This is a genomic window from Microbacterium sp. ZW T5_45 (assembly GCF_044987415.1).
Classification (GTDB): Bacteria; Actinomycetota; Actinomycetes; order Actinomycetales; family Microbacteriaceae; genus Microbacterium.
The window spans coordinates 1-56,740 of sequence record NZ_JBJDRJ010000004.1; the positions used below are offsets into that span (position 1 = coordinate 1).

Annotated in this window: 51 protein-coding genes and 1 tRNA gene (1 of these 52 cut by a window edge); 33 read left to right on the forward strand and 19 right to left on the reverse strand. The window is 69.4% G+C overall.

The window, feature by feature from the left end; genetic code table 11:
* A partial coding sequence (locus ACI3KS_RS02625; RefSeq protein WP_404914910.1) for a VaFE repeat-containing surface-anchored protein occupies positions 1-2,045 on the forward strand: 2,045 nt, incomplete at its 5' end.
* A gap of 83 nt (positions 2,046-2,128) precedes the next feature.
* On the opposite strand, the gene ACI3KS_RS02630 is transcribed toward ACI3KS_RS02625, so the two are convergent.
* Complete coding sequence (locus tag ACI3KS_RS02630) at positions 2,129-3,436, reverse strand: DUF4032 domain-containing protein (protein ID WP_404914912.1); 1,308 nt, start codon at positions 3,434-3,436, stop codon at positions 2,129-2,131.
* 82 nt (positions 3,437-3,518) lie between these two features.
* On the reverse strand, positions 3,519-4,625 hold the full coding sequence (locus ACI3KS_RS02635; RefSeq protein WP_404914914.1) for an ABC transporter ATP-binding protein: 1,107 nt from the start codon (positions 4,623-4,625) through the stop codon (positions 3,519-3,521).
* Between the two features lie 229 nt (positions 4,626-4,854).
* Here ACI3KS_RS02635 and ACI3KS_RS02640 point away from each other — a divergent pair, with 229 nt between their 5' ends.
* Both ACI3KS_RS02640 and ACI3KS_RS02645 read left to right on the forward strand, forming a co-directional pair.
* Positions 4,855-5,811, forward strand: coding sequence for a DsbA family protein (locus ACI3KS_RS02640; RefSeq protein WP_404914916.1), 957 nt, complete (start codon positions 4,855-4,857; stop codon positions 5,809-5,811).
* Positions 5,812-5,852: 41 nt separating this feature from the next.
* Positions 5,853-5,925: transfer RNA gene (locus ACI3KS_RS02645), tRNA-Thr, on the forward strand.
* A gap of 29 nt (positions 5,926-5,954) precedes the next feature.
* On the opposite strand, the gene ACI3KS_RS02650 is transcribed toward ACI3KS_RS02645, so the two are convergent.
* The 8 genes from ACI3KS_RS02650 to ACI3KS_RS02685 all read right to left on the reverse strand — a co-directional run bounded on the left by ACI3KS_RS02650 (position 5,955) and on the right by ACI3KS_RS02685 (position 13,335).
* Complete coding sequence (locus tag ACI3KS_RS02650) at positions 5,955-6,158, reverse strand: CDGSH iron-sulfur domain-containing protein (RefSeq protein ID WP_404914918.1); 204 nt, start codon at positions 6,156-6,158, stop codon at positions 5,955-5,957.
* Positions 6,155-7,195, reverse strand: coding sequence for an iron-containing redox enzyme family protein (locus ACI3KS_RS02655; protein WP_404914920.1), 1,041 nt, complete (start codon positions 7,193-7,195; stop codon positions 6,155-6,157). Before ACI3KS_RS02655 ends, ACI3KS_RS02650 begins: the two co-directional genes overlap by 4 nt.
* Positions 7,196-7,291: 96 nt before the next feature.
* Positions 7,292-8,545, reverse strand: coding sequence for a Na+/H+ antiporter NhaA (gene nhaA, locus ACI3KS_RS02660; protein ID WP_404914922.1), 1,254 nt, complete (start codon positions 8,543-8,545; stop codon positions 7,292-7,294).
* A gap of 71 nt (positions 8,546-8,616) precedes the next feature.
* The gene (locus ACI3KS_RS02665; RefSeq protein WP_404914924.1) at positions 8,617-8,790 is read right to left on the reverse strand and encodes a hypothetical protein; all 174 of its coding nucleotides are present in this window, start codon (positions 8,788-8,790) and stop codon (positions 8,617-8,619) included.
* A gap of 37 nt (positions 8,791-8,827) precedes the next feature.
* The gene (locus tag ACI3KS_RS02670) at positions 8,828-9,148 is read right to left on the reverse strand and encodes a hypothetical protein (RefSeq protein ID WP_404914926.1); all 321 of its coding nucleotides are present in this window, start codon (positions 9,146-9,148) and stop codon (positions 8,828-8,830) included.
* A 51-nt stretch (positions 9,149-9,199) separates the two neighbouring features.
* Positions 9,200-10,015, reverse strand: a complete 816-nt coding sequence (locus ACI3KS_RS02675; RefSeq protein ID WP_404914928.1) for a nucleoside hydrolase — start codon at positions 10,013-10,015, stop codon at positions 9,200-9,202.
* 69 nt (positions 10,016-10,084) lie between these two features.
* Entirely contained in the window at positions 10,085-12,691 is a 2,607-nt protein-coding gene (locus tag ACI3KS_RS02680; protein ID WP_404914930.1) for a family 78 glycoside hydrolase catalytic domain, read from the reverse strand.
* Positions 12,692-12,744: 53 nt separating this feature from the next.
* Positions 12,745-13,335, reverse strand: a complete 591-nt coding sequence (locus ACI3KS_RS02685) for a TetR/AcrR family transcriptional regulator (RefSeq protein WP_404914932.1) — start codon at positions 13,333-13,335, stop codon at positions 12,745-12,747.
* A 141-nt stretch (positions 13,336-13,476) separates the two neighbouring features.
* Here ACI3KS_RS02685 and ACI3KS_RS02690 point away from each other — a divergent pair, with 141 nt between their 5' ends.
* Together ACI3KS_RS02690 and ACI3KS_RS02695 are read left to right on the forward strand one after the other, a co-directional pair.
* Positions 13,477-14,781 (forward strand): MFS transporter, encoded by a 1,305-nt coding sequence (locus ACI3KS_RS02690; RefSeq protein WP_404914934.1) that lies wholly within the window; start codon positions 13,477-13,479, stop codon positions 14,779-14,781.
* Between the two features lie 61 nt (positions 14,782-14,842).
* On the forward strand, positions 14,843-16,072 hold the full coding sequence (locus ACI3KS_RS02695; protein ID WP_404914936.1) for a glycoside hydrolase family 1 protein: 1,230 nt from the start codon (positions 14,843-14,845) through the stop codon (positions 16,070-16,072).
* Here the strand turns inward: ACI3KS_RS02695 and ACI3KS_RS02700 are convergent.
* The 3 genes from ACI3KS_RS02700 to ACI3KS_RS02710 are packed head-to-tail and all read right to left on the reverse strand — an operon-like array spanning position 16,039 to position 18,342.
* Positions 16,039-16,986 carry a LysR family transcriptional regulator gene (locus tag ACI3KS_RS02700; RefSeq protein WP_404914938.1) on the reverse strand — a complete coding sequence of 316 codons (948 nt, stop codon included), beginning with the start codon at positions 16,984-16,986 and terminating at the stop codon, positions 16,039-16,041. The two genes, ACI3KS_RS02695 and ACI3KS_RS02700, sit on opposite strands and share 34 nt — an antisense overlap.
* 37 nt (positions 16,987-17,023) lie before the next feature.
* Positions 17,024-17,806 (reverse strand): alpha/beta hydrolase fold domain-containing protein, encoded by a 783-nt coding sequence (locus ACI3KS_RS02705; RefSeq protein ID WP_404914940.1) that lies wholly within the window; start codon positions 17,804-17,806, stop codon positions 17,024-17,026.
* Between the two features lie 2 nt (positions 17,807-17,808).
* Positions 17,809-18,342 carry a quercetin 2,3-dioxygenase gene (locus ACI3KS_RS02710; protein WP_404914942.1) on the reverse strand — a complete coding sequence of 178 codons (534 nt, stop codon included), beginning with the start codon at positions 18,340-18,342 and terminating at the stop codon, positions 17,809-17,811.
* A 142-nt stretch (positions 18,343-18,484) separates the two neighbouring features.
* Here ACI3KS_RS02710 and ACI3KS_RS02715 point away from each other — a divergent pair, with 142 nt between their 5' ends.
* Positions 18,485-18,775 carry a hypothetical protein gene (locus ACI3KS_RS02715; protein WP_404914944.1) on the forward strand — a complete coding sequence of 97 codons (291 nt, stop codon included), beginning with the start codon at positions 18,485-18,487 and terminating at the stop codon, positions 18,773-18,775.
* A 17-nt stretch (positions 18,776-18,792) separates the two neighbouring features.
* On the opposite strand, the gene ACI3KS_RS02720 is transcribed toward ACI3KS_RS02715, so the two are convergent.
* Positions 18,793-19,797, reverse strand: coding sequence for a GTP-binding protein (locus tag ACI3KS_RS02720; RefSeq protein ID WP_404914946.1), 1,005 nt, complete (start codon positions 19,795-19,797; stop codon positions 18,793-18,795).
* Positions 19,798-19,870: 73 nt separating this feature from the next.
* Here ACI3KS_RS02720 and ykgO point away from each other — a divergent pair, with 73 nt between their 5' ends.
* Positions 19,871-19,993, forward strand: coding sequence for a type B 50S ribosomal protein L36 (gene ykgO / locus ACI3KS_RS02725; RefSeq protein WP_404914948.1), 123 nt, complete (start codon positions 19,871-19,873; stop codon positions 19,991-19,993).
* A gap of 9 nt (positions 19,994-20,002) precedes the next feature.
* Here the strand turns inward: ykgO and ACI3KS_RS02730 are convergent, their stop codons facing one another.
* Both ACI3KS_RS02730 and ACI3KS_RS02735 read right to left on the reverse strand, forming a co-directional pair.
* Positions 20,003-20,365, reverse strand: a complete 363-nt coding sequence (locus tag ACI3KS_RS02730) for an antibiotic biosynthesis monooxygenase family protein (protein ID WP_404914950.1) — start codon at positions 20,363-20,365, stop codon at positions 20,003-20,005.
* Between the two features lie 82 nt (positions 20,366-20,447).
* Positions 20,448-21,455, reverse strand: a complete 1,008-nt coding sequence (locus tag ACI3KS_RS02735) for a LacI family DNA-binding transcriptional regulator (protein ID WP_404914952.1) — start codon at positions 21,453-21,455, stop codon at positions 20,448-20,450.
* Between the two features lie 169 nt (positions 21,456-21,624).
* Between ACI3KS_RS02735 and ACI3KS_RS02740 the strand changes: the two genes are divergently transcribed.
* The 4 genes from ACI3KS_RS02740 to rhaS are packed head-to-tail and all read left to right on the forward strand — an operon-like array spanning position 21,625 to position 26,322.
* A complete protein-coding gene (locus ACI3KS_RS02740; RefSeq protein WP_404914954.1) occupies positions 21,625-23,154 on the forward strand; it encodes a sugar ABC transporter ATP-binding protein in 1,530 nt (509 codons plus the stop codon).
* A complete protein-coding gene (locus ACI3KS_RS02745) occupies positions 23,151-24,179 on the forward strand; it encodes an ABC transporter permease (RefSeq protein ID WP_404914956.1) in 1,029 nt (342 codons plus the stop codon). The genes ACI3KS_RS02740 and ACI3KS_RS02745 overlap by 4 nt, the downstream gene beginning before the upstream one ends.
* Complete coding sequence (locus ACI3KS_RS02750; RefSeq protein WP_404914958.1) at positions 24,176-25,225, forward strand: ABC transporter permease; 1,050 nt, start codon at positions 24,176-24,178, stop codon at positions 25,223-25,225. Before ACI3KS_RS02745 ends, ACI3KS_RS02750 begins: the two co-directional genes overlap by 4 nt.
* 53 nt (positions 25,226-25,278) lie before the next feature.
* On the forward strand, positions 25,279-26,322 hold the full coding sequence (gene rhaS, locus ACI3KS_RS02755; RefSeq protein ID WP_404914960.1) for a rhamnose ABC transporter substrate-binding protein: 1,044 nt from the start codon (positions 25,279-25,281) through the stop codon (positions 26,320-26,322).
* Positions 26,323-26,395: 73 nt separating this feature from the next.
* Here rhaS and ACI3KS_RS02760 read toward each other — a convergent pair whose 3' ends face one another.
* Positions 26,396-26,857 (reverse strand): hypothetical protein, encoded by a 462-nt coding sequence (locus tag ACI3KS_RS02760; protein WP_404914962.1) that lies wholly within the window; start codon positions 26,855-26,857, stop codon positions 26,396-26,398.
* 51 nt (positions 26,858-26,908) lie between these two features.
* On the opposite strand from ACI3KS_RS02760, the gene ACI3KS_RS02765 reads away from it, so the two are divergent.
* The 4 genes from ACI3KS_RS02765 to ACI3KS_RS02780 are packed head-to-tail and all read left to right on the forward strand — an operon-like array spanning position 26,909 to position 33,852.
* Positions 26,909-28,363 (forward strand): family 43 glycosylhydrolase, encoded by a 1,455-nt coding sequence (locus ACI3KS_RS02765; RefSeq protein WP_404914964.1) that lies wholly within the window; start codon positions 26,909-26,911, stop codon positions 28,361-28,363.
* A gap of 11 nt (positions 28,364-28,374) precedes the next feature.
* Positions 28,375-29,832, forward strand: coding sequence for a DUF3375 domain-containing protein (locus ACI3KS_RS02770; protein WP_404914966.1), 1,458 nt, complete (start codon positions 28,375-28,377; stop codon positions 29,830-29,832).
* Positions 29,825-30,496: a DUF4194 domain-containing protein gene (locus tag ACI3KS_RS02775; protein WP_404914968.1), complete on the forward strand. Its 672-nt coding sequence runs from the start codon at positions 29,825-29,827 to the stop codon at positions 30,494-30,496. Before ACI3KS_RS02770 ends, ACI3KS_RS02775 begins: the two co-directional genes overlap by 8 nt.
* Positions 30,493-33,852 (forward strand): ATP-binding protein, encoded by a 3,360-nt coding sequence (locus ACI3KS_RS02780; RefSeq protein ID WP_404914970.1) that lies wholly within the window; start codon positions 30,493-30,495, stop codon positions 33,850-33,852. The genes ACI3KS_RS02775 and ACI3KS_RS02780 overlap by 4 nt, the downstream gene beginning before the upstream one ends.
* A gap of 196 nt (positions 33,853-34,048) precedes the next feature.
* On the opposite strand, the gene ACI3KS_RS02785 is transcribed toward ACI3KS_RS02780, so the two are convergent.
* A complete protein-coding gene (locus ACI3KS_RS02785) occupies positions 34,049-34,771 on the reverse strand; it encodes a class II glutamine amidotransferase (protein WP_404914972.1) in 723 nt (240 codons plus the stop codon).
* A gap of 65 nt (positions 34,772-34,836) precedes the next feature.
* On the opposite strand from ACI3KS_RS02785, the gene ACI3KS_RS02790 reads away from it, so the two are divergent.
* The 5 genes from ACI3KS_RS02790 to ACI3KS_RS02810 are packed head-to-tail and all read left to right on the forward strand — an operon-like array spanning position 34,837 to position 41,271.
* A complete protein-coding gene (locus ACI3KS_RS02790; RefSeq protein ID WP_404914974.1) occupies positions 34,837-36,141 on the forward strand; it encodes an aminotransferase class V-fold PLP-dependent enzyme in 1,305 nt (434 codons plus the stop codon).
* A complete protein-coding gene (solA, locus tag ACI3KS_RS02795) occupies positions 36,138-37,232 on the forward strand; it encodes an N-methyl-L-tryptophan oxidase (protein ID WP_404914976.1) in 1,095 nt (364 codons plus the stop codon). Before ACI3KS_RS02790 ends, solA begins: the two co-directional genes overlap by 4 nt.
* Position 37,233: 1 nt before the next feature.
* Positions 37,234-38,736 (forward strand): gamma-glutamyltransferase, encoded by a 1,503-nt coding sequence (locus tag ACI3KS_RS02800; protein ID WP_404914978.1) that lies wholly within the window; start codon positions 37,234-37,236, stop codon positions 38,734-38,736.
* A gap of 32 nt (positions 38,737-38,768) precedes the next feature.
* Complete coding sequence (locus tag ACI3KS_RS02805) at positions 38,769-40,766, forward strand: primary-amine oxidase (RefSeq protein WP_404914980.1); 1,998 nt, start codon at positions 38,769-38,771, stop codon at positions 40,764-40,766.
* Position 40,767: 1 nt separating this feature from the next.
* Positions 40,768-41,271: a hypothetical protein gene (locus ACI3KS_RS02810; protein WP_404914982.1), complete on the forward strand. Its 504-nt coding sequence runs from the start codon at positions 40,768-40,770 to the stop codon at positions 41,269-41,271.
* 21 nt (positions 41,272-41,292) lie between these two features.
* On the opposite strand, the gene ACI3KS_RS02815 is transcribed toward ACI3KS_RS02810, so the two are convergent.
* Positions 41,293-42,003, reverse strand: coding sequence for a GntR family transcriptional regulator (locus ACI3KS_RS02815; protein ID WP_404914984.1), 711 nt, complete (start codon positions 42,001-42,003; stop codon positions 41,293-41,295).
* 142 nt (positions 42,004-42,145) lie between these two features.
* On the opposite strand from ACI3KS_RS02815, the gene ACI3KS_RS02820 reads away from it, so the two are divergent.
* The 13 genes from ACI3KS_RS02820 to ACI3KS_RS02880 all read left to right on the forward strand — a co-directional run.
* Positions 42,146-43,087: a PDR/VanB family oxidoreductase gene (locus ACI3KS_RS02820; RefSeq protein ID WP_404914986.1), complete on the forward strand. Its 942-nt coding sequence runs from the start codon at positions 42,146-42,148 to the stop codon at positions 43,085-43,087.
* A 45-nt stretch (positions 43,088-43,132) separates the two neighbouring features.
* Positions 43,133-44,470 (forward strand): Rieske 2Fe-2S domain-containing protein, encoded by a 1,338-nt coding sequence (locus ACI3KS_RS02825; protein ID WP_404914988.1) that lies wholly within the window; start codon positions 43,133-43,135, stop codon positions 44,468-44,470.
* Complete coding sequence (locus ACI3KS_RS02830) at positions 44,463-45,992, forward strand: glutamine synthetase family protein (RefSeq protein WP_404914990.1); 1,530 nt, start codon at positions 44,463-44,465, stop codon at positions 45,990-45,992. Before ACI3KS_RS02825 ends, ACI3KS_RS02830 begins: the two co-directional genes overlap by 8 nt.
* Positions 45,993-46,036: 44 nt before the next feature.
* The gene (locus tag ACI3KS_RS02835; RefSeq protein ID WP_404914992.1) at positions 46,037-47,494 is read left to right on the forward strand and encodes an aldehyde dehydrogenase family protein; all 1,458 of its coding nucleotides are present in this window, start codon (positions 46,037-46,039) and stop codon (positions 47,492-47,494) included.
* 30 nt (positions 47,495-47,524) lie between these two features.
* Positions 47,525-48,544 (forward strand): phosphotriesterase, encoded by a 1,020-nt coding sequence (locus ACI3KS_RS02840; RefSeq protein ID WP_404914996.1) that lies wholly within the window; start codon positions 47,525-47,527, stop codon positions 48,542-48,544.
* Between the two features lie 20 nt (positions 48,545-48,564).
* A complete protein-coding gene (locus tag ACI3KS_RS02845) occupies positions 48,565-49,581 on the forward strand; it encodes a phosphotriesterase (RefSeq protein WP_404914998.1) in 1,017 nt (338 codons plus the stop codon).
* Positions 49,578-50,204 carry a cysteine hydrolase family protein gene (locus ACI3KS_RS02850; RefSeq protein WP_404915000.1) on the forward strand — a complete coding sequence of 209 codons (627 nt, stop codon included), beginning with the start codon at positions 49,578-49,580 and terminating at the stop codon, positions 50,202-50,204. Before ACI3KS_RS02845 ends, ACI3KS_RS02850 begins: the two co-directional genes overlap by 4 nt.
* Positions 50,201-51,721 carry a GMC family oxidoreductase gene (locus ACI3KS_RS02855; protein WP_404915002.1) on the forward strand — a complete coding sequence of 507 codons (1,521 nt, stop codon included), beginning with the start codon at positions 50,201-50,203 and terminating at the stop codon, positions 51,719-51,721. The genes ACI3KS_RS02850 and ACI3KS_RS02855 overlap by 4 nt, the downstream gene beginning before the upstream one ends.
* A complete protein-coding gene (locus ACI3KS_RS02860) occupies positions 51,718-53,151 on the forward strand; it encodes an amidase (protein ID WP_404915004.1) in 1,434 nt (477 codons plus the stop codon). Before ACI3KS_RS02855 ends, ACI3KS_RS02860 begins: the two co-directional genes overlap by 4 nt.
* Positions 53,148-54,482, forward strand: coding sequence for an amidohydrolase (locus ACI3KS_RS02865; protein ID WP_404915006.1), 1,335 nt, complete (start codon positions 53,148-53,150; stop codon positions 54,480-54,482). Before ACI3KS_RS02860 ends, ACI3KS_RS02865 begins: the two co-directional genes overlap by 4 nt.
* Positions 54,479-55,903: an amidase gene (locus ACI3KS_RS02870; RefSeq protein ID WP_404915008.1), complete on the forward strand. Its 1,425-nt coding sequence runs from the start codon at positions 54,479-54,481 to the stop codon at positions 55,901-55,903. The genes ACI3KS_RS02865 and ACI3KS_RS02870 overlap by 4 nt, the downstream gene beginning before the upstream one ends.
* Positions 55,900-56,493, forward strand: coding sequence for a hypothetical protein (locus tag ACI3KS_RS02875; RefSeq protein WP_404915010.1), 594 nt, complete (start codon positions 55,900-55,902; stop codon positions 56,491-56,493). The genes ACI3KS_RS02870 and ACI3KS_RS02875 overlap by 4 nt, the downstream gene beginning before the upstream one ends.
* A gap of 124 nt (positions 56,494-56,617) precedes the next feature.
* A protein-coding gene (locus ACI3KS_RS02880) for an extracellular solute-binding protein (protein WP_404915012.1) crosses the window boundary here: on the forward strand, positions 56,618-56,740 show its 5' portion. 954 nt of this gene lie beyond the right edge of the window; 123 of the gene's 1,077 nt are visible here — the first part of the coding sequence; it begins with the start codon at positions 56,618-56,620; the stop codon falls past the right edge of the window.

Below are 56,740 nucleotides of genomic sequence, written 5' to 3' on the forward strand. Positions count from 1 at the left end.
CGCAGACCGTCACGGTCGATGAGCAGCCGGCGGTTCCGACCCTCGGCACCTCGCTGGTGGACAGTGCTGATCAGGACCACAACCTGGTGTGGAACGGTGGCACGGTGATCGACACGATCGCGTACACCGGTCTCACCGTCGGCACGCAGTACACGGTGTCGGGTGAGCTCATGCTGCAGGCCGACGGTTCGGGGACGGGCATCACCGGTTCGACGACGTTCACCCCGACGGCATCCGATGGCACGGTCGACGTGACGTTCGTCGTCCCGACGGGCTATTCGGGTGACGCCCTGGTGGCGTTCGAGTACCTCTACGTGGGCGCGACCGCGACCGGCACGGTGATCGCCGAGCACACGGACATCGATGACGCTGCGCAGACCGTCACGGTCGATGAGCAGCCGGCGGTTCCGACCCTCGGCACCTCGCTGGTGGACAGTGCTGATCAGGACCACAACCTGGTGTGGAACGGTGGCACGGTGATCGACACGATCGCGTACACAGGTCTCACGGTCGGCACGCAGTACACGGTGTCGGGTGAGCTCATGCTGCAGGCCGACGGTTCGGGGACGGGCATCACCGGTTCGACGACGTTCACCCCGACCACGGCCGACGGCACCGTCGATGTGACGTTCACGGTTCCCACCGGATTCGCCGGTGACGCACTCGTGGCTTACGAGCACCTCTACGTGGGCGCGACCGCGACCGGCACGGTGATCGCGGAGCACACGGACATCGAGGATGCCGCACAGACCGTCACGGTCGACGAGCAGCCCGTCGTCCGCACGACGCTCGTGGACAGCGCCGACGACGACCACAACCTGGTCTGGAACGGTGGCACGGTCATCGACACGATCGCGTACGAGAACCTGACGCCCGGTACCGCCTACACCGTCACGGGTGAGCTGATGCTGCAGGCTGACGGTTCGGGCACCGGCATCGTCGGGTCGACGACGTTCACGCCGACCACGGCCGACGGCACGGTCGACGTGACGTTCGTGGTGCCGACCGGCTACGCGGGCGACGCTCTGGTGGCGTTCGAGTACCTGTACGTGGGGGCGACCGCAGAGGGCGACATCATCGCCGAGCACACCGACATCGACGATGCCGCGCAGACCGTCACGGTCGACGAGCAGCCGGTGGTGACGGTTCCGTCCATCGGCACGTCTCTCGTGGACGACGCCGATCAGGACCACAACCTGGTCTGGAACGGTGGCACGGTGATCGACACGATCGCATACACCGGCCTGACCGTCGGGACCGAGTACACGGTGTCAGGTGAGCTGATGCTACAGTCCGACGGCACCGGTACGGGCATCACCGGATCGACGACGTTCACGCCCACCACGGCGGACGGCACGGTCGATGTCACGTTCGTGGTGCCGACCGGGTACGCGGGCGACGCTCTGGTGGCGTTCGAGTACCTGTACGAGGGCGCGACCGCCGAGGGTGAGACGGTGGCCGAGCACACGGACATCGACGATGCTGCGCAGACCGTCACGGTCGACGAGCAGCCGGTGGTGACGGTTCCGTCGATCGGCACGTCTCTCGTGGACAGCGCCGACAAGGACCACACCCTGTCATGGAACGGTGGCACGGTCGTCGACACGATCGCGTACCAGAACCTGACGCCCGGCGTCGAGTACACCGTCACCGGTGAGCTCATGCACAAGTCGGATGGTTCCGGAACCGGCATCACCGGGTCGACGACGTTCACGCCGACCGAGCCGAACGGCACGGTCGACGTCGGATTCACGGTTCCTGCGGGTCACGCCGGCGAGATCCTGGTGGCGTTCGAGTACCTCTTCGAGGGATCGGTCGCTGCGGGTGAGACGGTGGCGCAGCACACGGACATCGCGGATGCTGCGCAGACCGTGACCGTCGAGAAGAAGCCGGTCGTTCCGGTCACCTCGGGCGGCACGGGCGGCCTCGCCACCACCGGTGCGATCATCCCGGTCGGTCTGCTCGGACTCGGCGTCCTGACGGCCGTCGCCGGTGCGGTGCTGGTCGCGGTTCGGCGTCGTAAGAACGAGCACGAGCTCAGCTGACGACTGACATGAGAGGGCGGCGGAGCTTCGGCTCCGTCGCCCTCTCTCGTTCACGGGCGGATGCCGTCGGCGCGGCCAGCGCGTCAGACGAGGTCGCGCCAGTCGACCTCTTCATCCTCATCATCGGCGACCGGGGTCACGCCGGTGATCACCGGGAGGCTCATGGTCTCGGTCGGCGGACCCATGATGGTCGCCTCGTCGCGTCGGTGGCGGAGCACCTCGTTGATGTAGCTCGTGAGAACCTCGGCGAGGGGCACCGCTCGGCCCTGGGCCTGGGACAGATACCAGCGATGCTCGAGCACCTGGTGGAACACCTCGGCCGGTTCGAGCTTGGTCCGCAGCTCATAGGGGATCGCGCGCACGACGGGCTCGAACACACGCGTCAGCCACTCGTGCGCGTACATCTCCTCGTCGGCCCATTGCTTCTTCGAGCGGACTCGGAACTCGTCGAGGTCGTTGAGCAGGCGCCGGGCCTGGTTCTCTTCGACGTCGAGTCCGGTGAGACGGATCAGGCGCCGCTGATGGTGACCTGCGTCGACGACCTTGGGCTGGATCTCCACGACCGTGCCGTCGGAGGTCGTCGACATCGACATTTCGTCGATGTCGAACCCGAGCGCGTTGAGTCTCTCGACCCGCTCGGTGATGCGCCACGTCTCGGCGGTCGAGAACGACTCCTGTGCCGTGAGCTCTGCCCACAGCGATCGATACGACGACACGATGCCGTCGGCGATGGCGACGGCATCCACTCCGTGCTCGAGCCGCCCGCCGGCGGCGAGGTCCATGATCTCGCCGGCGATGTTGGTGCGCGCGAGGTCGAGGTCGTAGGCGCGCTGGCCGTCGGTCAGTCCCTCCTCGTGCAGCTCGCCGGTCTCGGCGTCGACGAGGTAGGCGGCGAAGGCTCCCGCGTCCCGGCGGAACAGCGTGTTCGACAGCGAGACGTCGCCCCAGTAGAAGCCGACGTTGTGAAGACGCACCAGCAGGAGGGCGAGGGCATCGACGAGGCGGGTGGCGGTGTCAGGGCGCAGCACACGTGTGAACAGCGCACGATAGGGCATCGAGAATCGCAGGTGCGAGGTCACCAGGGCCGCGGGAAGGGGGTCTCCCGCGGCATCCGTCCGACCGGAGATCACGGCGACGCGGTCGACGCACGGCACCTGCAGGCGGGCGAGGTTGCCGAGCATGTCGTACTCGCGCTGGGCCATCTCGGCGGTGGTCTCCTTGACCGCGACCACCCGGCCTGAGAGGTCCGCGAATCGCACGAGATGGCGGGAGAGGCCCTTCGGGAGCGACACGATGTGCTCGGACGGCCACTGCGCCAGACCGGTCGACCAGGGCAGGCCGAGAAGGCCGGGGTCGACGGAGCTGGCGTTGATGCGGAGGGCGTCCTGCATGGTTCTCCTTGGGGGTGGAGGGGGAAAAGCAACGCGGCGCGGGACGACCAGGAGGTCGACCCGCGCCGCGAGGGCTGTCAGCTCAGGATGCCGAGATGACGGGAGCTGCGTTCAGGCGCTCGCCCGACTCGAGGTCGAAGGCGTGCACGTGGCCGGGGTTGGCGGCCAGCGTGACGGTCTCGCCCGCGTTCGGGTGGCTGCGGCCGTCGACGCGCGCGACGATGTCGGTGCGCTTGCCGTTGATGTCGGTGTGGCCGTACAGGTAACCGTCCGCGCCGAGCTCCTCGACGAGGTCGACCGTGACCGCGAGGCCCTTGCCGTCGGCGGGGCCGACAGTGATGTCCTCAGGGCGGACGCCCACCGTGATCTGCTTGCCGCTGGCGCTCGAGACGGTCGCGCGATCGAGCGGGACGACCTCGGAACCGAACTGCACGCCGCCGTCGGCGAGGTCAGCGGTGAACAGGTTCATGGCGGGGGAGCCGATGAAGCCGGCGACGAACACGTTGTTCGGCTTCTCGTACAGGTCGCGCGGCGAGCCGACCTGCTGCAGCAGGCCGTCCTTCAGCACGGCGATGCGGTCACCCATGGTGAGCGCCTCGGTCTGGTCGTGCGTGACGTAGACGGTGGTGACGCCGAGGCGGCGCTGCAGCGAGGCGATCTGCGTACGGGTCTGCACACGCAGCTTCGCGTCGAGGTTCGACAGCGGCTCGTCCATGAGGAACACCTGGGGCTGACGCACGATGGCGCGACCCATGGCGACACGCTGACGCTGACCACCCGAGAGGGCCTTCGGCTTGCGGGTCAGGTACTGCTCGAGGTCGAGGAGCTTGGCGGCCTCGAGGACGCGGGTGGCGCGCTCCTCCTTGCCGACGCCGGCGATCTTGAGCGCGAAGCCCATGTTCTCGGCGACCGTCATGTGCGGGTAGAGCGCGTAGTTCTGGAAGACCATCGCGATGTCGCGGTCCTTCGGCGGAACATCGGTGACGTCGCGGTCGCCGATGAGGATGCGGCCGGCGTTGACCTCTTCGAGGCCGGCGAGCATGCGCAGGGACGTGGACTTTCCGCAACCGGAGGGGCCGACGAGGACGAGGAATTCGCCGTCTCCCACCTCGAGGTTGAGCTTGTCCACAGCGGGGCGGGTGCCTCCGGGGTACAGGCGGGTGGCGTCATCGAACGTGACAGATGCCATGACATTTCTCCTTCACCGGCAGGTACGTGCCGGACGATCCGTAGTGATAGAGCGGCGGGCGCACCCGCCGTGACCCCTCATCGGGTCGGGATCAGTATGCCAGATGGAGCGGCGTCTGGGTATTTCCCAGACAGGCTGGTTAACATCGAATCCGGCCGCGCTTCGCGGCACGCGTCGCGAGCAGCGGCGCCGGGGACACCCATCCCCACCGAGACCTTCAAGAGGAACGATGTCGAGCGACGAGACGCCGAACGTCCCCACCCCACGCAATTCGCGCGAGGCAGTGCGGGAGAAGGCACAGAAGGTGCACGCCAAGCAGTCCAGGGCGCGCATCATGCGACGGGTCATCGTCGGTGTGGTGGCGGTCGCCGCCGTCGGTGCGATCGGCACCGCCGTGACGCTCGCCGTGTCGGCTCAGGTCACCAAGCCGCAGCTCACGCCGAGCGGCATCGACGGCGACGGCATCCTCATCACCACCGTCGGTGCGACCACGGCCGCCGACGGGCAGCCCGCCACACCCGAACCCGGCGCGCCGGCATCCGGTGAGTCGGCGACGCCTGCTCCCGAAGAGACGTCGACGGCCGAACCGGTCGACATCCACATCTATGTGGACTACCTCTCGCCGGATGCCGGTGTCTTCGAGAAGGCGAACTCGCGCCAGCTGTCCGGGTGGATCACCGAGGGTGCGGCGACCGTCACCTATCACCCGGTCGCCCTGCTCACCGCGAGCTCGAACGGGACCAAGTACTCGCTGCGCGCGGCGGCGGCCGCAGCCTGCGTCGCGACGCACTCGCCCGATCAGTTCTACGCCTTCAACCACGACCTGCTCGATGATCAGCCCGAGGTCAACACCGACGGGCTGAGCGACGAGGAGCTCGCGAACGCGGCTGCGGCGGTCGGCGTCGACGATGTGAAGGGCATCCGCTCGTGCATCGAGGACGAGGACTACACGAGCTGGGTCAAGGAGGCCACGACGCGTGCCCTCGACGGCCCGCTCGCAGGGTCGGAGGATCTCGTGCTGACCTCGTCGCCCATGGTGGTCGTGAACGGCCAGGCCTATGTCGGCGCTCTCGACGACGCGGCCGAGTTCTCGCAGTTCGTGCTGACCGTCGCGAGCGACGCCTACTACGAGTCGACGGCGTCCCCCACGCCGACTCCGACTCCGTCTCCGACGCCATCCCAGTAAGTTCGGAACAGGTCGCGCTCCTCGCTAAGCTGGGAGCGTTCGCCGACTTAGCTCAGCTGGTAGAGCACCTGTCTTGTAAACAGGATGTCACGGGTTCGAGTCCCGTAGTCGGCTCAGTTTCGCCGGGCTGTTCGCCCGATGCTCTACTGCTCCCCGGTGCGGAACCCGGCGGCCTTGTGCGTGCCGTCGCAGAACGGCTTGATGCTCGACAGACCGCACCGGCAGAGCGCCGCAGTCCGGCGCGATCGGGGGATCGGCCGGCCGTCGACGTCGGTCAGCTCGACATCGCCGCGGATGAGGATCGGACCGTCGGGATACGGCGTGACCGTCGCCGGGCGCGGCTTCATGCCGTTTCCGGTGATCGAAGCGACGATCGGCCGGCCGACCAGGCGTCCAGCATGTTCGCTCCCGCCCATCCGTCGACCGCAAGGCAGGCCGCCGCACCGAACATGATGTCCGGCAGCAGGTCCGGCTGATCCTCCGCGAGCGCGCCGGCGAGGTCCCGTCCCGCGATCTGCTCGTGCACGGCATCCGCTTCGACATGCTCGTCGAAGTAGTCGGTGACCGTCGCATCGAAGCCGAGTCGGCGCAGTCCGTCGCCGTAGAAGCGGTTCGGGATGGACGAGGTCATCTCGAACGCGGCCAGGTGACCGACGATCGCTCCGAGCAGCCTGCGATTCAGCCCGAACATCGACATGGTGTTGAGCGAAGCGAGGGTGATCGCCGGAACCTCGTCGACATAGGCGCCGTAGGTTGCGTCGAGCCCCGCCGCCCGCAGACTGGCGGCGAAGATCTCGGCGTGCACGCGATCCGGACGCCCGCCGCCGTACTCGTCGGACTGGATCTCCACGAGCGCGGCCTTCGCCCTCCCGTGCAGACGGGGGATCGCCCAGGAGTGCGGATCCGCTTCGCGCAGCGTGTAGATCGAGCGCTGGATGAGGAACTCGGTCGCCTGCTCGGGTGTGGCCTTCTTCGCCAGGAAGCGCGAGAGGCTCGGCCCGTCGTCTGCGCCGGTGAGCCCGAACAGTGCCCGAGCGACGGCATCCGCCGTGGCAATGGGGATCGCGGGCGCACGAACCGCGGATCGCAGATCGCTCTCGAACCGCCCCTCGAGGATCCGCCTCGTCTCGATCAGCACGGGATCCCATTCGAGATCGGCGTGGAAGTCGGGGATCGATCCGTACGACGACGCGTAGAGGGCGAACAGGGCGACCTGGAGGTCATCGTCCCGGATCGCGTCCGGTGTGCCCTCGGTCAGCTCCTCCGCTCGCGGGTGCAACTCGGTGTGCGACAGACCGCGAAGCCGTCGGATCACTGCATCGCTGACCGGCCCTCGAGCCGTCGGTGCGAGGGCCGTGCGAGTGGGTTCGACGGTGCTCGTCATACGGATCTCCTGTTCCCCCTGTACGGACAGCGTCGAACACGTTCGACCACGCGACGAGGGGGTTGACGACGGCAGCGCTCCGACACTAGAGCGGCATCATCCCCGCACCGATGCCTTCGCTCTGCCGGCGGCCAGCGTGATCGCCCCGATCAGCGCGGCCACGAGAGAGCCCGTGAGCACCCCGATCTTGACGTGCTCGTCGGCGACGGAGGACGCGCCGAACGCGAGTTCTCCGACGAGGAGCGAGACCGTGAAGCCGATGCCCGCGACGAAGGACATCCCGGTGAGCATCCACCAGCGCAGCGATGGATCGAGCCGGAGAGCGGGGATGCGGCTGAGGACGAACGTCGTCACCAGGATGCCGATGGGCTTGCCGATGACGAGGCCGACCACGATCCCGAGGGTGATCGGGTCGGAGAACGCCGAGCGGAGCCCGTCGAGCCCACCGATCTCGACCCCCGCCGAGAAGAACGCGAAGATGGGGACCGCGAACACTGTCGCGACGACGCCCCATCGGTCGGCCCAGTGCGGAGCCAATCCCTCCCAGACAGGACCGTCCGCATCCGCTCCGACCTGAACGCGAGCGCGATCGGTGGGCAGCACGGGCACCACGAAGCCGAGGAGAACTCCGGCGACCGTGGCGTGCACCCCGGATGCGTGGATGAGGACCCACGTGGTCAGCGCGAGCGGCAACAGGATCCACCACGTGCGGATGCCCTTCTGCGCCGCAAGAGCGAATCCGGCGAGCGGGAGCAGCGCAAGGGTGAGCCAGGGGAGGCTGATCGCGTCGGTGTAGACGGTGGCGATGATCGTGATCGCGATCAGATCGTCGACGATGGCCAGAGTGAGCAGGAACACGCGCAGCGCGGGTGGTAGAGCCCGTCCGACGACGGCGATCACGGCGACAGCGAAGGCGATGTCGGTCGCCGTGGGGATCGCCCACCCCCTCGACGCCTCTGCGTCTCCGGCCGTCAGGAGCAGGAAGATCGCGGCGGGCACGACGACTCCTCCGACGGCCGCCGCGATCGGGAGGGCGGCGGCTCGTGGATCGCGGAGTCGCCCCGCGACGAACTCCTCTTTCAGCTCGAGACCGACGACGAAGAAGAAGATCGCGAGCAGCCCGTCGGCAGCCCAGGCGCCGACACTCAGCTCGAGATGCAGCTCAGGAATGCCGAACGTGAGGTCCCGCACGGTCGAGTACCAGCCGGAGGCGGGACTGTTGGCCAGGATCAGGGCGATGGCGGTCGCCGCGAGGAGCAGCGCTCCGGCGGTGATGTCGCTGCGGACGGTGGAGCGGATGCCGCGCCACAGCTCATGGGGAGCGACACGGAGACGGGACGATGAAGACACAGCAGAACCTCGAGGGTGAGAGCGACATGGACACGCGAACGCACCTCCGCCCACAGCGGGTCGGCGGTGCGTCAGATGCGTGGCGGCGGGCAGCCCGCTATCTCGCCGTGCGACAGAGTGCCCCACACGCTCGTCCACCCGTTCGTCCCCGGGTGCATGACGACCTTTTCCGAGGCGACCATCGAGGTCGCCGATACCAGCCGACGCGGAGCGCGCGCCGCTCCACCGATCGGAAGGAAGGTCATGCTTTCAGGCTACAGGGGCGCCCTGGGAGAAGAGCGCTCAGCGCTTCGGCTCGGCGACCTCGGGAACCTCGTCGATCAGGCAGATGCCGCCCGTGGACCCGGCATCCTTCATCAGCTCTTCGATCCATCGCGCGTTGAGCGGAGGCGGTTCGGGTTCGTCGAACGAGAATCGTAGCGGGATCGACGGATGGATCCAGATGGTCGACTTCGAGCCGAGCCCCTCGTCCGGATGGTTCCAGGAGAGCGTGAAGCTCTCCTGCCGACGCAGCTTCGTCGCGATGACGATCTTCAGATGGGCGAGTGCGCGATCCTCGATGAAGATCGGCTGCCCTGAATTCCCGTACTGCAGCTCGGCCATGTGCGCCACACTACTGCGGGACGGTCCTGCGTGCGACGCCTTCGACGTCGTCTAGCGGTTCGCGAGTCGGAGCCGCGCGAACAGATCCTCGATGATCAGTCGGGAATCGAGTGCCGTGCACACCTGATGTCCTTCGACGCTCTCCAGACGGGTCGCGGCGTGGGGCAGCGCGGTGAACGCGAGGGGGACGCTGTCGCCGAGCGGCCACACCGGGTCGACGGGAAAACCCTCGGGCAACGGAAGCTGTTCGTACCGCTCCCACAGCCAGCGCCCCACCGGCCCTGATGAGACGAGACGGTCTTCGAGCTCCGCCACCGAGATCGCTGGCAACCGGTAGGTCTCCGCCGGGAAGCGGATCAGTTCCAGTCCGTCTGCGGCGAGCGCGAACCGCGCGGCGTCGGCATCCGTGTCCTGGTTGTACTCGAAAGCGCCGTCCTCGATCGTTCCGCCGACCCACAGCAGACGGATGCGCTCGGCGATACCGGGATCCACTCGCAGGGCATCGGCGACGTTCGTGAGCGGACCGCCGCAGACGACCGTGAGGCGGCCGTCGTCGTGAGAACGGGCGGCATCGACGATGAGGCGGGCGGCGGCCGTCTCACGGCTGTCGTCGGCGAACGGTGTGTCGGCTCCGGCTGCGACGGGCGCGCTCCGCTCGATCCGCTCGAGCAGGGCGCGGGCCAGTTCCGCTCCTCGCTCGGCCGTCCCCTCCGGCGGCCCGAACACGGGGTTCAGCGTCGAGCTCGTGACAGCGATCACCGCATCCGACGGCGACAGCAGATGATGCGCGAGAGCGACCAGCCCGTCGGGATCGCCCGCCCAGTCGTTGTCGACGAGGACGGGGCGGGTGGCGATGGACAGGGCCATGGTGATGCTCCTCGGTGATGGTCAGGATCGGCGATGGTCAGGATCGGTGATGGTCAGGCTCGGTGGTACTCAGGCGGACGCGTCGAAGCTCGCCGCAGTGGCGGCGGCCGCACCCGGAGTGAAGCGGCAGGTGAACCGGTGAGTCCCGGAGCCCACGGTCAGGGCCTCGGAACCGTCGGGCAGGGCGATCTCGGCGGTGGTGGACGGCGGCACGATAACCTCGAGCGTGAAGTCGCCGTCGATGAGGGTCCAGGAGACGGAGGCGAGTCCGTACGGGGTGTCGTGGCTCGCGCGCGCCCAGGTGAGCTCCGGCGTCGGCAGGGGAGCGACGCGGATGCGGCGGTATCCGGCCTCCGCAGGGGCCAACCCCGCGACCCGACGATGCAGGAAGTCCGCGACCGCTCCGAACGCGTAGTGGTTGAACGAGGTCATGTCCCCGGGGTTGATCGAGCCGTCGGGGAGCATCGAGTTCCACCGCTCCCAGATGGTGGTCGCCCCCATCGTCACCGCATAGAGCCACGAGGGCACCTCGCGCTGCAGCAGCAGCTTCCAGGCCGTCGCGGCTTCGCCGGAGTCCGCCAGCGCGTCGAGGACGTGGGGCGTGCCGAGGAAGCCGGAGCCGATGCGGAACCCGTCGGCGGCTACCTGCGCCGCGAGCAGCGAACCGGCGTGGGCCGCCTGCTCGGGCAGGAGCAGACCGAACCGGATGCCGAGGGCGTACGCGGTCTGCGAGGGGAAGGCCGCACGACCCGACGGTGTGACGTACTCGTCGCGGTACCGCGCGGCGGCGCGGTCGAAGAGAGCACCGTAGTGCGCAGCGGCATCCGTCTCGTCGAGCACCGACGCCGCATCGCGGAGGATCCGAGCCGACTGGGCGAGGTACGCGGTGGCCACCGCCTGCCAGGGCAGGCGCGCGGCCCAGGGCTGGTCATCGGGTGCGGCGGAGTCGAGCCAGTCGCCGAACGAGAAGCCGCCGCTGGAGAAGTCGATGCGGTCTCCGGCACGTCGGGCGAGCGCGTCGACCCAACCGGTCATCGAGGTCCACTGACGGCGGAGGATCCCGGTGTCGCCGTAGCGCTCGTAGATCGTCCACGGCACGACCGTCGCGGCGTCGCCCCATCCGGCTTCGGCGCCGAGCGGCGGCAGGTTCGGGTCGACATCGGCCCAGGGGATGTACACGGGGACGTTGCCGTCGTCGGTCTGATCGGCGGCGAGGTCGGACAGCCAGCCGGAGAGCATCCCCGCGGTGTCGTACAGATGGGCGGACGTCGGGGCGAACGCCATGAGATCGCCGGTCCACCCCAGACGCTCGTCGCGCTGAGGGCAGTCCGTCGGCACATCGAGGAAGTTGCCGCGCATGCCCCACACCACGTTCTCGTGCAAACGGTTGAGCAGCGGGTCCGAGCAGGAGAACTCGCCGATCCGTCGCATGTCGGTGTGCAGGACGACGGCCTCGAACGCGGTGGGATCGACCTCGCCGGGCCAGCCGTCGACCTCGGCGTAGCGGAAACCGTGGAACGTGAACGACGGTTCCCATACCAGGGCGTCGCCGTCGAGGACGATCTCGTCGGTCGCGCGCGCGGCTCGGAGCGGCCGGGTGCCGAGTTCGCCGTGCTCGAGCACCTCGGCATGGCGGATGGTCACCGTTCCGGTTCCCTCGGGGATCGCGACACGGAGGCGTCCGACGAGGTTCTGCCCGAAGTCGAGGATCGTCTCGCCCGAGGGTGACGTGATGAGCTCGACCGGCCGCAGTGCCTCGGTCGCCCGCACGGCGGGGCCGTCGGGTGCGACGAGGGTCGAGGTGTCGAGAGCGACGAGAGCGACGGCATCCCACCGCGAATCGTCGAAGCCCGGTTCAGCCCATCCATCGACGATCCGGCTCGCGTCGAACGTCTCGCCCATGTACAGGTCGGCCCGGGTCACCGGGCCCAGGCTCGATCGCCATGTCTCGTCGGTACCGACCACGGTGAGCGTGCCGTCGGTGTGCTCGACCTCGAGCTGTACGAGAGCGGCGGTGCGATCGCCGTACACATCACGGAGGCCGGCGAAGCCGAGGTACCCGCGGTACCAGCCGTCCGCGAGGTGCACACCGATCGCGTTGCGGCCGCTGCGCACCTGTTCCGTGACATCCCAGGTGCGGTACCGCAGGCGGGAGGCATAGCTCGTCCACCCGGGGTGCAGCACGTCGTCTCCGACGGGAGCACCGTTGACGTGCAGGGTCATCACTCCGTGCGCGGTCGCACGGATGCGGGCTCGGACGATGTCGCCGGGGAGCTCGACCTCGCCACGGAGCAGGGCCGCGGGCTCGCCGCCCTCACCCGTTGCGGGTAGCACCGGACTCACGAGGCTCGCGGCCCACAGCGACGGCTCGAGGAGACCGGCCTCGACGTCGATGGCCTCGCTCCACGTGGACTCCGCGCCGTCATCGCCACGGACGCGGACGCGCACACTCCGCCGATCGCGGCTCGCGAGGGGAGCGCCGGGCCACTCCACCAGGATCTGTGCGGTCGACTCCACCCAGCCACCCGGGGCGCCGTCGATCGACACCTCGTACGCCACCTGGCTCCAGCCCTCGAGCTCGGTGTCGACCACCCAGGAGAGCCGCGGTCGGCTCTCGCCGATGCCGAGGGGTTCGCGGTGGTGCTCGACACGGGGGCGACGGACGGTGAGGGGCATGGTTCTCCTGAGAACGTGTGGCCGCGGCGCGGCGTGCGGCACCGCGCGGGCGGTCAGAGGGGGGTGACGAGGAAGCTGTTGATGACGCGGGCGCTGTCTTCGGCGATGTCGACGTCGAGGTCGTTCAGCCAGAGCAGCTGCAGGCCCTCCACCGCCGCCATGCTGGTCAGCGCTGCACGGCGCGGGTCCACACCGTCGCGCAGACCGCCGGTTGCGCCGACCTCGGCGAATGCCGCCGTCACCGCGGCAGCGATCCGTTCGAATCGTTCGGTGAAGTACGGGCGGATCGGATGGTCGGGCGCGGTGGCCTCGGCGGCGAGGATCGCGTACAGCTGCACGACGCCGCGCTGGAGACGCTGCGACCGAGAGATGTCGACCAGTGCTGCGAGGAACTCCCGACCCGTCTTCTCGTCGAGGAGCAGCTCGGCCTGGCTATCCCGTCGCTCGAGCACGGCGCGCAGCAGTTCGGTCTTCCCGCCGGCGAAGTGATGCAGCACCCCGGTCTGGGTGATCCCCACGACGCGGGCGATCTCGTTGACCGAACTGGCCGAATAGCCGTTCTGAGAGAACACCGCGAACGCGGCATCGAGGATCTGCTCGCGCCGCTGTGCGCTCTTGCGGTACTCGCCGCGGGGACCTGCCATGACAGCACCGTATCAGCAGAAACGTGAAAACATTGAATGCTTCATGTTTTCGTGTTAGCGTCCTCGCAGCCCTCGTTCCGAGGCGCACCCGAAGAATCCCTCCGGCCGCTCCGCAGCGGTCCGCACGGCAAGGAAGCCACCATGACACTCCCCGATTCCGCGGCGCCGACGCCGCCCCTCACCACGGATGCCGTGGTCGAGCCGACCCCGACCGAACTGTTCCGCCAGACGATCCACCTGCCGCGCGGATTCGTGTTCTTCCTGGTCCTCGCCATGGTCGGAGCGGGGGCGGCGCAGATGTCCGCCGCGCTCCTGACGCTCACGCTCAAAGCCACCGAACTCGATGCGGGCGCGGCGACGACCATCATCTCGATCTCCAGCGGCGTCGCCGGCATCCTCACCCTCATCGCGCTGCCGGTCATCGGCACTCTGAGCGACCGCTCGCGCTCCCGCCTCGGCCGTCGTCGGCCGTATCTGGTGTTCGGCGCCATCGCCTTCGCGGCGGGTGCCGTCGCACTGATCGCCGCCCCGAACATCCCGGTGTTCGTGCTCGCGCACCTGCTGATCACCACCGGCTTCGTCACGGCGAACGTCACCGTCACCGCTCTGCTCACCGACCAGCTGCCGGCCGATCGCCGCGGTGTCGCGATCGCACTGCTGAGCATGGGAACGCCGGTGGGCGCATTGTTCGGCATGGCTGTCGCGGTGCCCTTCGGCGACGCGCTTGTGCCCCTGGTCGGCATCCCCACCGCACTCGCCGTCGTCGGGATGCTCCTGCTCGCCGCCGTCGTCCGCGACCCGAAATGGGACTTCCCGCTGCCGTCCTTCGACCTGCGCCGAGCGCTGGGCGTCTTCTGGGTCAATCCGCTGAAGCATTCCGCCTTCGCATGGGTCTTCACCAGCCGGATGCTCGTGTTCTCGGGAGTCGCCGCGCTCAACGGCTACCAGGCCATCTACATGCTCCAGCGTCTGCATCTGGAACCCGCCGGCCTCGGTACCGCGATCCTCCTCACGGTCGTCGTCAACGCGGGCATCACCCTGCTCGTGGCCCCCGCGATCGGCAAGCTCAGTGACCGTCTCGGCATCCGCAAGCCGTTCATCCTCGTCGCCGCGCTGATCCTCGCGGCCGGCCTTGTGCTCGCATCCGTCGCCCCCGACTTCGGCAGCTACCTGATCGCGTGCACGATCGTCGGTCTCGGACAGGGTGTCTACTTCGCCGTCGAGATGGTGCTCGCCACCCAGGTGCTGCCCGATCCCGACAACCCCGCCAAGGACATCGGCATCCTGAAGATCGCCGACAACCTGCCGGTCACGATCGTCGCTGCGGCGGCGCCCGCGCTGCTCGCGATCGGCGGCGGAGGCAACTTCTCCGCGCTGTTCATCGCCGGCGCGATTGCCGCGGTGATCGGCGGTCTCGTGATCACCTTCGTGCGCGGCGCGCGCTGACCACCGTCGGGGCTCCTGCCGCCTGGCCGGAGCCCCGACGTCTCCCAGAAAGAAAGACAACATGACCTCCTTCCCCGAATCCTTCCTCTGGGGCGTCGCCACAGCCGGCCACCAGAACGAGGGCGCGAACGTCGACAGCGACATCTGGTTCCTCGAGCACGTCGAGCCCTCGCTCTTCCGCGAGCGCTCCGGAGACGCCTGCCAGGCATACGAGCGCTACGAAGACGACCTCGACATCGTCGCGGGCCTCGGGTTGAACGCCTACCGCTTCTCGGTCGAGTGGGCACGGATCGAGCCGCGCCGCGGCGAGATCTCCGAGGACGCTCTCGACCACTACGAGAAGGTGATCGATGCGGCTGTCGCCCGGGGGCTCGCTCCGGTCGTCACGTTCAACCACTTCGCCGCACCTAGTTGGTTCTCTGCGGCGGGATCCTGGCTCGCCGATGACGCGGCGGATCTCTTCGCGCTGCAGGTCGGCAGGGTCATGGACCGCTTCGGCGACCGGATCGCCGCGGCGGTGACCATCAACGAGCCCAACCTGGAGCAGCTGTTGCAGGCCGGGGGGAAGCTGCCCCCGATTGCGGAGCAGATCAAGAAGGAGATGCTCGCGGCCGCCGCACAGAAGTCCGGCACTGAGCACTACTTCGCTTCGAATGTGATCCCCGCCGACAGGCAGCACGCGTTCCAAGCTGCGTTCACCGTGGCGCACCGCGCTGCCAAGGCCGCGATCAAGAGTCGTCGTCCGGAGCTGCCTGTCGGAATCTCGATCGCGATCGCCGACGAGGTCGCGCTGCCCGGCGGCGAGGCGCATCGTGATGCTCGCCGAGCCGCCGTGTACGACCACTGGCTCGACGTCGCTCGCGACGACGACTTCATCGGTGTGCAGAACTACGAGCAGTTCGTCTATGACGCTGACGGTGAGGTGGCACCCGCCGGAGCCCTCAACGGTATGGGCACGGCGATCGAACCGGGCGCACTCGCCGGAGCGGTGCGGTACGCGCACGAGCGCTCCGGTGTGCCCGTGCTCGTCACGGAGCACGGCCTGCAGTCCGATGACGACGCTCAGCGGGAGGCGTTCATCCCCGCGGCCCTGGCCGGTCTGCAGCAGGAGATCGCCGCGGGTACTCCGGTGCTCGGCTACTGCCACTGGACTCTGATGGACAACTTCGAGTGGATCTTCGGCTACGGTCCCAAGCTCGGGTTGGTCGCCGTCGATCGCGAGACCTTCGAGCGGACGCCCAAGCCGAGCGCGGCGGCCTATGCGTCGTTCGTGGAGTCCGCGCGCTCCTGAGGCTCGATCCCGCCGCGCGCGAGCGACGACAGCTCGCGCGCGGCGTCGCGGAACGCGTCGACGAGCGGATGCCGCGACGCGACGAGCGTGCACACCGAGATGGTCACCGGCTCGATGTCGCTGATCGGGACGTAGGCGAGATCGTCCCTCCGGTGATGGTGCGCGACCGATGCCCCGGCGATGTTCACGCCGGCGCCTGCGGCTACGAGGTCCAAGAGCCCGTCGAGGCTGTCCGCCGTCGTTCCGAGCCGCGGCCGGCTCCCGTCCGGTCGCGGGTCGACGACCCACCAGTCGATGACGTCCGACGGCCCGTTCGAGGCGACGACGAAGACCTCGTCCGAGGTCTCTCCGATCGACACCGACTCGCGACCTGCGAGGCGGTGACCCGCGGGGACGACGAGAACGCGCGGTTCACGCATCAGCGCCTCGGCTCGCACCCCGGCTGTGCTGCGCAGGGGCGACGGTGCGATGGCGACGTCCACGCCGCCGGACTCCAGTTCGTCTCGCACATCGAAGAAGCCGAGTCGACGCATCTCGATGCGAGCGGTCGGATGCCGTTCCAGAACACGCGCGATGATCTCGGCGGTCGATGAACCGGCGCCGGCGGCGATCACCCCGACGCGGAGGACGGGCGTCCTCCTCTCCTCGTCCTTCGAGGCGGCCCAGGCGATGATCTGTCGATGATCGTCCCGCATCCGCTCTGCAAGAGGGAGGAACTCACGCCCCAGGTCCGTCAGGGCGACATGCTGCGAGGTCCGCTCGAACAGCGCGCCGCCGAGCTGCGACTCCAGTCGTCGGATCTGCTGGCTGAGCGAGGGTGGCGTGATGCTCAGCCGTTCAGCCGAGCGGCCGAAGTGGAGCTCTTCGGCGACCACGCAGAAGTAGCGGATCGCGTGCAGGGACACGTCGTACATGGGACCATCCTCCGCCCTCGGACGTCTGTTCGCTGTGTCACCGGACGTGAGCGTCGAGGAAATCGAGCGCGCGCGGCAGCACCGAGGAGAGGTCGCTCAGCCCGCGCCAGAGGTGGCCCGCGCGCGGCACGAGCTGGAGTTCGGCGTGTGCACCGGCATCCGTCAGCGCCTGCGCCAGCACCTCGCTGTGCACGGGAGGGACGAGGTCGTCGGCGGTGCCGTGCGCGAGCAGGAAGGGCGGTGCATCCGGTCGGGCGGCGAAGCGCGGACTCGCGGCGCGCACCAGGGCGTCGGAGTACGCGCCGGATCCACCGAGGAGCGACTGCTCGCGTGTCGGTCCACCGCGCTCGTCGGCATCCGCCAGCAGCAGCGCGAGATCGCTCGGTCCGTACCAGTCGACCACCGCCCGCACCGACGATCCGGGACGCAGGGCGGCGAGGGCCGCGAGATGTCCGCCGGCGGACTCGCCCCACAGCGCGATGCGTTCGGCGTCGAGTCCGTAGCCCGCGGCTCCGTCGTCGCGGACCCAGTCGATCGCGGCGACGACATCGTCGAGCGGGGCGGGGAACGCCGCCTCGCCGCTCAGCCGATAGTCGATCGACAGCACCGCCCGACCGCGGGCCATGACGGCGCCGAAGGTCTCCTCCTCGGAGAAGCCGGGGCAGAAGATGCGGCGACTGCCGCGCAGCCATCCGCCGCCGTGCACGAAGACGACGACGGGCGACGGCCGCCCGCGGTCGGACGGCAGGTGGAGGTCGGCCGTGAGCGGGCGGAACCCGTCGTGCCGGACGAACTCGATGTCGCGGAGGATCTCGCCCACGATCAGTCGAACAGTTCGTAGCCGTCGACGAAGTTGACGTCGTGCTCTGCACCCTGGGCCTGGAAGAACTCGGGGGAGGGGATGTGGAAAGCATCCGGCGTCGGGATGCCGGCGACATCGGTCGGCCGGGCGACGGCACGGAAGAAGTCGCTGAATCCGGCGCTCGTGATGCCGAAGATCTTGCCGGTCTGCTCGATCCGGTACGAGTGGATGGCGTTCTTGGGCACGTAGCCGAAGCCGCCGGCCTCGATGATGCGCGTCTCGCGGAAGCCCTGCTGGTCGTCGACCCAGAGGCGGATCGCTCCCTCGAGCACGAAGAACGTCTCATGGGTGAGCGCGTGGAAGTGCGGGGGAACCGGGCGGCCGGGGCGGCCCTCGGTCAGGAAGGCGTCGAACTGCCCCTCGGTCTGCGGCGACGTCGTCAGCAGGGTGAAGAGCTGGTCGAACAGCACGAGCTTGTCGCCCTCGCCGTCGGCGAGGAAGTAGGGGAGGGGCCCGGCCGGGAGTGCGGTCGCGGCGGTGTTCTGATCGGTCATGGGAGCCTCCTCGTTGCGGCGGTCGTGCGTCGAAGTCCCCATACTGACCCGGCGACGGCATCGACGGCCAGGTGGATCGGGTGAACGTTCATGAGGCAGAACCTCATGAAGTCGCCCGCGTGCCAGTTCCGGCCGTGACAGCATGGTCGTCGTGTCAGAGACGCCCGCGACGAATGACGAGCCCACGATCGTGGGGCCGCATGTGCCCTCGATCCATGTGCGGGCAGCTCTCACCTGGCTCGCGATCTTCCCGCTGGTCGGACTCGGGATGTTCGTTCTCGAGGGGCTCGCCCACGGCTGGCCTCCGCTGCTGAGGGCGTTCGTGCTCACGCTCGTCGTGGTGCCGCTCTCGGTCTACGTCGTCGTGCCGGCGCTCCTCCGCCTGTACGGTGCGATCCACAGGGCGGTGCGGGCGGGGCGCCGTCGGGACTGACCGATCGGGACTGCCGATCAGTCGGTCGTCTCGACTCCCGCGTCCCATCGGGGGAACGGGTCCGCGAATCGCGCCCACTCCCGGAGCCCCGCGGTGAACTCCGCGTCCGAGAGCGTCGCCCTGTCCAGAGCAGTCGTGAGCGCATCGGCATCCAGGTCGATGCCGATGAATCCGATGTCCTGTCCGAGCGCGAGCAGTTCGGACTGTCCCTGTTCGTCGCGGGTGAGAGGTTCGAGCGAGATCATCTGCCCGACCTGATCCCAGCTGCCGACGACCCCCGGCCGGCTCGCGAGACGGCAGAACCCGGCCGAACGCAGGACCGCTCCGAACGCTCCGCCGCCGAAGCTCGTCTCGAGCAGCTCGTGCAACCGCACCGGGTGGAAAGGGCGCATCTGTTCGTAGCGGAACGCGCTGACACGGAGGTCGGTCATGTGCGGTCGGTGGTCGCCGTTGAGAAGGTGCACCCAGCCGGGCTGATGTCGCCGCATGGAGAACGGTGCGGGTGGAGCGTCATCGACCTCGCGCTCGAGCCGGAGCCGCGCAGCGGGCGCGAGGTGGCTCAGGACCGCGAGCAGCATGGACAGGTCGCGCGTCTCGACGTCGTCCCATTCCGCCACAAGGATCGTGCTGGCGTGCTCGACGCACTGCACGGTGCGCAGGGCGCGCGCCACGTACAGGATCGGATTCGTTCCCGCGACGGACACGTAGTCGTCGACCAGCAGGTCCGTGAAGAACGCGGAGGCGTCGATGACGCAGACCGTCTCGGTGATCGTGACGTCGGGCTCCGCCTCGAGCGTCCCGATCGCCGCGTCGATGGCGGCGCCGGCGGGCAGCTCGATGACCATGTGCGCGCCGGTCCGCGCCTCGATCGCGCGCTCGAGTGCAGCAGCGCTGTCGTCGTGACCCGACAGAGAGACGGGTGCGAAGCGGATGCCGTCGAGCCGGCGCGCGATCCGGTGCGCGCAGGCCGAGCGGCAGTGGGCATGGCTGCCGGTGACGACGGTGATCTCGGTGACGCTCATATGTCTCATTTCCGTTCGGGCGATTCTGCGCCTATTCTGAAAATGATAACCGTTCTCAATAGGAGATGATGAGATGAAGGTCCGAGCGTCGCTCAAGTCGTTGAAGAATCAGCCGGGGGCACAGGTCGTCCGACGTCGCGGTCGCGTCTTCGTGATCAACAGACTGAACCCGCGGTTCAAGGGCCGCCAGGGCTGACGGCGGCTTTCAGGATGCCGGACTCTGCGACTCTTCGGAGCCTCGGCATCCGGCATCCGGTGTGTGCTCGAGCCCCAGGTCGTCGTCGCCGTAGGTGCTCAGCACCTCGGCGATCACGACCCTGTACGAATCTATCCACCGCTCGCGGCGTCCCTTCGCGTCCCGGTGCGCGTCCATGCCGATCAACTGATGCAGGGCATCGAGGCTCTCCCAGTAGTAGACCTCCGAGTGCAATCCCGTGCGATCGTTGCCCCACTCCTCCTCACCGAGGAAGCCGGGGATCGCGCGAGCTCGCTCGGCGATCTCGTCGTTGCGCGTATGGAATTCGTCGTCGTAGCCGGTCGAGCGGAAGATGAATGTCGACGTGTACATCGTGGCCTCCCGATCGGATGCGCCCAGTATGACCGAGAAGCGACGACGTCTCCAGAGCGGGTTGGTGGCAGCGCCGCCTGCGTCAGCCTCCCGTCGACCGCCTGATCACGAGCTCCGGAGGGAAGACGGTCTGTCGAGGGATGCTGTCGGGATCCGCAGCCTCTTCGAGCAGGACCTTCAGCGCGGTCCGGCCGATCATGCGCGCGGGCTGGCGGATCGACGACAGGGGAACGACCGCCGCGGCGGCGAAAGAGATGTCGTCGAAGCCGATGAGGGCGATGTCGTCGGGCACCAGCATCCGTCCATCCGCGCTGAGCGACTGCAGCAGGCCGAGCGCGAGCATGTCGTTGGCGGCGAAGATCGCGTCGGGCCATTCCCTCCGCGGACGCGACAGGATGCGGGCGCCGGCGGCGGCGCCCTCTTCCACTGACAAGGCCGATGTCGCGACGACCTCGAGGTCGACCGGGACGGCCGCGTTCTCGGCCGCCGAGCGAGCGCCGGCGAGTCGATCGGTGACGAGGCGGATGTCGAACGGCCCGCCCACGAAGGCGATGCGTCGGCGCCCGATCTCGATCAGGTGCTCGACGGCGAGTCGTCCGCCCGCGACGCTGTCGACCGACACCGAGGAGAACCCGCTGTCGGCGCTGAACCGGTCGACGAGCACCGCGGCGATGCCGCTCGCCTTGAGACGGCGCAGCTGGCTGATCACGTCGCCGTAGGGGATCACGAGGAGGCCGCGCACCTGCTGCTCGTGGAACAGATCGAGGTACATCTTCTCGCGCCGCGGATCCTCATCGGTGTTGCCGTAGAGGACCGCGATGCCGTGGCTCGACGCCTCGTCCTCGGCGCCGCGCACCAGCTCGTTGTAGAACGGGTTCTGGCCGTCGAGCACGATGAATCCGACGGTCGTGCTGACCCCTGCGCGGAGCTTGCGGGCGGCATCGTTGCGCACGTAGCCCAGTTCGTCGATCGCGCGGCTGACGCGCTCCACCGAATCGGCGGACACCTCATCCGGGCGGTTCAGGACGTTCGACACCGTGCCGACCGACACCCCGGCGCGCTGCGCGACATCGCGGATGCTGACGGGCACGGGTGATCCTCTCGTCATCGGGGGTCATGTCGTCATCGAGTCGGTCTCGATCCGGACCGAAGGGTGTTGACGTCCGGTCGTTGTCACCTACACTAGCGTGAACGAACCTGAATCGATTCATGTACAGTTCATTCCGTACGAATCCCACCTCGAAGGAGAGGACCCGCCCGTGGTCGACGAAGTATCCTCAGGCAGCGCGAACGGCGCCGCGCTGGAGCTGCATCGCGTCGTCAAGTCCTTCGGACCCGTCGTCGCGCTCCGCTCAGGAAGCCTGCAGCTGCAGCCGAACTCCATCCACGCCCTGATCGGCGAGAACGGTGCAGGCAAGTCCACGCTGGTCAAGATCATGGCGGGCCTCTACCGTCGCGACTCCGGTGACTTCCGTCTGCATGGCGAGACAGTGGACTTCACGAGCACCGCGCAGTCGAAGGCCGCAGGCATCGCCGTGATCTACCAGGAGCCGACGCTCTTCCCCGACCTCTCGGTCACCGAGAACATCTTCATGGGGCGCCAGCCCATCGGTCGGCTCGGACGCATCGATCGCAAGGCGATGCGCACCGAGGTCGAGCAGATCTTCCGCCGCCTCGGCGTCTCCCTCGATCCGGATCGCATCACCGACGGCCTCTCGATCGCCGACCAGCAGATCATCGAGATCGCCAAGGCCATCTCGCTCGACGCCAGCGTGCTCATCATGGACGAGCCGACCGCTGCACTCAGCGGCGTCGAGGTCGACCGCCTGTTCGCCGTCGCCCGCAGCCTGCGCGACGAGGGCAGGGCGATCCTGTTCATCTCGCACCGCTTCGACGAGGTCTTCGACCTCTGCGACACTGTCACAGTCATGCGCGACGGGGCATACATCGCAACAACGCCGATCGCCGAGACGACGGTCGACGACCTCGTGCGGCAGATGGTCGGTCGCGACGTCACCGAGCTGTTCCCCAAGCAGGAGGCCGCGATCGGCGAGCCGTTGCTCGAGGTGTCGGGACTCACCAGCCCTGGAGTGTTCCATGACATCTCCTTCACGGTCCGCTCCGGCGAGATCGTCGCGCTGGCGGGCCTCGTCGGTGCCGGACGCAGCGAGGTCGTGCGTGCCGTGTTCGGTGTCGACGCCTACCGTGAGGGGGAGGTGCGGATGCTCGGCGCGGCGGTTCCCCGCCGTAACCCGACGGCCGCGATGCGCGCCGGCCTCGCCCTCGTCCCCGAGGACCGCCGTCGCCAGGGTCTGGTGATCGACTCGGGAGTCGGGGGCAACATCACTCTCGCGATCCGTCAGCGGCTCGCGAAGTGGGGCCTCATCACGACCGGCATCGAGAACCGTGCCGCGAAGGAGTGGGCGTCGCGGCTCGAGGTCAAGACGCACGCGCTCGACACCGTCGCCGCGACCCTCTCCGGAGGCAACCAGCAGAAGGTCGTCCTGGCGAAGTGGCTGGCGACGCAGCCCAAGGTGCTCATCATCGACGAGCCGACGCGAGGGATCGACGTCGGAACGAAGTCCGAGGTGCACCGCTTGCTCTCGCAGCTTGCGGGGGAGGGCATGGGCATCGTCATGATCTCGTCCGAGCTGCCAGAGGTGCTCGGCATGGCCGACCGTGTGCTCGTGATGCGGGAGGGCCGGATCACCGCCGAGATCCCCCGATCTGAAGCCACCAGCGAGAACGTGATGTTCGCCGCGACCCATGCATCGGAGCAGCACGCATGACCGTGACCAGTACCGCGACGCCGTCCGTCGCGAAGAAGAAAGCCTTCGGCGGCGTCGGCCGTGCCCGAGAGTTCGGCATCCTGGCCGCGCTCGCGATCGTCGTGATCGCCGCGACGGTGAAGAACCCGAACTTCCTGTTCTCCGCTGACGGCTGGCGTGATCTGCTGCTCACGCCGTCGATCCTCGTGCTCGTCGCGGTGGGCCAGGCGATCGTCATCATCACTCGCAACGTCGACCTGTCGGTCGGCTCGGTCATGGGCCTCACCGCCTACCTCACCGGTCGTCTGTTCATCGATGTGCCCGGCATCCCGATCATCGTCGTGGTCGTCGCCGCAGTCGTGTTCGGCGGTCTGCTGGGTCTCGTGAACGGTGCCCTGGTCGCCTATGCGAAGGTGCCGGCGATGGTGATCACACTCGGAACGCTGTATGCCTATCGCGGCATCAACGTGCTGTGGACGGGGAGCGACCGGGTCAACGCCTCGGACATGCCGAAGGAGTTCCTCGGTCTCGGCACCCAGCAGGTGCTCTACATCCCGGTGCTCGCGATCGTCGCCGTCCTCGTCCTCGCGGCGGCGGCCTGGTACGTGCGCAACACCCGCGGCGGACGCGAGTACTACGCGATCGGCTCCGACCCCGCTGCCGCCGAACTCTACGGCCTCAAGGTCACTCGGCGCATCGTCACCGCATTCGTGCTCTCCGGTGCGCTGGCCGGTCTCGCCGGCGTCTTCTACGCCGCGCGGTACGGCTCGGTGTCGTCGCAGGCGGGATCCGGGTGGGAACTGGATGCCGTCGGCGCCGCGGTGATCGGCGGCATCGCGATCACAGGCGGCGTCGGCTCGGTCTGGGGCGCGGCCATCGGCGCGATGCTGCTGATGACCATCAACCGCGCGTTGCCGATCCTCGGCATCCCGGATTTCTGGCAGCGTGCCGTCGTCGGCGTGCTCATCATCGGCGCGATCGTGCTCGACCGCGTCCTGGCCGTGCGGCAGAAACGGCGGCTCATCGACGCGAGGGACGAATCATGACCACGGCGACCACAGCCACGACGCGGGTCATCCGCGACTACGACCGCCCCGCCTGGCGGAGGGTCCTGCTCACCCGCGAGTTCGCGATCATCGCGCTGCTCGTGCTCGTCGTGATCGTCGCTGCGGCGACCGTCAGGGGGTTCTCGCAGCCGATCACAGCGAACTACCTGCTGCTCGACGTGGCACCGATCCTGCTGATCGCCCTGCCGATGACTCTCGTCATGATCACCGGGGAGATCGATCTGTCGGTCGGGAGCATGGTCGGGCTGGCGAGCGTCGTCACCGGCGCGCTCGTCCAGGCAGGGGCACCGTTCGAGGTCGCGGCGGTCGCGGCACTGGTCGTCGGCGTGGTCGGGGGAGCGTTCAACGGCTTCCTGGTCACGGTCGTCGGGCTTCCGTCGCTCGCCGTGACCATCGGCACGCTCGCGCTCTACCGGGGTCTCGCCGTGGGACTGCTCGGCACCGCCGCCGTCACGGACTTCCCGGAGTTCTGGACGGCCCTCGCCAAGGCGAAGATCGCCGGCACGACGATCCCGTACATCGTCGTGCCGTTCCTCATCCTGCTCGCGATCTTCGTCGTGATCCTGCACTTCACGCCGTTCGGTCGCGGGGTGTTCGCGATCGGTCTCTCGAAGGACGCCGCGCGCTTCTCCGGCGTGAACGTCGAGCGGACGAAGTTCATCCTCTTCGTCCTGTCCGGAGCGGTCGCCGCGTTCGCCGGCATCTTCTACACGCTGCGCTTCGGCTCGGCGCGAGGCGACAACGCGACCGGCCTCGAACTGCAGGTGATCGCGGCGGTCGTGCTGGGAGGCGTGTCGGTGTTCGGAGGACGGGGTCACCTCCACGGAGTCGTGGCCGCGGTGCTTCTGATCGGCGTGCTCTCCAGCGCGCTGCGCGGCGCCGGGATCACCAGCGACGTCATCAACATCATCACGGGTGGGCTCCTCGTCTTCTCGGTCGTCGCGGCCAGTGTGCTCGCCTGGGCGCAGCGCCTCCGTGCGAAGGCCGGCCCGCCCCTCAGATCCGCAGCCTCTCCCGCACCATGAGGCAGCTCCTGCCGTCGGCATCCGCCAGCGGTGACTCTCGAAAGGAAAGAACAATGAAGTTTGCACGCAAGCGGGTGACGGCCTTCGCGGCTGTCGCCATGGCCGCGGCCCTGGTCCTCACCGGATGCGCCGACACCGGTAGCTCGTCGGGGTCCGGTGGCGGTTCCGAGGGCGGCTCCTCCGACAACCTGTCGATCACGTTCCTGCCGAAGAACCTCGGCAACCCGTACTTCGACACGTCGAGCAAGGGCGGAGAAGCTGCGGTCGAGGCTCTCGGCGGCACGTTCGCCGAGGTCGGTCCCGCCGAGGCGACGCCCGATGCTCAGGTCAGCTACATCAACACGGCCACGCAGCAGGGCGTCGGCGGTCTCGTCGTCTCGGCGAACGATCCGAAGGCGATCTGCGACGCGCTGAACGAGGCGCGCGACGCCGGTGTGAAGGTCGTCACCTTCGACTCCGACACGAACACCGACTGCCGTGACCTGTTCATCAACCAGGCCGACGCCGAGGGCATCGCCAAGGTGCAGGTCGACCTGATCGCCGAGCAGATCGGCGGCTCGGGCGAGATCGCGATCCTGTCTGCATCCGCGAACGCGACGAACCAGAACGCGTGGATCGAGCTCATGGAGGAGTACCTCGCGAGCGAGTACCCCGACATCACGCTCGTCGAGACCGTCTACGGCGATGACGACGACCAGACGTCGTTCGACAAGACGGCGGCGCTGCTGCAGACCCACCCGAACCTGAAGGGCATCATCTCGCCCACCACGGTCGGCATCGCCGCGGCGGCTCGCTACGTCTCGACCTCGGACTACAAGGGCAAGGTGTTCATCACCGGACTGGGCACCCCGAACCAGATGCGCGAGTACGTCGAGGACGGCACCGTCACGGCGTTCGCGCTGTGGAACCCTGAGGACCTCGGCTACCTCGCGGCCTACGCCGCGGCCGCTCTGATCCAGGGCGACATCACGGGTGAAGAGGGCGACACCTTCGAGGCCGGCGACCTCGGCGAGTACACGGTCGGTGCTGACGGCGTCGTGCTGCTGGGCGACCCGTTCGTGTTCGACGCCGACAACATCGGCGACTTCGACTTCTGAGTGGGATCCCTCACGAGGGGCGTCGGGGCGAAGGCCTCGGCGCCCCTCTTGTTCGTGCTGGGCTGGATGCCGTTCAGCCGGCGAACCAGGGAACGCGATCCTGCACGGGTGAGTCGCCGACATGCGGCCGGATCGCGATCGTGTACTCGTCGTCGTCGAGCTCAGACAACGTGACGAGGTAGCTTCCGGGCTCAAGAGGAAGACGTTGCCCATATGACGCGACCGGGCCTTCATCCGCGAACTGCGCAGCCATCGTCAGCTGGGTGTAGTCGGTCAGCCACAGTCCGCCCTCGCCGACATGAACGACACCGTTCACGTCGCGGACCGCCGCCTCCGGTGCATCAGCGACCACAGAGAGAGGCGAATCTGCGGCCTCGTCCCCGGCGTACGCCACGAACAGAGTACCCGCGTTCAACTGCTCGACGAACCGCGCCAGCAGATCCTCGAGGGCCCAGTCCTCGTCGACATACCCGCGGTAGTCATCGGGCGCGACAAGGCACACGAATCCGTCGCCATCGACCTCGTACTCGCTCATCTCCCCACCATACGACGGGCAGACGAACAGTCCTCGCTAGGCTCACATCCCATGACCCTCCCGATCCTCCCCGGCTTCTACCCGGACCCGTCGATCTGCCGTGTCGGCGAGACCTACTACCTCGCGAACTCGACGTTCGAGTACGTGCCGGGCGTGCCGATCCACCGCAGCGACGACCTCCTGTCGTGGGAGCTCATCGGGCATGCGCTGCCCGACGCCGAGGTCGTCAACGCCGAGCCAGGTAGCGGGGGAGCGAGCCAGGGGATCTTCGCGCCGACGCTGCGCCACCACGACGGGCTGTTCTTCCTGACCACGACGAGCATCCGCGATGTCGGTCGCGGACAGCTCATCGTCACGGCCACCGATCCGGCAGGGCCGTGGTCCGCGCCGGTCTACGTGCCCGACACCCCGGGCATCGACCCCGACCTGGCGTGGGCCGAGGACGGCACGTGTCTGCTCACCTGGCGCGGCTTCGCGCCCTCCGGCATCCATCAGGTCGCGATCGATCCGATCACGGGTGAGCGGCTCGGTGAGGAGACCATGCTCTGGGAAGGCACCGGACTCGCCGACACCGAAGGCCCGCATCTCTTCCGCCGAGGCGACTGGTGGTACCTCGTCGTCGCCGAGGGCGGCACGCACCTCGGGCACGGCGTCTCGATCGCGCGATCCCGTGACCCGCGCGGACCGTTCGATGCTCACCCGGCCAACCCCATCTTCAGCCATCGCAGCCTCGAGCACGACGTGCAGGCCACCGGTCACCCCGACCTCGTGGAACTCGCCGACGGCAGCTGGGCGATGGTCTACCTCGGCATCCGCCCCGCCGGCGCGTTCCCGCGCTTCCACGTCAACGGACGCGAGACCTTCCTCGCCGGCATCAGCTGGCAGGACGACTGGCCGGTCGTCGACGAGGACCGGTTCGATGTGCCGACGACCGCGACCGCCTTCGACGACCGCTTCGACGCGGATGCTCTGCACCCCCGGTGGATCGCTCCGTCGATCCCGCCGGCATCCGTCGCCACGCCAGGCGGCGCGCTCACCCCGAGTCGCACCCCGGATGAGACGGACGGACTCGCGGTGCTCGCGACCCGCGTCCGCGATCTCGCATGGAATGCGCGCGCCGCCTTCACCGGAGACGCGTGCCTCGGCATCCGCATCTCCGGCTCGCACTGGTACGGCGTCGAGAGCATCGGCGATGTCATCCGCGTCCGCGCGGTGGTCGGCCCGCTCGCACAGGTCGTCATCACGGCGTCGAGTGAAGACGGCGACGTGCTCGCCATCCGCTCTCGCCGCGAGGTCGTGCTGCACGACAACACCCGCGGTCCCGACGACGTCTTCCTCGGCGTCGAGCGGTCCGGTGCATTCGTCGAGCTCGCCGGCCTCGACGGCCGCTACATCTCGACCGAGGTGGCCGGAGGCTTCACGGGGCGGATGCTGACGGTCGAGGCACTCGCCGAGGGCGTCTCCGTCACCCGCGTCGGCTACGAGCCCGCACCCGCGAACGGATAAACTGGAACGTTGTGACCGCATCCCGAGCCGAGGCCGCCTATTCGCGCGCTGCCGCGGCTTTCCGCACCCCGACGCTCGACCTCCTGCACGGTCGATTCGCTCCGTTCGTCGTGGCCACCCTGTCGATCCTCTTCACCGCCGATCGGGCATCCGTGCCCATCGCCGATGCGCACGCCGAACTGGGGGAGATCCTCGAAGAGCTCCGCTCGGGAGACGAGGACGACGAACGTCGGGTCCCCGTCGGCACCGGTCGCGACGTCGGCCGCAACTGGGTGCGCCTCGGATGGCTCGTGCAGCAGATCGACGATGACGTCGAGGTCTATCGACTCTCCGCGCATGCGGTCGAAGCCCTCGAGATCGCCGGTCGCACCGGCGGCGGGCGCACGCGCGTATCGAACTCCCGCGTGCGCACGCTGCTCGAGGCGGTCGAGAACCTCGCCGACAGCGCTGAGGTCGATCCGGCGCGGCGACTCGAACGACTCCATCAGGAGCGCGCGCTGCTCGACGCCGAGATCGCCCGCATCGAGACCACCGGTGCCGCCGACCCTCTCGACGACGACGAGCTGCTGGAAGAAGCCGAGAACGTGCTGCACCTCGCACGTGAGCTCCCCGCGGACTTCACCCGCGTCGCCGAATCGCTCAAGGCCATGCAGCGCGACGTCGTCGCTCACCTGCGCCGGGACGAGCGCCCCACGGGAGAGGTGCTGCGCGAATACCTGCAACGTGCCCGCGACGTCATGCAGTCGACGCCCGAGGGTCGCGCCTTCGCCGGTGCGCTGCGCCTGATCGGCGACCCCGAGCGCATCGACGCGCTCACCGACCAACTGCACTCCCTGCTCCGGCAGCCGTTCGCCCTGATGCTCGACGCCACGCAGCGTGCAGAGCTCGACGCGATCGGACGACGCGTGGAGCTCGGCGTCGAAGAGGTGCTCGCCGCCCAGCGCCGCGCCTCGCACGTCATCACCGGTCAGGTGAAGACGCACGACCCGCTGCGCGACCGCCAGGTCGACGACCTGCTCCGCGACGTCATCGCCGGACTCCACGTGTGGGACGGCCGCGGCGCCGCCGAGCCCGTGCGCAGCCTTCCGCTCATCGACCTCGGCCATCTGCGCCAGACCGTCAGCGACATCCGCCCGCCGGGTGCGCCGGCACCGCTCGCGGATGCCGAGGACGTCGAGTTCCCCGACCGCGACACGAGGGCGTGGGGCGGGCCCCGCTACGCCGAGCTCGAGGAGTACGTCGCCGGTCTCGGCGAGGAGTTCGACCTCGGTGCCGCTTTCTCGGACACCGCCAACGACACCCGTCGGCCGGTCGATCTGCTCGGCCTGCTCGAGATCGCCCACCGCAACGGCATGACCGAGCACGATGAGGTGTCGATCGTCGAGGCCCTGCGCCCCGACGGCACCGCCCGCCGGTTCGCGTTCGGCGCGGTCACCGCGCGCACGACCAAGGAGGACGTCCATGAGTGATGGGACACAGGTCCAGGACGAGTCGCCGATACAGGACGACGAGCCGTTCATCTCGCCCGTCGCGATGGAGGACGACCTCGAAGAGCACTTCCCCGGTGACCGGGGGACGCTCGACCCCGAGGTTCGCCGCGTGCTCGTGCACATCCTCCAGCGTCGGTTCCTCGCCGCAGACCGCAGCCGCCGCGAGTGGGCGCTGCTGCTCGAGCACCAGCAGATGATCGAGTCACGCTTGAACGACCTGTACCTGCGTCTCGTGGTCGACCACGGTCGAGGGCTCGCCTACAAGCAGCAGCTGCGCTCCGACGAGATCGACATGCCCGTGCTGCTCAAGGACACCCCGTACTCCCGCGCCGAGACCCTCGTGCTCGTGCACCTGCGCACGGTCTACCAGCGCGAGTCGGCGGCGGGAGAGGCATCCGTCCGCATCGACATCGAGGACGTCGAGCAGACCGTCCTCAGCTACTTCACCGAGGTCGACGGCAGTACGGCGCGCCAACAGCGCGCGATCCGCGCCGCCATGGAGCGACTCGCACGTGAAGGCATCGTCGACGAGGAGACGACGGGCCGCTACCGGATCAGCGCCCTCGTCGAGGTCGTGCTCAGCGCGCGCACGCTGAAAGAGCTCAGGGACTGGCTGCGCACACAGGAGGTCGCTGCACGATGACGATGGTCGACACGCTCTTCGGACTGATCCCCGCCGGCACCCGCGGTCAGCAGTGGGTGGCAGAGGACCTGCAGCTCGTCAACTGGGGCGGCTACGACGGCGGCCCGCACCTGGTGCGGTTCTCGCCGGGCGCGACGCTGCTGTGCGGCGGTTCGGGCTCGGGAAAGTCCACGCTCATGGATGCCTACATCGCGCTGATGATGCCGCACACGACGCCCTTCAACGGCGCGTCCAACGGCGGTGTCACCGGTCGTCCCCGCGGCGACGAGCAGCGGAACATCCTCTCCTACGGCCGAGGCAAGATCGACGAGTCCCGCACAGAGGAGGGCACGAAGCTCCGAGTCCTCCGCGGCGATGGCGAGGACACCTGGAGCGCGATCGCCGTGACGTGGCTCGACCACGACGGCTCCCGTTTCACCGCCGTGCGCGCCTGGTACATCCCCGCGGACGCCCGGACCCTCGAGGACACCGTGCGCATCCGCGCGACCGTGCACGGAGCGTTCGACCTCGGCCTGCTCGAGAAGGCGGCATCCCAGAGGCTGTCCGACGCCTCCGTGCGGGCGCTGGGCCTGGAGACCCTCGGCACCGACCGGGAGTTCTCGGCCCGACTGCACACCGTTCTCGGCATCGGCGCCGCAGGCTCCGGAGCGAAGGCGGTCAGCCTGCTCGCCCGCATCCAGGCCGGTCAGCAGATCACGACCGTCGACGATCTGTACAAGCGGCTGGTTCTCGAGGAGCCCGAGACGATGGCCACGGCGGATGCCGTCGTCGCCCACTTCGACGAGCTGGAGAGCACCCGAACCCGGATGCTCACCGCCAAGCAGCAGGTCAACGCCCTGGAGCCGATCCGCGGGATCACAGAGAAGCTGGCGGCCGCCGCCGAGCGGGTGCGGCTCATCGACGAGGTCGGCGTGTTCGCCGAACCCTCCTCGCCGGCCGCGCTCTGGAGCGCACTACGTCGCCTCGACCTGCTCCGCGAGGTCGAGGGGGAGCTGCGCGACCGGACGCGCTCTCTCGAACTCGCCGTGCGCGAGAAGCGCGCCCTGATCGACGCGGCCGAGGTCGAGCGCGACGGTCTGCTCGACGTGCTGCGCCAGTCGGGCGGCGACCGCTTGGAGACCGCGCAGCGTGAGCGCCGGGTGGCCGTGCGACGGCTGGACGAGGTGCAGCGCGAACGCGACCGCCTGGACGCGGTGCTGGGAGAACTCGGCACCGAGGTCTCGACGGCCGAGCAGTTCGAGGAGATCGTCGCGGCGGCCCGCACCGCGCAGCCGAAGGCCGAGCTCCGCCAGGCGCGCGCCCGATTCGCCGAGACCGAGGCCGAGCGTCGCGCCGCCGAGCGCGAGCTGCACCGTGTTCGCGAGGAGCGCACTCAGGCCGACTCCCTGCACGGCAGCATCCCGCCCGCGCTCGACGCCTCGCGGGCCCTGCTCGCCGAGGCCGCGGGACTCGCGGCATCCGATCTGCCGTTCGTGGGTGAGCTCGTCGAGGTGCGGACCGAGTTCGAGCCGTGGCGGGACGCCTTCAACCTCGCCCTCGGCGGGTTCGCGCGCACCCTGCTCATCGACGCAGAGCACCTCGACCGCTTCCGCGCCGCGATCAACGCGGTGCGCACACCGGAACGGCTCGCCTATGAGGCCGTGCAGACCGGAATCGACGAGCGGCGCCTCACCGACACGGCGACCCTGCCCGGCCGACTCGATTACCGCTCCTCGCCGTTCACGGGCTGGTTGCAGCAGCGGCTTCTCGATCGGTTCGGCTTCGTCTGCGTCGACTCCTCGGACGACCTCCGCGCGCACGCGAAGGCGCTGACGATCACCGGCCAGCTCTCCACGGGCAGCCGGGGCGCTCACGGTGGGCAGGGCCGGGCGAACGTGCTCGGCTTCTCGAACTCGCGTCGTCTGCGCGAGCTCGACGAGCAGATCGATGGGCTCGAGACCCGGCGCGAGGAACTGGCCCGTGCGGCTGCCGATGCGGAGGCGGCGCTCGATGAGCTCGGCACGCGCTCGACGGCGTTCGCGAAGATCGAGGACCTCACGTGGGAGCAGGTCGACGTCGAGGCGGCCACCGCTGAGCGGGATCGCTGGCTCGCCGTCGAGGTCGAGGTCACCACATCGAACCCGGAGATCGCTCATCTGCGCGACCAGACCGAGCGGCTCAGGGCGCGTGCCGGCCAACTGCGCGACGAGAGCGCGCGACTGGCGAACGAGCTCGACCAGACCCGCGAGCGCTGGGGATCGGTCACCGACGACGTCGACGCGTGCCAGCGCGTGATCGACGCCGCCGAGGCCGACGACATCGTGCTCGACGACTCGCACTCGAGGTTCCTCGACGACCGGTTCCTGCTCGACGAGTCCGGTGCGTCCGAGTCGACCGCGGCCGAACGGCTCGCGCGTCTCGACGGTGCGCTCCGCACCGCGGTGCAGCGCCTCGACGAGGATCGCCGGGCGGCGACCGAGGCGCATCACGAGCAGCGCGAGAGCATGCGCCGCCTCATGACCGGCTTCCTCGAGAGGTGGGACAGCCTCACGATCGTTCCCGACCCCGACGAGTCGGTCGCCGAGTTCGAGAGCATCCTCGATGCGCTGCAGACCAATGGGCTGCACGAGCTCGAGGCCGAGTGGCGCGACAGCCTGCTCAAGCTCTCCGGCAACGACCTCACCAGTCTGGACTCGACGCTCGGCCGCTCTCTGCGCGAGATCAAGGACCGCATCGAACCCATCAACCGGATCATGGCGGACCTGCCGTTCTACGACGACGACCATCGGCTGCAGATCACCCCGCGCGAGAACCAGTCCGAGGCGCGCAAGCGCTTCCGTCGCGAGCTGCGCGAGGTGCGCGGACTCATCGACGCCGCGGTGACGGATGCCGATCGGGAGAACGTGTACCGCCGGATGAGCCGCCTGATCGGCCGCATGCGTCGCACCGCTCCCGACTTCGCCGAACTCATCGACGTGCGCAACCACGTGCGAGTGAGTGCGGAGCGGGTGCACGCCGTGACCCGGCAGCACGTCGCGCTGTACGACCACATCGGCGAGAAGTCGGGCGGGGAGTCGCAGGAGCTCGTCGCGTTCATCGTCGGCGCGGCCCTGCGCTACCAGCTCGGGGATGCCGGTGCCCCGCGTCCCCGATACGCGCCGGTGTTCATGGACGAGGCTCTCATCAAGGCTGACGCGCACTTCACCAAGCGTGCGATCGGCGCCTGGCGTGGACTCGGCTTCCAGCTCGTCATCGGCGCCCCGAACGACAAGTACAGCGCGATCGAACCGCACGTCGAGGTCGAGTACGACATCCTCAAGGACACCCGCGGGCGCTCCTGGGCCAAGGCGAAGGTGGGGCTGCCGACGCAGTCGTGATCGCGGGGCACACTCGACCCATTCCCGAGCGAGTGCTGGGTTCTCCGTGCTCTGCGAGCTTCCGCTGAACGTCGCTACGCTGACGCCCCCGCTGAGCGCCGACGCCCCTGCTGGCACACGTGATTCAGCGGGGGCGTCGTAGCCCAGCGGGGGCGTCGGCGGCACCGCGCGAGCGCGCCGCCCGGGACGTACGGACTCAGAGCACGACGACCTCGTCGTCGGGGATCTCCTCCCAGCCAGACACGTCGATCCCCGTCGTGGCGACGAACTGCACGCCGTCGTCGGTGCGGGTGCGGAACAGGCGGTTGTACACGTCGACCTCGTCGGCGGTGAGTGACACGCCTCGTCGGGCGAGGGCGTCGACCGGGGCGGGGACCGTGCCGCGGGATGCGATGACCACGAGACGACCCTCGACGATCAGCATGGCGTTCAGGCACGCGGCAGGATAGAGCTCCCTGACGGTATCCACTCCGCGTCGGATCCGCTCCCGCAGCTCCCCTCGGCCCGAGGCGAGCGCCCGGAGGACCAGCGACGCGTACAGCTCACTGTCGCTCGTGCCGCGCAGGTCGCGACGCTCCGCCGCCGACAGGGCCGCGAGGCCTGTGGCATAGGGCACGAGCGCTCCGTTGTGCATGAACGCGAGGTCTCCGCGAGGGAACGGCTGCAGATTCTCCGGCGTGACGGGCGAGCCGCTACTGGCGAGGCGCAAGTAGTACAGCGCTGCGGTGCGAGGACTCATCGACGCGCTTCGGAGGTCGGATGCCGTGGGCCCTGATGCGCTCCGCAGCGGTCCCTTCCCCTCTACGCCGGCGCTGCCCCAGCCGTCGCTGTGCACCTCCGCGAGGGCGAGGAACTGCTCCCGGACGGCATCGGGGAGGCGCGTCGGGGACGCGGATCGGAGGGCGAGCATGCGCGACATCCGGACTCCTCAAGATTGGATCCACTTGTGTTATGTTTGGATCCTACCTAGTTCAGGGAAGGCTCATGGACTCGATCTCAGAGGCGAACACGCCGACCTCCGATGCGGATGCATCCCATGCCGCGTCTTCGACGGGTGCCCCCGTCACCCTCGTCGGTGCGACCGTCGACCGCACGGTCGACGTCGTCCTGGAGCGGGAGCGCACGGCCGGCGCGATGCTCTCGCGACATCTCAACGCCGCAGGCTCTGCTCTGCCGTCGCTGCATGTGGTCGAGACCGTGGTCGCGCACCTCCGACTCGAGGAGTCGATGGGCGGATACGAGGCGGCGGCCCTGGCCCGTCCGCGCGTCGAGGCCGTCTACGACGCCGCAGCGGAGCTCATCGGCGCGCACCGCGACGAGATCGCCCTGATCGACAGCGCCTCGTCCGGACTCCGCGTCGTCCTGGACGCGCTTCGGTTGCGTGCGGGCGCCCGGATCATCGCGACCCGCGCGACCTACGTGAGCCACGCGCTGCACCTCATGACGCTCTCCAGGGAGGAGGGCGTGGTCCTCGACATCGTTCCCACCGGTGCGGATCAACGTACCGACCTCGCAGAGCTGGAGCGGATGCTGCAGAGCGGTCCGCCCGCCGTCGTGACCGTCGCCCACGTGCCCACCTCCTCGGGCATCGTGGAACCCGTGATCGAGATCGGCGCGCTCGTGGCGCAGTACGACGGCTTCTTCGTGCTGGATGCCACCCAGTCCGTCGGGCACCTCGCGATCGACGTGCGGGAGGTGGGCTGCGACGTGCTCGTCACCACCGGACGCAAGTTCCTCCGGGCCCCGCGCGGGACCGGGTTCGTGTACGTCCGCTCGTCCGCCATCGCGCGGCTGCTGCCCACGGCCCCGGACGTCCGCGCGGCGCACTGGACCGAGCTCTCCGACTGGGACGTCGACGGCACCGCCCGCCGGTTCGAGACCTGGGAGGCGTCGATCGCCGGGCGACTGGGACTGGGCGCGGCTCTCGAGGAGGTGCTCGAACGGGGGATCGCCCCCACCGAGGCATGGCTCACCGCTGTCGGTCGTCGGGTGCGCGCGGCACTCGCCGCCGTGCCGGGAGTGCGGGTCGCCGAGCCCGTCGACACTCCCTCCGCGATCGTCACGTTCGTCGTCGACGGGATCGCCTCCGCCGACGTCGTCGCCCGTCTCGCCCAGCAGAACGTCCGGGTCGTGTCCGTGCCGGCCACGCACGGACAGTGGGACCTCGGCACTCGGGGCATCCCCGCGGTCGTGCGGGCATCCCTCCACGTGTACAACGACGAGAATGACATCGCGGCACTCCTCGAGCACGTCACCGTCATCGCCGGGGAAGTCGCGGAGAGGGCGTGAGCGCTGTGGAGACCGAGGTCGTCGTCATCGGACTCGGCGTGCACGGCAGCGCGACCGCGGCGAGCCTCGCCCGTCGAGGCCGACGCGTGATCGGCATCGAGCAGTTCGCGCCCGAGCACGTGCGCGGCTCCTCGCACGGTCGCACGCGCATGATCCGGCGGGCGTATCCGAACCCCGTCTGGAACGGCTTCGTCGCGCAGGCCTACGACGCCTGGCGCGCGCTCGAGCGCGAGAGCGGACTCAGCCTGATCCGCACGACCGGCGGCGTCTACGCGCACCGCGGCGACTCGCAGCTGCAGGGACCGGACTGCGAGCGGCTGCCGACTGCGGCGGCGGTCGCCGACCGGATGCCTGCGCTGCGGATCCCCGAAGGGTACGGCGCGGTCCTCGACCCCGCGGCCGGCGTCCTCGAAGCATCGACCGCCCTCCTCGCACTGCGCGATAGCGCTCGCCGGCACGGCGCCGAACTGCGCTTCGGCGATCGTGTGCAGGGGTGGGCGACCGACGGCGATGGAGTGGTCGTCACGACCTCCGCCGGGACGATCCGTGCGGACCGCCTCGTCGTCGCAGGTGGTCCCTGGATGGGTCGGCTGCTCCCCGAGCTCGCCCCGTTGCTCGAGGTCTGGCGGATCCTCACACTCACCGTCGCCCCCGGACAGGCGATGGCACGACCGCCGCAGCTCGGGGCGTTCTCGGTGGATCGCCCAGAAGGGCTCGTCTTCGGCATCCCCGATGTCCGAGGCGGCGGACTGAAGATCGGAATCGATGCCGGGAGGGTCTGGGATCCGGCGGAGCCGGTGGCACCGGCCGAACCGGAGGAGATCGCCGAACTCCGTGCCCTCATGGAGGCCTATGTCCCCGGGATCGACACCACCGCCTACGAGGCGACGGCCTGTCTGTACACGATGACCGAGGACAAGCGGTTCATCATCGGCACGCTCCGCGAGACCCCGCAGGTGGTCGCGGTTTCGGCGTGCTCCGGACACGGCTTCAAGTTCGGCGCGGCGGTCGGCGACGCCGCGGCCGACCTGGCCACCGGCATCCCCCGGCCGGATCTCGACTTCCTCTCCACCGCCCGAAGGGGGCTCTGACATGTCCATCGCTCTGGCCGCCCCGCACGCCGAGGCCGTCGCCGCGGGCGAGCGCGCCGTCGCCCGCGGCGGGAACGCACTCGACGCCGCGCTCGCCGCCGCGATCATGCTCACCGTGGTCTACCCCCATCAGTGCGCGATCGGCGGCGACCTCATCGCGCTGGTGCGCGCTCCCTCCGGGGAGACGACCGCCGTGATCGGGGCCGGCACCGCGCCGGCCGCGATCGAGAAGGTCTCGTCCGCCTGGTCGTCGATGCCGCGTCAGGGCGCACACTCCGTGACGGTGCCGGGCATGCTGGGCGGATGGTCGGCCATCGCCGGTCTCGGCGCGCGCCACGGGCTCGACGCAGCCCTCCGCGACGCCGCCGGGATCGCGAGGGGCGGCGTCGTCGTCAGTGCGGGTCTCGCCAGGGCGATCGACTCGCGTGCCGACGCGATCCTCGACGATCCGGGACTGCGGGGCGTCTTCGCGCCTCAGGGTGTGGTGTTCGGAGAGGGCGACAGCTACATGCAGCCGGCCCTCGCCGACACTCTCGATCGCCTCGCCGTCGATCCGACGGCCTTCTACGAGGGCGACGTCGCTCGGGCTATGGCCGCCGCGCTCCGCGAGGCGGGCGGGGTGCACGCCGACGAGGACTTCGCCGGATTCCGCGCCGAGCTGCTGCCCGCCCTCACGACGCGCGCCGGCGGGCGCTCCTGGTCGGTGGCGCCCCCGCCCTCGGCGGCCGCGCTCATCCCCGCCGTCGTCGCCGCGGGAATCGACGGCGACGGCCGTGCCGACGACGAGCTCCTCGTCGCGGCGGCGGTGCGCGGCGTCGCCGCGCGCAGCGCCCATCTCGGAGACCCTCGTTCCTCCGCCGTCGACCTCGAGGCCCTGCTCGATCTCACGGGTACCGCGCGGGAGAGCGCGATCAGGGAGAGCGCCGCGAGCGGCGACACCGCGTCCGTCGTCGCCACCGACGACGACGGCTGGTCGGTGACGATCGTCCAAAGCGTGTACTTCACGTTCGGCGCGGGCCTCCTCGATCCGGCGACCGGCGTCCTCTTCCACAACCGCGGCGGGGCGTTCTCGCTCGAAAAGGGCTCTCCGGCGCTGCTGGGACCGGGCGCACGTCCGCCGCACACGCTGTGCCCGCTCATCGTCGAGGACGAGGAGAACCTCGTGATCGCCGGCTGTCAGGGGGGCCGCGCACAGCCGTGGATCCTCTCGCAGCTGTTCGCCGACCATGCGGCGCTGGCCGCGCCCCTCGCCGAGACCCTCGCGAGGCCGCGGTGGATCGTCGGCGATGTCGACCTCGGCTACGACCGGCTCACGCTCGCCGCCGAGCCGGGAGTGCCGGCTGCGGTCCTGCACGCCGCCGAGACGCAGAGCATCCCCTCCGCAGACCTCCCCGCCCTCGCCGATGTCGCCGGGCACGTCCAGCTCGCCCGTCGTACCCCGTCCGGCCTCGAAGCCGCCAGCGACCCCCGCGCCGACGGGCGCGGGATCGTCATCCCCGTCTGAGAAGCATCCCGTCCGAGAATCTAGGAGTCCGCATGTCCGCACGTCACTGGAGCGATCCGATCACCCCCGCCGAGATCGCCGAGATCTCCGCCCTCGTGCGGGCTGACGACCGCATCGGCGAGCGTCCGCGCTTCTGGGGCATCGCCGTCGAGGAGAGTCTCGCGCGTGTGCTCGCCGACGACCAGGGCCGCCCCGTGCGCCTGGTCGTGATGAATCCCGATGAGCATGCCGCCTGGGAGGTGACCGGCTGGACGTCGGGCAGCGACCGCGAGGCCGTGATCTCGGGGTGGAGCCCCGTCGATGCCAAGCGTCCCGGTGTGTCGTCCGACGAGGCGCGGATGGTGGCCGTCGCCGCGAGGGAGAACCCGCTCCTGAAGGAGGCGCTCGCCAAGCGCGGCATCCACGACACGTCCCTGGTCTGGGTCGACCCGGAGTCGATCACCGGTTTCGAGCCGGCCGGCTACGAGGACCGTCGACTCTCGTGGGGATCGGTGTGGCACCGGGAGACCCCCGACGACAACGGCTACGCCCGCCCGGTCGCAGGGCTCGTGCCGATCATCGATCTCGAGACGTTCGAGATCATCGAACTCGAGGATCACGGCGTCCTGCCGATGGCCAGCGAGACGGGCAACTACCGCTCCGGCACCTGGGGTCCTGACCGCACGGTCGCGCCGCTGGAGATCACGCAGCCTGAAGGCCCGGGGTTCACGGTCGACGGGCACCTGGTCAGCTGGCAGGGATGGCAGTTCCGCCTCGGTTTCACGCACCGCGAGGGTCTTGTGCTGCACGACGTCTCGTACCGCGACGGAGAGGTCGACCGCCCGATCCTCAAGCGCGCCGCGATCAACGAGATGTACGTGCCGTACCTCGACTCCGACCCGACCGCCTACCGCAAGAACTTCTTCGACTGGGGCGAGTACGGCGCGGGCCCCCTGACGGCGTCGCTCGAACTGGGCTGCGACTGCCTGGGTGAGATCCGCTACTTCGACGCGCACTACATCGACGGCTACGGCGAGGCGAAGACGATCGTCAACGGCATCTGCATGCACGAGGAGGACGACTCGATCCTCTGGAAGCACGTCAACACCCGTACCGGCGAAGCCGATGTGCGGCGCCACCGCCGCCTGGTGATCTCGTTCTTCGCGACGGTCGCGAACTACGACTACGGCTTCTACTGGTCGATCTATCAGGACGGCGCGATCGAACTCGAGGTCAAACTCACCGGCATCCTGTCGGTGTCGGGCATCGACGACGGGATCGAGCCGGCCTTCGGCCGGATGGTCGCCCCGAACGTGCAGGCGCCGACGCACCAGCACTACTTCGCCATCCGCCTCGACACCGCGGTGGACGGCCCGAAGAACCGCCTCGTCGAGATGCACGCCGAGGTCGAGGAGGACGAGGAGCTCAACCCCTGGGGCAACGCCGTCAAGATGGTCGCGACGACGATCGCCTCGGAGAAGGATGCCGCCCGGAAGACGGATGCCTCACGCGCGGTGCACTGGCGGGTGGAGAGCACCGAGCGCACGAACCGCTACGGTGAGCCGACCTCGTACAAGATCTCGCTGCCGAACACGACGCGTCTGTTCGCACGGCCCGGCAGCGTCGTCGAGCGCAAGGCGCCGTTCGTCGCGAACCACCTGTGGGCATCGGCCTACGAGCCGACCGAGCGGTTCATCGCGGGGGAGTACCCCAACCAGGCGCCGTTGAGCGCCGAGGGGATCACGGCCTGGCAGGAGGCCGACCGGTCCCTCGACGGCGCCGAGCTCGTGGTCTGGCCCGTGATCGGCGTGCACCACTACGTGCGGCCGGAGGACTGGCCGATCATGCCGCTGCACCGCATCGGCTTCCGCATGGAGCCCGACGGCTTCTTCGACCGCAACCCCACGCTCGACGTGCCGCCGTCCGCACCGAAGGCGCACTGCCATGCGGCGCCCCAGGATGCTCTCGGTTCGGCCCACGGTGCCCACGGTTCTCATGGCTCGGCGCTGCCGATGGCCTCCGGACACGGCGTCGCCTGCCACTGCGACTGAGATGCTCGAGCTGCTGCATGCGGGATCCCTCGCCGCCACCGCGGCCGGCGCGTGCTGCGTCGCGGTCGAGCGGCGGGGACCCCGCATCCGCTCGTTCCTGCTCGCGGCGGTGATGACCCTCGCGATGCTCGACGTGGTCGTGGGGGCGCGCCTTCTGCCCGTCGTCGCCTGGAGCGCGCTCACGATCGCGCTCGCGATGGTGCTGGCGGTGCGCCGTCGAACTGTGGTCGAAGCGGCCGATGTCTCGCGTATGCGGGTGCTGTCGGCGCTCGGCGCCGTGCTCATGGCCGTGCTCATGCTCACGATGTCGATGGGGTCTTTCCAGGCCGGACATCACGGCGCGGCGAGCAGCACGGTGGTGGCCTGGATCGTCGCCGCGAGCATCGGTCATGCCGCGTGGACGGCCCTGTCGCTGCGCACGACCCATGACCTGCTCGCCCGGCTCCAGCTGGTGAGCATGTCCGGCGCGGTTCTCCTGCTCGCCGCGGGGCACGCCCTGAGTTGAGCGCGGTCGGGCCGCGCGCTCTCAGCCGGTGAAGACCGTGGAACTGCGTCGCTCGTACCAGCGGGCGAGCTGCTCGCCCGCACCGAGCACGTGCGCCCGCATCTGCGCGGCCGCGCCCTCCGCGTCACCGCGCTCGAGCGCCTCGATGATGCGGACGTGCTCCTGGTAGTTCTCCTCACGGTGCCGGTCGTCGTTGATGAGGAGCTGAGCGGAGACGTTCCGGGGGAAGGTCTCGTTGATCTCCGCGATCGCCCGTGCGAGCCGTGCGTTCGAAGATGCGGCCGTGATCGTGTCGTGGAACACGTCGTTGTTCTGTTTGCTCGCCGGAGCGCTCTCGGTCGATCGCGCTCCGGTCGACCGCTCGTACATCTCCTGATTGCTGGCACGCAGACGCTCGATGTCGGCGTGCGAGATGCGACTCACGGCGCGGGACGCGGCGAGGGCCTCGAGCTCTGCGCGCACTTCGTAGGCCTCGCGCACCTCCCACGGGGCGGGCACCCGGACAACGGCTCCACGGTTGGGGACGACGTCGATCAGTCCGCCGGTCTGCAGCTGACGCAGCGCCTCGCGGACGGGGGTCCGGCTCACGCCGAAGTCCGCGGCCAGCTCCGCCTGCCGCAGCTGAGCACCGATGGCGATCTCGCCGTTCATGATCCGGGCACGGATCTTGGCGGCGATCTCGTCCACGAGGGCGTGTCCGCTCGCCGATCCGGTGAGCTGCTCGTCGGTCATCTGCTGGTCCTTCCGGTGCAGCGCGTCCTTCGTTGCACGTGGGGAACGGTAGCAGAACTCGCGAACGTGGACCCCGAACCCCGGCGCACGGCGTCCCAATTGATTCTTTTTGGATCCACAATTGTGGTGATAGGATCCAAATATGACCTCGACCACGGACCTCAGCGATATCCGCGTCCGCGTGCGCGGACTCACCAGAGAAGCCGAGGGCGTGCTGGCCGTGGAACTCGAGCCGCTCGCGGACGCACTGCCCGCATGGACGCCCGGAGCGCATATCGACCTCGTGCTGCCTTCGGCCCCCGTGCGGCAGTACTCGCTGTGCGGCGACCCGGCGTCGACGCGTTATCGGATCGCCGTGCTCCGCGAACCCGAGAGTCGGGGCGGATCGAGGGCCGTCCACGAGCGGCTCCGCCCCGGTGACGAGGTCGTGCTGCGCGAACCCAAGAATCACTTCGTCCTCGAAGCCGCCGAAGAGTACGTCTTCGTCGCCGGCGGTATCGGCATCACGCCGCTGCTGCCGATGGTGAAGGCCGTCGCCGCGCGCGGTGCGAGCTGGCGGCTGCTGTACCTGGGCGGCTCCCGGTCGCGGATGCCGTTCCTCGACGAACTCGCCTCGCTCGACGCCGACCGCATCCGGATCGTCGCCCGGGACGAAGGCTCCCGCGCCGACCTGCCCGCTGCACTCACGGCGTCGCCCGATGCTCTCGTCTACGCGTGCGGACCCGAGCGGATGCTCACCGCCCTCACCGAGATCGTCGACGCGGAGCGGCTGCGGGTCGAGTACTTCGCCGCCCCCGAGGTCGAGTACGAGCCGGGCGGGCCCTTCCGCGTCCGTCTGGATCGCAGCGGGCTCGAACTCGAGGTCGCCCCGGAGGAATCGATCCTCGACGTCCTGCGCGGTGCCGGAGTGGACGTGCTCTCGGACTGCGAGGAGGGCATCTGCGGCAGCTGCGAGACCCGCGTCGTGGAGGGCGAGGTCGAACACCGAGACTTCGTCCTCACCGCACAGGAGAAGACCCGGAGCGACTGCCTGATGGTGTGCGTCTCCCGGGCATCCTGCCCTCTGCTCGTGCTCGACGTCTGAGCACACCCGTCCGACCGAACAATCGTCCCCGAAGGAGTCAGTGCGATGCTGAAGCAGGAAGACAACGAGAAGATCACCCGGTCGGGCCCCGGTACGCCGCTGGGCAACCTGCTGCGCTCGTACTGGCAGCCGGCGGGCCTGGTGTCCGAGATGCCGGGTGAGCGTCCCGTCAAGCAAGTGCGCATCATGAGCGAGGACCTCGTCCTCTTCAAGAAGCGCGAGGGCTGGGGACTCATCAGCCGCTACTGTGCGCACCGAGGTGTAGACCTCTCGTTCGGACGCCTCGAGGAGGACGGCATCCGCTGCCTGTACCACGGTTGGCTCTACGACGGCGAGGGGCGCTGCGTCGAGCAGCCCGCCGAGCCCGATCACTCGCAGTTCCTCGGCAAGGTGCGCATCTCGAACTACCCGTGCATCGAGAAGAACGGCATCATCTTCACCTACATGGGCGCCGGCGATCCGCCTCCGTTCCCCGACTACGACTGCTTCATCGCCCCGGAGGAGTACACCTTCGCCTTCAAGGGCCTGTGGGAGTGCAACTGGCTGCAGGGCCTCGAGGGCGGCATCGACCCGAGCCACGTCTCGTTCCTGCACCGCTTCATCCAGGAGGACCCCCGCGAGATGTACGGCCAGCAGTTCGCCGAGGAGGTCGAGGGCACCGGCAAGAAGCTCTCGATGCTCGTCGGTGAGAGCTATCGCCCCGACATCGAGGTCGAGAACGCCGAGCACGGCCTTCGGGTGTACGCGATCCGCCAGCTCACCGAGGAGATCAAGCACGTCCGGGTGACGAACCTGATGTTCCCGAACGCGTTCGTCGTGCCCTTTGGCAACACCAAGGTGTTCACGCAGTGGCACGTGCCGATCGACGACGACAACCACCTCTGGTACATGATCTGGTACGACTTCGCCGAGACGACCGACAAGGACACCCTGCTCCAGCAGCGACTCGAGGGCGTGAGTCTGCCCGACTACCGCCCGCTGCGCAACCGCGCGAACAACTGGGGCTTCGACCCGCAGGAGCAGAAGGAGCTCACCTACACCGGCATGGGCCTGGATATCAACGTCCACGATCAGTGGGCCGTCGAGAGCATGGGCCCGATCCAGGACCGCACGGTCGAGCGCCTCGGCGTCTCGGATCGTGCCGTGAGCGCGAACCGGCGTCTGCTGCTGCGCGCCATCGAGGCCTTCGCCGCCGGGGCGCAGACGCCGTCGCATCCCGTGAGCGATGCCGAGGCTGCGGCGCTGACCGGTCCGATCGCGATGGACACGATCGCCGCGAACGACGCCTGGCAGGAGCGCTGGGTGCAGCGCGAGCAGGAGCGTCGGGACGCCTCTCCGTGGGCCGGGCCGCTCCGCAACGCGGAGGTCTCGGTCGATGCGTGAGCGCAACGTCGACGAGCGCAGCGTCGCCGAGAACGGCGGCGGTGCCTCCGCACGCCCCATGCTCGCGAGCGAGCGCACCGGCTTCGTGGCCCGTCACGACCTGTGGACCGATGCGCAGTACGCCGCGGCTGGGCAGATGCGTCGGGTGATGGACGAGATCGGCATCGAGATGGTGCGCTTCTCGTTCGTCGATCAGCACGGCATCCTGCGCAGCAAGACCATCGCCCGCGCCGGGGTCGCCGCCGCGCTCCGCTCCGGGGTCACCGCGCCGAGTTCGCTGCTGCTCAAGGACACCTCCGGCCAGTCCGTCTTCTCGGTCTTCGCCGAGGACACCGGTGTGGGCGTCGAGGGCTTCAGCGGCGCCGGCGACATCGTGATGGTGCCGGATCCGCAGACCTTCCGGGTGCTGCCATGGGCCGAGCGCACCGCGTGGATACTCTGCGACCTCCGGTTCCCCGACGGATCCCCGGTGCCGTTCTGCACCCGCACGATGCTGCGCACCGAGCTCGCCACCCTCGCCTCGCGGGGATACGGCATGACGGTCGGCGCCGAACTGGAGTTCCATGTCTACCGGCTCGACGAGAACGTGCTGGAGGCCGCGCACGTCGGCGTGCCGGGGCACCCTGGCGACGCTCTCGTCGTCGGACCCACCACTCGGGGCTCGCAGCTGCTGCAGGAGGAGGCGCTCGACGCGATGCAACCCCTCGTGAACGCGCTCTACACCGGGCTCACGCTGCTCGATCTGCCCCTGCGCTCGATCGAGCTCGAGTTCGGCCCGAGCCAGTTCGAGATCACGATGGAGGCCGGCGACGCGGCGAGCATCGCCGATGCGATAGTGCTGTGCCGGATGGCCGTGCGTCGGATTGCCCGCGGGCTCGGCTATCACGCGACGTTCATGTCCCGGCCGCAGGCCGCGGAGGGGGCGTCCACCGGCTGGCACCTGCATCAGTCGCTCCGCGACATCTCCACGGGCGATCCGGTCTTCGCGCCCGACGATCAGACCGCACCCCTCAGCGACCTCGGGGTGGCCTATCTCGCGGGGCTGCTCGCGCATGCCCCCGCTGCGGCGGCGTTCGCCACACCGACTGTGAACGGCTACAAGCGGTATCAGCCGTTCTCACTCGCCCCCGACCGCATCGCCTGGGGCATCGACAACAAGGGCGCCATGGTCCGCGCCGTCGGCGGCCAGGGCGACCCTGCGACCCGGCTCGAGAACAGGTCGGGTGAGCCCGCGGCGAACCCCTACCTCTACATCGTCTCGCAGCTCATCAGCGGCATGGACGGGGTCGACCGGGGGCTCGTCCCGCCGGCACCGACGACCGACCCGTACCGCGCGGACGCCCCGCATCTGCCCGCGTCTCTCGGCGAGGCCGTGGACGCGCTGGTGGGCGACGAGGCGTTCCGCCAGGCGCTCGGGAATGCCGTGGTGGACTGGTACGCGACGGTCAAGCGCGCCGAGTTCGGCCGGTACCTCCGTCACGTCTCCGACTGGGAGCAGCGCGAGTACTTCGAGATCTTCTGACCGGCGATCCGGCAGACACGCACGAGAGAAAGAGCAGAGCACAGATGAGCATCAGATCCACGGTCGAGGCGCTCCCCGGCTTCCAGCCGTTCTTCCTGGCCGGGCGCTGGGTCGCCGCCGAGGGGCGTCCGCGGCGCGAGGTCGTCGACCCCGCCACCCAGGAGGTGCTCACGACGGTCGCCGATGCAACCGCCGACGATGTCGACGAGGCCGTCGCCGCGGCTGTCGAGGCGCATCGCGACCGGCGCTGGCGGGGCATGGCGCCTCTTGACCGGGCGCGCATCCTCACTCGCGTCGCCGACCTCATCGAAGCCGATCTCGAGGAGCTCGCGATCCTCGAGACGCGCGACAACGGCAAGCCGATCGAACGCTCCAGGGCAGACACGCTGAGCGCCGCGCGCACGTTCCGGCACTTCGCCGGGGCGCCGTCGCGGTTGGGCGGCACCGTGATCCCGATCGACGGCGGCGGTCATCACGTCTACACGGCGTGGGAGCCCGTCGGTCCGGTCGCGATCGTGCTCCCCTGGAACTTCCCGATCATGACGGCGGCCTTCAAGCTCGCCCCCGCGCTCGCCGCAGGCTGCCCCGTCGTCGCCAAGCCGGCCGAGGACACCCCGCTCACGATCCTGCGGCTCGCCGCGATCCTGCAGGAGGCCGGCGTGCCGGACGGCGTGGTGAGCGTGCTCACCGGTGACGGGGCGACCGGCGCCGCCCTCACTGCGCACCCCGACATCGCGAAGATCACGTTCACGGGGTCGACGGAGGTCGGACGCATCGTGGCGCACGTCGCCGCAGACGACTTCAAGCGGGTGACCCTCGAACTCGGCGGCAAGAGCCCCAACATCGTCTTCGAGGACGCGGACCTCGACGCCGCCGTCCTCACCGCGATGCGGGCATCGTTCGGCCACTCCGGGCAGATGTGCACCGCGGGCAGCCGTCTGCTCGTGCAGCGTTCGATCCTCGAGGAGATGACCGAGCGGCTCGCCGCAGCCGTCCGGCGGGTGCCCGTCGGTGACGGTCTCGACGGCGGGATCACCGTCGGCCCGCTCGTGTCCGAAGAGCAGCGCCAGCGCGTGCTCGGCTACATCGCCACGGGCGTCGAGGAGGGCGCGGAACTCGTCGTCGGCGGGGGAGTCCGCGAGCCGGGCTTCTACGTCGAGCCGACGCTCTTCGCCGGCGTGACCAACGACATGACGATCGCCAGGGAGGAGATCTTCGGACCGGTCGTCGGCATCATTCCGTTCGACGACGAGGCCGACGCGCTGCGGATCGCCAACGACAGCGACTTCGGCCTCGCCGCCGCGGTGTGGACACGCGACCTGTCGCGGGCGCACCGGATGGCCGGGGCGCTCGAGGCCGGTACCGTCTGGATCAACACCTACAACGTCTTCGACCCCGCGCTGTCGTTCGGTGGCGTCGGCGCCTCGGGTCTCGGTCGCGACCTCGGCGATGAGGGACTCCACGGCTTCTGCGAGCCGAAGAGCGTCGTCATCGCCATCTGAGCCGGATCCGCTGCGAGAGAAGGGAACACCGTGAGCGCCGTCAGCACCGTCCACACCGTGTCGGGACCGATCGGGCCCGAGCAGCTCGGGGTCACGCTCCCGCACGAGCACGTGTACATCAACATGACGCTCACCACGCCGCAGGACGGTTACCTCACCGTCGCCGAAGAGGCCGAGTCCGAACTCGCGCTCTTCGCGGCGGCCGGCGGATCGACGCTGATCGACATGACGAACGGCGAGTTGAGCGACTATGCGGCGCCGGCCGGTTTCGCCACGGATGAGCGGATGATGCAGCAGAACCCGGCGACGGGGTCGCGCTCTGTCGCCAACGTGCTGGCGACGAAGGAGGTCGCTGAACGCGCCGGCGTGCAGGTGATCCTCGGCACGGGGCACTACTACGACCACTATCTCGATCACCGCTGGTTCGACCGCACCTCGACGAACACGCTCGCCGATCACCTCATCGCCGATCTCGAGGACGAGATCCCCGGCACCGGAGTCCGTGCCGGTGTGATCGGCGAGATAGCCTCCGATCTGTCGCACATCACCGCGGCGGAGGAGCGCTCGTTCCGCGCCGCCGCACGGGCGAGCCGCGAGACCGGGGTCATGATCTCCACCCACGCGGCGACCTTCCCCACCGGACTCGCCCAGCTCGAGATCATCCGCGAGGAGGGGGTCGATCCCGGGCGTGTCGTGATCGGACACGCGGACACGGTCAAGAGCGTCGACTATTCCTTGGAGATCCTCCGGCAAGGTGCCTTCGTGCAGTTCGACTGCCTGATGACGTGCCGCATCGGCGGACAGCTCGTGAGGCACCAGATCGACCGACGGCTTTCGTTCCTGCGGACGATCGTCGAGGCGGGATACGGCGACCGCGTGCTGCTGTCGCAGGATGTCTGCCAGCGCTCGCACCTGCGCGCGCTCGGTGGACCGGGCTACATCTTCCTCTTCGAGGAGTTCCGACCTCTCGCGATCGCCGCGGGCATCGACGAGGACGTGCTCGACCGGATCCACCGCGACAACCCCCGACGCGCGATCTTCGGCGCCTGACCCAGGGAGACACCCCACCCATGCCCATCCACACCGTTCTCGGGCCGATCGAGGCCGCCGATCTCGGCCGCACCTCGATGCACGAGCACCTACTGAGCGACCTGCGCATCTGGGCGAAGGAACCCGTCGAGCGGCCGCCCGCCGGCGTCGAGATGGGCCCCGAGCTCATGGCGTACCTCCGGTGGAACTTCCTCTCGATCCCTGAGAACATCGTCCTCCACGACCCACAGGTCGCGGCATCCGAACTCGCGCACGTGCGGGCCGCAGGCGGGTCGGGGATCGTCGAGCTTACACTCGACGGGATGGGCCGCCGGCTCACGGAGCTGCCGGACATCTCCCGCGCCGCGGGAGTGCACATCATGGTCGGCGCCGGGTTCTACGTCGAGGACACGATGCCGGATGACGTCCGGAACGCCTCGACGGATGCTCTCGCCGAACTGCTGATCTCCCAGCTGAACGACGGCATCGACGGCACCGGCATCCGCCCGGCCATCCTCGGTGAGATCGGAACGAGCTGGCCGGTGACCGACGCGGAGTGGCGCTCGGTGCGGGCGGCGGGCCGCGCGGGTGCGGAGACCGGAACTGCGGTCTCGACGCACCAGTCCTTCCGTGGCCAGGGCGGCCTGGCCGTCCTGGAGGCGCTACTCGACGAGGGCATGCCGGCCGAGCGGGTCGTCATCGGACATCTCGACGAGTTCTGGGACCGCCCGTACCATCGTGACGTCGCGCAGGCCGGCGCCGTGCTCGCGTACGACACCTTCGGCTCGGACTTCTACTACGGCAGCGCCTCGTTCCGGAATCCCACCGACGCCGAACGCCTCGACATGGTCGAGTGGCTCCTCTCCGAAGGCTTCGGCGACCAGCTCGTGATCGCCTCGGACGTGTGGGCCCAGGCCAACCTGCGGCGCAACGGCGGACGCGGCTACGACCACCTCTTCGCCCGCATCGGGCCGGCGATCGCGGCGATCGCCGGCGATCAGGCCGTGGCGGACCAGATCCTCATCCACACTCCCCGACGACTCCTGGAGCGACCATGACCACCCCCGCAGCAGACGCATCCCTCATCGGCAACACCGTTCTCATCGTCGTCGACATCCAGGGCGGCTCCGGCACCGTCGCCCTCGGCGACGGGGGCATTCCGCACATGGGCGGCGCCGCCGAGCGCCGGCCGCGGGTGCGCGGCACGATCGACCTCGCCCGCCAGGCCGGGGTGCCCGTCGTCTGGATCCAGGAGGTGCACAAGCGCTCGCTCGTCGACATCGGCCGCGAGCTCGACGGTGCCGAGGGCCCGCACTGCCTCGAGGGCGACGACGGCACGGAGATCGCGGCCTGGCTCGACCCGCAGCCCGAGGAGTTCGTGATCCGCAAGCGTCGGTACTCCGCGTTCTTCGGCACGGAGCTGGAGATCGTGCTGAAGGCGTACAAGGCCGACACCGTCATGCTCGTCGGCGGCCTCACCGACGTCTGCATCCACTACACGGCGGTCGACGCCCACCAGCACGACTACCACGTGCGGGTGCTCAGCGACTGCGTCGGCGGGTCCAGCGACCGTGCCCATCAGGCATCGCTCGAGGCGATCGAATACCTGCAGCGCGACGCGCTCGTGACGGCCGAGCAGGTGCAGACCTCGCTGCGTTCGATGATCGCGGACGCCGCGTGACCGGCGCGCTCCCCGACGCCGCAGCCTACGTCGTCGTCGGCGGCGGGACGGCGGGCAACGTCGTCGCCGCGCGTCTGGCCGAGGCGGGGCACGAGGTGCTCGTGCTCGAGGCCGGGCCCGACTTCGGCCCGCAGGGCTCCGCCGCGTGGCCGAGCGACCTCGTCGACGCGACGCGGCTGGGTCGTTCGCACGATTGGGGCTACGACTCCGGCGACACCTACCCGTGGACGGTCGGCTTCGAGCGCGGGCGCGCGATCGGCGGATCGTCGGACGTCAACGGATGCACTCAGACCTGGGGGCACCGCCGCGACTACGACTCCTGGGCGGAATCCGGACTCGTCGGCTGGTCGACCGACGACCTCCTGCCGCACTTCCGCGCCGGGACCGAGCGGATGCGGGTGAACCAGTTCACCGCCGAGGAGCTCACGCCCTGGCAGCACGCTTGGTACGACGCCGCGCCGGCCGTCGGGATGCCGAGGCTGCCCGATCTCAACGATCTCGATCAGGCGGCGGGCTTCGCGCCGGAGGCCATGAACATCCAGGACGGTGTGCGGATCAACTCCGCGTTCGCGTACCTCGACCCCGCCCGGCACCTGTCGACGCTCACGGTCGTCGGTGACGCGGTCGTCGATCGTGTCGTGATCGAGGGCGGACGCGCGACCGGTGTGATCGTGCGGCACCGGGGCGAGAGTCGTACGGTGCACGCGGGCACCGTCGTGCTCGCGGGCGGCGCCTACAACTCGCCGACCCTGCTGCTGCGCTCCGGCATCGGCCCCGCCTCCCAGCTCGCTCCTCTCGGCATCCCCGTCGTCCAGCACCTCCCCGGCGTGGGCGAGAATCTGCACGACCAGCCCTTCCTGCTCATGAGCTGGGCCGGATCCGAGCGGATGACTCGCGAGATGACGGCGGCGCGCGCCGCAGGGTGGGCGCCGGATGAGCAGGCCATGGGCAAGGCGGCCTCGAGCTTCGAGCACGAGGCGTTCGACCTGCACTTCCTGCCGTACAGCCCGACGCACCGCGGCGACGAGAAGCGCTGGAGTGTCGGCACCTCGGCGCTGCAACCCCGATCCCGCGGGTTCGTCCGGTTGCGCAGCGCCGACCCTGACGCGAAGCCCGTCATCGATCACCGGTTCCTCAGCGACCCGGAGGGTGTGGACGCCGCGATGCTCGCGGAGGGTGCGGAGATGCTTCGCGCCCTCGCCGCCACGCCGGAGCTCGCGCCGCTGGTCGGCGCGGAGATCCACCCCGGCCCCTCGACGTTCTCGAGAGAGGCACTGATCGCCCACATCTACGCGCACCCCGACAACTACTGGCATCCGGTCGGCACATGCCGGTTGGGTGCCGCGGACGACGTCCTGGCCGTCGTCGACGAGCGCGCGCGGGTGCACGGTGTCGAGGGGCTCCGGATCGCCGATGCGTCGATCATGCCGCGCGTTCCCCGCGCGACGACCGCGATGCCGTCGATCGTCATGGGCGAGAAGGTCGCCGAGATGCTCATCGAGGAGGCCACCGCATGAGCGGGGAGATCACGACCATGAGCGCCGGAGCGCTCGCCGAGGCGATCCGCACCCGCGTGCTGTCGTCGCAGGAGGTCGTCGAGGCGCACCTCGCGCGCATCGACGAGGTCAACCCGACCGTGAACGCCATCGTGTCCTACGCGCCTGAGGCGGCGATCGCCGCCGCGAAGGAGCGCGACCGCGAGCTCGCGGCCGGCACCATTCGGGGGCCGCTGCACGGGGTACCGATCGCGGTCAAGGACCTCATGGACGTCGCGGGCCTTCCCACGAGCCACGGTTCGCGGATCCACGCGGGCCGCGTCGCCACGCAGGACAGCGTGATCTCCGGGCGTCTGCGCGATGCGGGCGTCGTCTTCGTCGGCAAGACCAACACCCCCGAGTTCGGTGCCGGCTCGCACACGTTCAACGAGGTGTTCGGCGCGACCCGCAACCCCTACGACCTCGACCGCAGCGCCGGGGGATCCAGCGGTGGGGCGTCCGCCGCCGTCACCTCGGGCATGCTCCCGTTCGCCGACGGTTCGGACCTCGGCGGCAGCATCCGCAACCCCGCCTCGTTCGGCAACCTCGTCGGCCTCCGTCCCACCGCGGGACGGGTCGCGTCCGCACGCCCCGGCAACGCCTGGGACCCGGGGTCCGTACTCGGCGCACTGACCAGGAACGTGCGGGACACCGCGCTGTTCCTCTCGGTCGTCTCCGGTCCCGAGCGCCGGGCGCCGCTCGCGATCGACGAGGATCCTGCGCTGTTCCTGTCGATCGCGCCTCGTCCGTTCGCCGGCGCGCGGATCGCCTATTCGCCGGATCTCGGCGGGCTTCCGCTCGACCCTCAGGTCCGCGCCGCGACGGCCGCAGCCGCGCGGCTCGCGAGCGAACTGGGAGCCGAGGTCGTGGAGGTGGACCTCGATCTCTCCGAGGCGGATGCCGTGTTCGAGACGTTCCGTTCGCTGGAGTTCCTGGACGGGCATGGTGACGACGTGCGCGAGCAACCGGACCTCGTGAAGAAGACCGTGCGCGACGACGTCTCGTGGGCGGCCGGGATCGACGCCGCACAGCTGGTGCACGCGGCCTCGGCGAAGACGCGCCTGTTCCGTCGGATGCAGGCGCTGTTCGAGGAGTACGACATGCTGCTCGCACCCACCGTGCAGGTGTTGCCGTTCCCGCTGGACTGGGAGTTCCCGACCGAGATCGACGGGGTCGCGATGGAGCGTTACTACACCTGGCAGCGCTCGTGCAGCCGGATCACGGCGACCGCGATGCCCGCACTATCGATGCCCGCCGCCTTCTCGGCGGAGGGGCTTCCGATCGGGGTGCAGTTCGTCGGTCCGTACCGCGGCGATCGACTGCTCCTCGAGTTCGCCCTGACCTGGGAGAGTGCGGTCGCCGATGTGATGTCCCGACGCCCCGTCCTGACCGCCGCGGAGGCACTCGTATGAGCGGGGCCGTCGTCTACATCGCGCAGGTCCGCACCATGGATCCGCAGCGCCCCGCCGCCTCGGCGTTCGCCGTCGCGGGGGAGCGGATCGTCGCGGTCGGCTCGCTCGACGAGGTGCGTGCCGCGGTGCCGGATGCCGAGCGCGAGGTCATCCTCGACGGCGTCGTGCTGCCGGGCCTCATCGACGCGCACATGCACATGCAGCGCGCAGGTCTCAAGGCGATCGACTACCTCGACGAGGCGGATGACGTCGAGCGCTACATCACGGCGATGCGGGAGAGCTTCGACGACGACGGGCCGGAGCATCCCCCGTTCGCCGATCGGATCGCCGGACTCGTCCGCGTGCAGCCGCTGCTGCACGCCCTGGGCTTCACCGGAGTCATCGACCCCGCCGTGCGCGTCGAGGAGATGCGCGGCTACCAGGAGGCACACCGGCAGGGGGCGCTCACGATGCGCACCCTGGCGATGCCATACCTCGAGATCGGCTCGCCGGAGACCCCCGACGTCGACGCGGCGATCGAGCAGCTCGGCGGGACGGGAGTGTCGACCGGCTTCGGCGACGACGTGCTGCGGATCGGGCCGATCAAGGTGTACCTCGACGGCGAGGCGCTCAAGGGCGAAGCCCTGCTCGAGGCGCCGTGGGATGACTCGGGCTACCACGGCCTTCAGAGGCTGAGCGACGAGGACTTCACGCGGCTCGTGGCCTGGTGCTCCGCGCACGGCTGGGGCGTCGGCACGCATGCCGTCGGCTCCGCCGCGATCGCCCTGGTCGCCGCGGTCTACGAGGCCCAGGGTGCGGCGGTGCTCGATCGGCGGTTCCAGTTCATCCACGCCTACCTCGAGCCGTCCGACGAGGCGATCGCCTCAGCCGCGCGCTCGGGTGCGATCGCCTCGCTGCAGCCCTCGATCATCTGGCACAACGGCGCAGGGCTCCGCGCGAAGCTCGGTGACAGAGCCGAGACCGCGAACCCCGTCCGCCGCTGGCTGGACGCGGGCGCGACCGTGGCGTTCGGATCGGATGGCCCGTTCTTCGCCTTCGACCCGCGTCACCTGATCTGGCAGGCCGTGACCCGTCACGTCGCCGACGAGGAGCTGCCGTTGTCGGATGCCGAGTCCATCACGGTCGAGGAGGGGCTCGTCGCCTACACGACGGCCGCAGCCTTCGCGGCCCTCGCCGAGAACGAGCGCGGGATGATCCGCGAGGGCCGGTTGGCCGACTGGGCGCTCTGGAGCGCCGACCCCGCGGCGGTGCCTCTCGACGAGCTCCGCCGACTGGCCGTGCGTCGTACCGATGTCGGAGGTACGACCGTCCACCTGCAGGAGAACACATGAGCACCCCCCTTCACACCTGGTCCGCGCGGGATCTCGCCGCGGGCATCGTCCGCCGCGATATCTCCGCGGTCGAGGTCATGCGCGCCCACCTCGACCGCATCGAACAGGTCGAGGACGACGTCGCCGCCTTCGTCTCGCTGCTGCCGGAGTCCGAGTGCCTCGCGATGGCGGAGCGCGCGGATGCCGCGGTCGCCCGTGGTGATGACCTCGGCGTGCTGCACGGACTGCCGACAGCGGTGAAGGATCTGATGGACGTCGCGGGTCTTCCGACCTCGCAGGGGTCGGCGGCCTACGCGTCCGAGCCGCCGGCGACGAAGGACAGCGTGCTCGCCGAGCATCTGCGCCGCGCCGGTGCGCTGATCATCGGCAAGACGAACACCCCCGAAATCGGCCTCGGTACCCTGACCTTCAACCCGGTGCGCGGAGTCTGCCGCAACCCCTGGGACCTCAGTCGTCACGCCGGAGGCTCCAGCGGAGGCGCGGGCGCCGCCGTCGCCGCGGGCATGCTCCCCTTTGCCGACGGTTCCGACAGCGGTGGCAGCATCCGGTATCCGTCGTCGTTCTGCAACACGGTCGGTCTGCGTCCGACGCCGGGCATGGTTCCCAGCGGCCGCCTCGGGAACGGCTGGGAACCGCACGGCGTCTCGGGTCCCATGGCGCGGGATTCGCGCGACGCAGCTCTGATGCTCGCGGGCATCGCCGGCCACGACCCGCGATGGCCGCTGTCGTGGGAGGACGATCCGCGATCGATCGCGACCCTCGAGACCAGGGACCCGTCCACGCTGCGACTGGGGTGGAGCCCCGACGTCGGCGGTCTGCCGATCGACCGCGAGGTGCGCGCCGTGCTCGCCGAGACCCGGCGCCGTCTGGAGGCCGCCGGCGTGACGATCGTCGACGTCGAGCCGGATCTCTCCGGCGCCGATGAGGCCTGGCAGGTGGTCGAGATGTTCGGGTTCGCCGGTGACGCGCGCCCACGGTTCGCCGAGGGCCGCACCGGCTTCCGCGAGGACTACCTCCGCAACGTCGCCGAGGGACTCGCCCTCTCCGCCGAAGACCTCATGGATGCCTACGCCCAGCGGACGGAGCTGTTCCGTCGCACCGCCGCGGTGCTGCAGTCGGTCGACGCGATCATCTATCCGGCCACCCCGGTCGCCGCGCCGCCGGCCGAGGTGGAATGGGTGGACGAGGTGGACGGCACGCGATTCGACCGCTACTTCCTCTGGCAGCGCGCCGCGTGCCGCCTCACCGTGACCGGTCATCCCGTGCTGGCGACCCCCGCCGGGTTCACCCACGACGGTCTCCCGGTCGGGATGCAGCTGGTGGGTGCCGCTCGCCGCGATGCCGCCCTGCTCGCGATCGGCGCAACGATCGAGGACGTCCTCGGACTCGTCGGTCGGCGTCCCACCGCGATCCCCGCATGACCGCGGCGGCGATCCCGACCGGCCCCTACGCCGTCATGGACGGGGCGCCGATCATCGGGGAGCGCGGACTCCTCGTGAGCGTCGGATTCCGGGCCGCCGATCCCCGAGCCGGCCGCACGCAGGGCGTCATCGCCCATGCTCAGGACGCGGCGGGCTGGTGGATCGGCATCGGCGGTGACGACCGGGTCGTCGTGGGGATCGGCACGAGGACCGGTCCGGTGAGCCTCCCGGTCGGCGCTCCCCTCGCCGCAGAGGAGGAGGTGCGCGTCCACGCGCGCATCCCCGGTGCGCCGGGCCGCCGGCTCGAGATCTGCACGATCCGCACGGGTCGGGAGCCGGAGGAGGCGGGCGTCGTGATCGGCTCCCTCCTCGTCCCCGCGCCGGGGAACACGCTCTGGGGTGCGAGATCGCTGCGTGATCGACGGTTGCCGGAGCAGGGGTTCATCGGAGAGATCGGCCGCGTCACGATGATCGCCGATGCGGATGCGCGACCGGACGACGAGACCGCCGAGGGGTTCCTGGGCCGATGGGACGCCTGGGTGCGCATCGATGCATCGCGGTTCGCGGACGAGGCGCCCCTGCGTCTCTGAGCGTCGCGGCACCGACTGTGACGGCCGATGTGTTACACGGTCGAAACGAGATGGACTTCCATTCGGGATCCAGAGTGTGTAAGATTGGATCCATAAGGTACTCACCCTTCGAGAGGAACCACGGATGACCCGCACCTCGCTCTCACGCCGGATCGGCGCTCTGACGCTCGGCAGCGCGACGGCTGCGTCACTGCTGGCCGGCTGCGCCTCCGGGGTGACCCCGGCGGCCGACGCCGCAGACGGCGCG

Excerpts from the sequence above, each read along its gene's own strand:
- ACI3KS_RS02785 (WP_404914972.1), bottom strand. The coding sequence starts at position 34,771 with ATGTCGCGCATGCTCGCCCTCCGATCCGCGTCCCCGACGCGCCTCCCC.
- ACI3KS_RS02830 (WP_404914990.1), top strand. The coding sequence starts at position 44,463 with ATGCGTGAGCGCAACGTCGACGAGCGCAGCGTCGCCGAGAACGGCGGC.
- ACI3KS_RS02815 (WP_404914984.1), bottom strand. The coding sequence starts at position 42,003 with ATGACCGACGAGCAGCTCACCGGATCGGCGAGCGGACACGCCCTCGTG.
- ACI3KS_RS02635 (WP_404914914.1), bottom strand. The coding sequence starts at position 4,625 with ATGGCATCTGTCACGTTCGATGACGCCACCCGCCTGTACCCCGGAGGC.
- rhaS (WP_404914960.1), top strand. The coding sequence starts at position 25,279 with ATGAAGTTTGCACGCAAGCGGGTGACGGCCTTCGCGGCTGTCGCCATG.
- ACI3KS_RS02825 (WP_404914988.1), top strand. The coding sequence starts at position 43,133 with ATGCTGAAGCAGGAAGACAACGAGAAGATCACCCGGTCGGGCCCCGGT.
- ACI3KS_RS02640 (WP_404914916.1), top strand. The coding sequence starts at position 4,855 with ATGTCGAGCGACGAGACGCCGAACGTCCCCACCCCACGCAATTCGCGC.
- ACI3KS_RS02865 (WP_404915006.1), top strand. The coding sequence starts at position 53,148 with ATGAGCGGGGCCGTCGTCTACATCGCGCAGGTCCGCACCATGGATCCG.
- ACI3KS_RS02860 (WP_404915004.1), top strand. The coding sequence starts at position 51,718 with ATGAGCGGGGAGATCACGACCATGAGCGCCGGAGCGCTCGCCGAGGCG.
- ACI3KS_RS02845 (WP_404914998.1), top strand. The coding sequence starts at position 48,565 with ATGCCCATCCACACCGTTCTCGGGCCGATCGAGGCCGCCGATCTCGGC.
- ACI3KS_RS02720 (WP_404914946.1), bottom strand. The coding sequence starts at position 19,797 with ATGAGCGTCACCGAGATCACCGTCGTCACCGGCAGCCATGCCCACTGC.
- ACI3KS_RS02655 (WP_404914920.1), bottom strand. The coding sequence starts at position 7,195 with ATGACGAGCACCGTCGAACCCACTCGCACGGCCCTCGCACCGACGGCT.
- ACI3KS_RS02760 (WP_404914962.1), bottom strand. The coding sequence starts at position 26,857 with ATGAGCGAGTACGAGGTCGATGGCGACGGATTCGTGTGCCTTGTCGCG.
- ACI3KS_RS02790 (WP_404914974.1), top strand. The coding sequence starts at position 34,837 with ATGGACTCGATCTCAGAGGCGAACACGCCGACCTCCGATGCGGATGCA.
- ACI3KS_RS02690 (WP_404914934.1), top strand. The coding sequence starts at position 13,477 with ATGACACTCCCCGATTCCGCGGCGCCGACGCCGCCCCTCACCACGGAT.
- ACI3KS_RS02810 (WP_404914982.1), top strand. The coding sequence starts at position 40,768 with ATGCTCGAGCTGCTGCATGCGGGATCCCTCGCCGCCACCGCGGCCGGC.
- ACI3KS_RS02630 (WP_404914912.1), bottom strand. The coding sequence starts at position 3,436 with ATGCAGGACGCCCTCCGCATCAACGCCAGCTCCGTCGACCCCGGCCTT.
- ACI3KS_RS02800 (WP_404914978.1), top strand. The coding sequence starts at position 37,234 with ATGTCCATCGCTCTGGCCGCCCCGCACGCCGAGGCCGTCGCCGCGGGC.
- ACI3KS_RS02835 (WP_404914992.1), top strand. The coding sequence starts at position 46,037 with ATGAGCATCAGATCCACGGTCGAGGCGCTCCCCGGCTTCCAGCCGTTC.
- ACI3KS_RS02650 (WP_404914918.1), bottom strand. The coding sequence starts at position 6,158 with ATGAAGCCGCGCCCGGCGACGGTCACGCCGTATCCCGACGGTCCGATC.
- ACI3KS_RS02695 (WP_404914936.1), top strand. The coding sequence starts at position 14,843 with ATGACCTCCTTCCCCGAATCCTTCCTCTGGGGCGTCGCCACAGCCGGC.
- ACI3KS_RS02680 (WP_404914930.1), bottom strand. The coding sequence starts at position 12,691 with ATGCCCCTCACCGTCCGTCGCCCCCGTGTCGAGCACCACCGCGAACCC.
- ACI3KS_RS02685 (WP_404914932.1), bottom strand. The coding sequence starts at position 13,335 with ATGGCAGGTCCCCGCGGCGAGTACCGCAAGAGCGCACAGCGGCGCGAG.
- ACI3KS_RS02745 (WP_404914956.1), top strand. The coding sequence starts at position 23,151 with ATGACCGTGACCAGTACCGCGACGCCGTCCGTCGCGAAGAAGAAAGCC.
- ACI3KS_RS02875 (WP_404915010.1), top strand. The coding sequence starts at position 55,900 with ATGACCGCGGCGGCGATCCCGACCGGCCCCTACGCCGTCATGGACGGG.
- ACI3KS_RS02780 (WP_404914970.1), top strand. The coding sequence starts at position 30,493 with ATGACGATGGTCGACACGCTCTTCGGACTGATCCCCGCCGGCACCCGC.
- ACI3KS_RS02730 (WP_404914950.1), bottom strand. The coding sequence starts at position 20,365 with ATGTACACGTCGACATTCATCTTCCGCTCGACCGGCTACGACGACGAA.
- ACI3KS_RS02715 (WP_404914944.1), top strand. The coding sequence starts at position 18,485 with ATGGTCGTCGTGTCAGAGACGCCCGCGACGAATGACGAGCCCACGATC.
- ACI3KS_RS02700 (WP_404914938.1), bottom strand. The coding sequence starts at position 16,986 with ATGTACGACGTGTCCCTGCACGCGATCCGCTACTTCTGCGTGGTCGCC.
- ACI3KS_RS02665 (WP_404914924.1), bottom strand. The coding sequence starts at position 8,790 with ATGACCTTCCTTCCGATCGGTGGAGCGGCGCGCGCTCCGCGTCGGCTG.
- ykgO (WP_404914948.1), top strand. The coding sequence starts at position 19,871 with ATGAAGGTCCGAGCGTCGCTCAAGTCGTTGAAGAATCAGCCGGGGGCA.
- ACI3KS_RS02820 (WP_404914986.1), top strand. The coding sequence starts at position 42,146 with ATGACCTCGACCACGGACCTCAGCGATATCCGCGTCCGCGTGCGCGGA.
- ACI3KS_RS02805 (WP_404914980.1), top strand. The coding sequence starts at position 38,769 with ATGTCCGCACGTCACTGGAGCGATCCGATCACCCCCGCCGAGATCGCC.
- ACI3KS_RS02670 (WP_404914926.1), bottom strand. The coding sequence starts at position 9,148 with ATGGCCGAGCTGCAGTACGGGAATTCAGGGCAGCCGATCTTCATCGAG.
- ACI3KS_RS02775 (WP_404914968.1), top strand. The coding sequence starts at position 29,825 with ATGAGTGATGGGACACAGGTCCAGGACGAGTCGCCGATACAGGACGAC.
- ACI3KS_RS02675 (WP_404914928.1), bottom strand. The coding sequence starts at position 10,015 with ATGGCCCTGTCCATCGCCACCCGCCCCGTCCTCGTCGACAACGACTGG.
- ACI3KS_RS02710 (WP_404914942.1), bottom strand. The coding sequence starts at position 18,342 with ATGACCGATCAGAACACCGCCGCGACCGCACTCCCGGCCGGGCCCCTC.
- ACI3KS_RS02765 (WP_404914964.1), top strand. The coding sequence starts at position 26,909 with ATGACCCTCCCGATCCTCCCCGGCTTCTACCCGGACCCGTCGATCTGC.
- ACI3KS_RS02870 (WP_404915008.1), top strand. The coding sequence starts at position 54,479 with ATGAGCACCCCCCTTCACACCTGGTCCGCGCGGGATCTCGCCGCGGGC.
- ACI3KS_RS02750 (WP_404914958.1), top strand. The coding sequence starts at position 24,176 with ATGACCACGGCGACCACAGCCACGACGCGGGTCATCCGCGACTACGAC.
- ACI3KS_RS02850 (WP_404915000.1), top strand. The coding sequence starts at position 49,578 with ATGACCACCCCCGCAGCAGACGCATCCCTCATCGGCAACACCGTTCTC.